Raw genomic sequence first — 47285 nt, 5'->3', positions numbered from 1 at the left:
AAATTTCGGCATTGACTTTCGGCACGCTGTTGAGTTCTCAAGAATCGGACGCACACCGCAGCCGAACCTTACGGTTCAGGGCTTCCGGGGCAACCTGCAGTACTTTACCGGAGTGGATCAACCAAGTCAAGTCTTGATTTTTCCGACTCTCTCCCCACTTGGGAGGCTGCCGACCCGAGTCCGTAGACGCGTTTCAGCTGCACTAGCTTGGGGGGAGTTGGAAGGTCCGGCCGCTTCAGCGTCCTGCACTCGCTTCCAACAAGAAGAACATTACGTGGCTGCCGGGTGGACGGTCAAATCGGTTTCCGGTGGGCTGAATCACAAGCTTGTAATTTGCCCCCGGCAACCTAGTTGTGGGAGTGCAGCACCCCTGCGAACGACCGCTTCCCACGCCGCAGGACCAGCACGCCACCAGGCAACAGATCCTCTGCACCAGGCACGTACTCAGGGTCCTTCACCTTCTCGTTGTTGAGGTACCCACCGCCCTCGGCCACCGTGCGTCGCGCGGCCGACTTGCTGGCGACCAGACCGGACTTCACCAGCAGATCGCCGTACGTCGGCATCGCTTCGCCGGCGGCCAGTTCTACGTGTGGTGCTTCGCGCAGTGCAGCGCGCAGGGTCTCGCCGTCCAATGCGGCGAGTTCCCCCTGGCCGAAGAGCGCCTTCGACGCCTCCTGCACAGCGCGGGTCTCCCCCTCACCGTGCACCAACGTCGTGATGTCCTCCGCGAGCACTCGCTGCGCCTCCCGAGCGTGCGGTCGCTCAGCAGTCGCCTGCTCGAGCTCCGCGATCTCCTCGGCCGTGCGGAACGTGTAGTACCGCACCAGCTGCATCACGTCGCGGTCGTCGGTGTTGAACCAGAACTGGTAGAACGCGTACGGCGAGGTCAGCTCGCGATCCAGCCACACTGTGCCGGACTCCGTCTTGCCGAACTTCGTCCCGTCGGCCTTGGTCACCAGTGGGGTGGCAAGTGCATGTGCCTTGCCGGCGTCGGAGCGTCGGATGAGCTCCACGCCGGCTGTCAGGTTCCCCCACTGGTCACTGCCACCGGTCTGCAGCGTGCAGCCATGGCGGCGGTAGAGCTCCAGGTAGTCCAGCGACTGCAGGAGCACGTAGCTGAATTCCGTGTAGCTGATCCCCTGCTCCAGCCGCGCCTTGACCACCTCGCGCCCGAGCATCCGGTTCACCGGGAAGTGCTTGCCGATGTCTCGCAGGAAGTCGAGGGTGTTGAGGTCCTTGGTCCAGTCGTAGTTGTTGACGATCCGGGCCGGGTTCGGCAGCGACTCGTCGAAGTCGATGAACTTCTCCACCTGCCCGCGCACCCGCTCGACCCACTGGGCCACGACGTCCTTCGGGTTCAGCACCCGCTCGGAACTCTCCTTGGGGTCACCGATCAGACCGGTGGCACCACCGACCAGACCGATCGGGTTGTGACCGGCCAGCTGGAGCCGACGGAGCGTCAGCAGCTGCAGCAGGTTGCCCATGTGCAGGCTGGGTGCGGTGGGGTCGAAGCCGACATAGGAGGTGATCGGTCCAGCCGCCATGGCGCTGCGCAGCGCGTCCGGATCGGTGGAGTGCGCGATCAAACCGCGGCTCTCCAGCTCGTCCAGCACCTGAGTACGGCGTTCGGTCCCGCTGTCCGTCACTTGTTCTCCTCGAGTACGTCGGTACACCCCAAGTGTCCTGTACGACGAGGAGTCGGACCTAACTGGGCTCGGGCCGGGCGAGGATGTCGCGCAGCTGCGGCCGGAGCGCATGACCGTCCGGGCCCTGCACCGTTGCCGCCGTCGGGCGGTGCGGATCGTGCGCACCGGGGTCTTGGTTCGGTACGGGCAGACCGTGGGACAGCACCTGCTCGGCCGGTGTCAGCTGACGGATGCCGATGGCTCGCACGTGATCCGGGTGCGACTGCGCGAAGTCGCCGTACAGCTGGGGGTCGTGCTGGCCGTCGTCACCGACCAGCACCCAGCGCACATCGGGGAACTCGCGAGCTAGCCGGCGCAGTGCGGTTCGCTTGTGCTCCTGGCCGCTGCGGAACCAGCCGGTGTTGGTCGGTCCCCAGTCGGTCATCAGGAGCGGGCCGAGCGGGTAGCCGTGCCGGGCCAGGAAGCGGGTCAGCGTCGGTGCTGTGTTCCAGGCGCCGGTGCTGAGGTAGAAGATCGGCGCACCGGGGTGGTCGGCCAGCAGTTCCTGGTACATCTCGGCCATGCCGGGGACGACACGACGCGCCTGCTCCTCGCGGACGAACGTGTTCCAGGCTGCGATCAGCGGCCGCGGCAGCATCGTCAGGATGACGGTGTCGTCGATGTCGCTGAGGAGTCCGAACTTCGCCTCCGGATCCGGGACGAAGATGCTCGCTCTGGCCTGCCGCTCACCGTGCACACCCAGATTGATCTCGTGCCATCCCGGTGGCAGCACCACCGGCACGGTGAAGTCGACCAGGCCGCCCCGGTCGGTGACGGTCTCGAACGTCTGCCCCTCGACCGTGACGGTCACTGGGACCTTCACTGCCGGCGCGGTGACGAAGACTCGCCAGCCACGCACCACCTGGTCCTCGTCGAACCGCGGCTGGTTGCGCGGGTCACGACCCAGTACGACGCGTGCCAGCACCCGCACGCACTCCGTGGTGCCGTAACCGACCTGCGGGATGATCCGCTCGCGCCACCCGCGGCGCCGGAGAATCGCTTGCACCCCCAGGTTGAACCAGTCCTCGAGACGGGATGCGTAGTGCGGACGGGCCATACCCGAAACCTACCCGCAGGCGGGGCCGCTACGCGCACCGGAGCTGACGCCTGGACAGACCTTTACCGAACTGTCGGTGCCGGCCTCTACGGTCTTCGCATGACTCAGACCGCTGCTGCTGTCGGGATGTGCTTCCCCCGGACCTTTCCCGCCGCCCTGGTGACCGATGTGGCTCGCCGACTCGAGGCTGGTGGTGCCGACGAGCTATGGATCATCGAGGACTGCTTCTACACCGCCGGCCCGTCGCTGGTGTCTGCTGCGCTGGCGTCGACCGAGCGGCTGACTGTCGGGCTCGGGATCGTGCCGGCGGTCGCGCGTACGGCGGCTGTCACGGCGATGGAGTTCGCGACACTGGAGGCGCTGGCGCCTGGGCGTTTTCTGCCGGGGATCGGGCACGGTGTGCAGGAGTGGATGGGGCAGATGGGGGTGCGGGCGAAGTCGCCGCTCACTGCGCTCGACGAGGTGACGACGACGGTCACTCGGCTGCTGGCTGGGGAGAAGGTCAGCTTCGAGGGCAAGACGGTGTACCTGAAGGACGTGCAGCTCGACGCTCCCCCGGTGACTCCGCCGCCGATTCTGCTGGGTGTGATGGGGCCGAAGTCGATGCAGCTGGCCGGGCGGGTCGGCGGTGGGCTGGTGCTGGCCGAGCCGGCCACGCCGGCGTACGTGCGTCAGTCGCTGGAGCTCGCTGGGAACCCGGAGAGGTTCGTGGTCGCGGTGTTCACGGCGATGTGCGTGCGGCCGGACCGGAAGGCGGCGTACGAGTGGACTGCGCCGTGGCTGGGCGAGCGGATCCGGACGAAGTACGCCGGGGTTGCTGCGCTGCCGTTCTTCGACGAGCTGGAGAAGTTGTACGCCGAGTCCGGTGAGGCCGGTCTGGTCGGGATGCCGGTCGATTGGTGGACGGCGATCGGTGCCGTCGGGACTGTCGAGGACGCGGCCGCGCACCTGGATCAGCTGGAGGCGGCTGGGGTGCACCACATCGGGCTGTTCCCGGACCCAGAGGTGGAGCACGGTCTGCCGCAGCTGGACTACGTCGTGGAGCTGGCGAACCGCTAGGTACGACGTTTGGGGACGTGCGGGCGGTACGGCGAGACTGTCGGGTCGTCGGGAATCCAGAACCGCCAAGGCCAGTCCGGCGCTTCGCGAAGACCCACGCGAGGACCCGTGGACGGCGTACCGTCGAAACCCGGTCCGTCGAGCAGGCGGACCGGAGAGTCCTTCGCCAGCAGGTCCACCCCGTTCTGCTCCCGATCGATGCCAAGAGCAACACACAGACGAGCGGGACCCCGCGCCAGGTCCCGGTTCGACTTGGAAGTGGGTGTTCCTCGGCGGGAGCGGGCTAGGTCCACTCCCTCGATGACTTCGCCTGCGCGGAGTAGGACGGCTGAGGGAGTGCCGGCGGGGCCCACTCCTACGTTCATGCAGAAGTGCATGCCGTAGGTGAAGTAGACGTAGAGGTGGCCGGGTGGGCCGAACATGACTGCGTTGCGAGGTGTCTCGCCTCGGTAGGCGTGGGAGCCCGGGTCGTTGGGGCCGTCGTAGGCCTCTACCTCGGTGATGCGGACTGCGACTGTGCCTTCCGCTGCGGTGGTGCGGAGGATTGTGCCTAGTAGTAGCGGGGCGACGTCTAGGACGGGCCCCGCTAGCTGGGAGCGGCGCACTACGTGAGGCGGGCTGTGTACTGGGCGGCGCGGGCGTGTAGTTCGGCCAGCTGGTGGGTGACCTGGTCTACCGACGTACCGCCGCGGGTGTTGCGGGAGGCGAGTGAGCCTTCGACGGTGAGGACCGTGCGGACGTCCGGCGTGAGTAGCGGTGAGATCGCCGCCAGGTCGGCGTCGGTGAGGTCCCACAGCTCGATGCCGCGCTTCTCGCACTCCTGGACACAGGCACCGGCCAGCTCATGCGCGACCCGGAACGGGACCTGCTGCCGGACCAGCCACTCGGCGATGTCGGTGGCCAGAGAGAAGCCCTGCGGGGCCAGCTCCTCGAGGCGCTCGGTGTTGAAGCGCAGGGTGCGGATCATCCCGGTGAACGCGGGCAGCAGCACCTCGAGGGTGTCGATGGAGTCGAAGACCGGCTCCTTGTCCTCCTGCAGGTCGCGGTTGTAGGCCAGCGGCTGCGCCTTCAGGGTCGCGAGCAGCCCGCTCAGGTTGCCGATCAGCCGGCCCGCCTTGCCGCGAGCGAGCTCGGCGATATCCGGGTTCTTCTTCTGCGGCATGATGCTCGACCCGGTCGAGAACGCGTCGTCCAGCTCGACGAAACCGAACTCCTTCGTCGCCCAGATGATCACCTCCTCGGCCTGCCGGGACAGGTCGATCCCGACCTGCGCGGTGACGAACGCGAACTCCGCGACGAAGTCCCGGGACGCCGTACCGTCGATCGAGTTCGCCGAGGAGTTCGTGAAGCCGAGCTCGGTGGCGACGTACTGCGGGTCCAGCCCGAGCGAGCTGCCGGCCAGTGCACCAGACCCGTACGGCGAATCGGCCGCAACGCGGGCGTCCCAGTCGGCCAGCCGGTCCAGGTCGCGGATGAGCGGCCAGGCGTGGGCGAGGAGGTGGTGAGAGAGCAGGACCGGCTGTGCGTGCTGCAGGTGCGTCCGGCCGGGCATCGCGACACCAAGGTGCTTCTCGGCCTGGTCTGCGAGCGTGTTGACCTGCTCCAGGACCAGGCGGGCGATGATGCGGCCGTGCTCGCGCAGGTAGCTCTTGAACAGCGTGGCGACCTGGTCGTTCCGCGAGCGGCCGGCGCGCAGCCGCCCACCCAGCTCAGCCCCGAGGCGCTCCAGCAGCCCACGCTCCAGCGCGGTGTGCACGTCCTCGTCGTCCTCAGCCGGCAGGAACGCGCCGCTGAGGACATCGGCCAGCAGACCGTCCAGCCCGGCGAGCATCGCGTCCAGGTCCGTGTCGGTCAGCAGCCCCGCTCGGTGCAGCACCTTGGCGTGGGCCTTCGACCCCGCGATGTCGTACGGCGCCAGTCGCCAGTCGAAATGCGTCGACTTGCTCAACGCCGCCAGCGCGTCGGCCGGCCCGCCCGCGAACCGTCCGCCCCACAGGGCTGCACTCTCACCTGAACTCACACCAACATCCTCTCAGTCACTTACCGAGAACCTTCCGCCAGGTAGCGGCGGTCGGTTCGTCATACGTCCGGCTGAAGTCGCAGGCGCCGGCAAACGGCCGGTCCAGAGGGTCGCCACCTTCTGTTCTCGGGTACCCGGAGATCAGGAGCCGATCGCCGATCTCGTAGCCGTGGGTCACGCTCGTCTGGACCAGATGTCCCGGCCCGATCCCCATCTGCACGGTGAACTGCTGCTTGCCGCTGCCCGGCCGGAACCACTCGTTCACCTCGAAGGTCACGTTCCAGCTCGCGGGCCAGGACTCGTCGGTCCGGGGGATCTCCACCGCGGAGAGCACAGTGCCGTCGAAGGCGACCGGCACCTTGGCGAACCGCTCCGGTGTGAGTGGGTAAGCGCAGGAGTGCGAGACGTTGGGGTCACCCAGCGGCTTGCTCGGCGGGTAGGTGGTGGCGGAAACGGTGGGGGTATTGGCCGGTGCGACTGGTATCGCGGTGGGGGTGCCGCCCTGCTGTAGCGCTACGACGCCGATGACCGCTGCGGTCGCCGTGGTTGCCAGGGCGGGTGCCAGGAAGCGGCGCACGGTACGGCGGCGGGTGCTGCGGGAGGCGGTCTGTTCGACGCGCTGGGCGGCGTGGGCGAGCACCTCGGGTGAGGGCGGCGGGACCTTGCCCGCGGACTGCAGGGTGGTCCAGTTGTCGTCGTTCATCGGTCAGCCTCCTGTCGGGTGGTTTCGTCCACTACTTGGGCCGAACCGGAGAGGCGTTCGTCCATGCGTTGTCTGGCGCGGTGCAACCGGGAGCGCGCGGTACCGGCGGGGATGCCGAGCACCTGCGCGGCTTCGGTCGGGCTGAGGTTCTCCCAGGCGACCAGGAGCAGCAGGTCGCGTTCAGCTGTTGGCAGCGACCGCAGGCCGGCGCGTAGCTGCGGTGCGAGCGCTGCGGCGTCCAGACGGGCGTCGATCGCGGCGGTCTCGTCGGCCGGGCGGTCGATACCGATGACGCGAGCCATGGTGCTGCGGAGCCGATGCTTGCGGTAGTGACCGTGCAGCACGTGCCGGGCGACGCCGAACAGCCACGCCCGCGGTGTGCCGAGATTCGGGTCGAATCCGGCGCGCCCGCCGTACGCAGCAACCCACACGTCACCGAGCAGGTCGTCCGCGACCCCGTCGGCCGTCCGGCGGCTCAGGTAGGCATGGATGTCCGGTCCATGCCGTTCCACCTGTGCCGCGAACCAGTCGTCCATCCCGTGTTCCCCCTTCGCCGGTCTACCGTCGCCTCGTACTTGGCGCGAACCGGCGGGAGCGTTCGCTACCTAGGCTCTCGGGCGGCCAGAGACAGCAGGCGAGCGGCCAGGGCCTCGCCGCCGGCCGGGTTGCGGCTGACGATCATGACGGTGTCGTCGCCGGCGATGGTGCCGAGAACGTCGTCCAGTCCCACGTGGTCGATCGCCGACGCGAGGTACTGGGCCGCTCCCGGCGGGGTTCGCAGGATGACCAGGTTGGCGCTGCCCTCGGCCGAGACGAGCAGCTCGTTCGCTACTCGCGCCAGGCGAGCCTCGAACGCGGCCGCCTCACCGGCGCGCGGAGTGCGGTCACCGCCCTCCCCCGGTACGGCGTACACCTGCTGGCCGGAGGAGTCGCGGACCTTGACCGCTCCGATCTCGACCAGGTCGCGGGACAGCGTCGCCTGGCCGACCACCAGCCCGGAGGCGGACAGCAAGTCAGCCAGCTCGGTCTGCGACCGGACTGGTTGCCGGCCGAGCAGGTCCACGATCCGCTGCTGTCGTGCCGTTTTGGTCGTCGGAACGGCGATGCTCATGCGTTGAAGCTCCTAGCCAGCAGCCACGACAGCAGCGCCTTCTGCGCGTGCAGTCTGTTCTCTGCTTCGTCCCACACGACCGATTGTGGACCGTCGAGGACCGCGGCCTCGATCTCCTTGCCCCGGTACGCCGGGAGGCAGTGCAGCACGATCGCGTCTGAGTTCGCCTTTGCGAGCAGCTGTTCGGTCACTGCATACGGCACGAACGGCGCCTCCCGGAGGGCAGCCTCGCCCTCCTGACCCATCGACACCCAGGTGTCGGTGGCGATCACGTCGGCGCCGTCGACTGCGGCGTACGGGTCGTCGGTCCACGCAGCCGAGCCACCTGTCTCGGCTGCGATCTCGACGGCCCGCTCCAGGATTGCGGGGTCCGGCTGGAAGTCTGCTGGTGATGCGATGACCACGTGCATGCCGGCGGTGACTCCGCCGAGCAGGTACGAGTGGGCCATGTTGTTGGCGCCGTCGCCGAAGTAGACGAGCTTCAGGCCGGCTGTGGAACCCTTGTGCTGCCGGATGGTGAGCAGGTCGGCGAGGATCTGGCACGGGTGGAACTCGTCGGTCAGCGCGTTGACCACGGGTACCTGCGAGGCTGCGGCCATCTCGTCGATCCGGGTTTGCCCCGCGGTCCGCCAGACGATCGCGGCGACTTGCCGGTCGAGCACCCGCGCGGTGTCGGCGATCGGCTCACCGCGGCCCATCTGCGAGGTCTGCGCGTCGATGATCAGCGACGCACCACCAAGCTCCGCGATCCCGACCGCGAACGAGATCCGCGTCCGCGTCGAAGCCTTGTCGAAGATCACCGCCACCGACTTCGGCCCCGCCAACGGCTGATGCCCGTACCGGTCGCTCGTCAACTGCTGAGCCAACGTCAGTACTTCGTCCTGCTCGACCGGACTGAGGTCGTCGTCTCTCAGAAAGTGCCGGACGGTCATGAGGCCTCCGAACCTGTGGTGAGGGGCGCGGGAAGTGCGGCGGGTGGGGTGAGGGGTGCGGGTGTCATGACACCTTCACCTGGTCGAGGAGGGTGGGGAGGGCTGCGACGAAGCTGTCTGCGTCGGCCTTGCTGAGGATGTAGGGGGGTGCGAGGCGGAGGGCGTTGGGAATGGGGTTGTTGATGACGAAGCCGGCTTCTAGGGCGAGGGCTGCTACCTGGTCGGAGACTGGTTGGGTCAGCTCGATGGCGAGGAGTAGGCCGCGGCCGCGGACGCCGGCGATGAGGGGGTGGTCCAGGGCGATCAGGGACGAGGCGAGGTGGTTGCCTACGGCATTGACTTGGGCTAGTAGGCCGTCGCGTTCGATGACGGTCAACACCGCGAGGCCGGCGATTGCGGCTACTGGGTTGCCGCCGAACGTCGTGCCGTGGTTGCCGGGCTGGAGCAGGTCGGCGGCGGCGCCTAGGCCTACGCAGGCGCCGATGGGGATGCCAGCGCCGAGGCCCTTGGCCAGGGTGACGAGGTCGGGCGTGATGCCTTCGGACTGGAAGGCGAACCAGGAGCCGGTCCGGCCGACGCCGGTCTGGATCTCGTCGAGCCAGAGCAGTGCGCCGTGTTCGGAGGTGATCCGGCGGGCCGCCTGCAGGTAGCCGTCTGGCGGTACGACGACGCCGTTCTCGCCCTGGATCGGCTCCAGTACGACGGCCGCCGTCTGGTCGTCGACCGCGGCTGCGAGCGCGTCAGCGTCGCCGTACGGGACGAAGGTGACGTCACCCGGCAGCGGCGCGAAGGCTTCCCGGTACGCCGGTTTCCAGGTCAGCGCGAGGGCGCCCATCGTGCGGCCGTGGAAGGCACCGATGGTGGAGACGATCTTGGTCCGGCCGGTCCGCCGGGTGATCTTGAACGCCGCCTCGTTCGCCTCGGTGCCGGAGTTCGTGAAGAACACCTTGCCGGGAGTGTCGAAGAGACTGAGCAGTTTCTCGGCCAGTGCGATCTGTGGGGCGGAGGCGAAGAAGTTCGAGACGTGGCCGAGGGTGGCGAGCTGCGAGGTGACCGCGGAGACCACGAACGGGTGCGCGTGGCCGAGGCAGTTCACCGCGAGTCCGCCGAGCAGGTCGAGGTACTTGTTGCCGTCGGCATCCCACAGGTAGGCGCCCTCGCCGCGGATCAGCACCCGCTTCGGCGCACCGAAGGTGTTCATCAACGCACCGGCGTAGCGCTCGGTCAGTGCGGCCTGTGTGCCATCGACAGTGAGCAACTCGGTCATGACGGGATCACCTGGGTTCCTGAGCCGGCGTCGGTGAAGATTTCGAGCAGTAGCGAGTGCGGTACGCGGCCGTCGATCACGGTGGCCCGGGAGACGCCGGACTGCACTGCGCGCAGGCAGGCCTCCATTTTGGGGACCATGCCGGACGCCAGCGACGGCAGCAGCTCAGCGAGCTCAGTCGCGTCGATCTGAGTGATGATGTCCTCGCTGTCCGGCCAGTTGCGGTAGAGGCCGGCCACATCCGTCAGTACGACGAGTTTCTCGGCCCCGAGCGCGGATGCCAGCGCGGCGGCCGCAGTGTCGGCGTTCACGTTGTGGGCCTGGCCGTCCTCGTCCGGTGCGATCGTGGACACGACCGGGATCCGGCCGGCGTCGATCAGATCGATCACGGCCTCCGGGCGGACGTTGACGACGTCGCCGACCAGGCCGATGTCGACCGACTCACCGTCGATCATCGCGCCCCGCCGCTCCGCGGTGAACAGGCCGGCGTCCTCACCGGACATACCGACCGCGAACGGACCGTGCGCGTTCAGCAGGCCGACGAGCTCGCGGCCGACCTTGCCGACCAGGACCATGCCGACGACGTCCATCGCCTCGGGCGTGGTGACCCGCAGCCCGCCGCGGAACTCGCTGTCGATGCCGAGCCGGCCGAGCATCTCGCTGATCTGCGGTCCGCCGCCGTGGACCACGACGACCCGGACCCCGGCGTACCGGAGGAACACGATGTCCTCCGCGAACGCCTGCTTGAGCTTGTCGTCGACCATCGCGTTCCCGCCGTACTTCACCACGATCGTCTTGCCGTGGAACTCCTTCAGCCACGGCAACGCCTCGGTCAGTACGGCGACCTTCTCCACCGCTGCAGCCATGTTCACGACGAGTACGCCGAGTTCTCTTCGACGTACGCGTGCGAGAGGTCCGTGGTGAGCACAGTCGCGGAGGCGGGGCCGGCGTGCAGGTCGATCACGACGTCGATCTCCAGACCGCTGATGTCGGCCTCGGAGCGGTCGACGCCCTTGCCGCCGGCGATGCAGATCGCGGCGCCGTTCAGGGTGATGTCTAGCAGCGCCGGGTCGAACGCGGTGGGGGCGTTGCCGACGGCCATCGCGATCCGGCCCCAGTTCGGGTCAGAGGCGAAGAAGGCGGTCTTGCAGAGGTTGTCCTCGGCCACGATCTTCGCGGCGGCCAGTGCCTCGGCCTCGGTGGCTGCGTTCTGCACGGTGATGCTGACGTGCTTGGTGACACCCTCGGCATCGGCCTGCAACTGCTTCACCAGGTCACCGGCCAGCACGGTCAGCGCGGCCTCGAACTCGTCCGGGCTGACCGTCACGCCGGAGGCGCCCGAGCTCAACAGCAGCACGGTGTCGTTGGTCGACGTACCGCCGTCGACGTCGAGCCGGTTGAACGTCTTGCCGACCGCGTTCCGGAGCGCGTGGTCGAGGTGCGGCTGATCCAGTACGGCGTCAGTCGTGATCACGCTGAGCATCGTGGCCATGTTCGGTGCGCACATCCCGGCGCCCTTGGCGAACCCACCGATGCTCCACCCACCCGGAGTGGTCAGCGCAGCCTGCTTCGGCACGTTGTCGGTCGTCATGACTGCAGTGGCGGCGTCCAGGCCGGCATCCGGGCCATGGGACAGCGCAGCGACTGCCTGGTCGATACCGGAGAGCACCTTGTCCATCGGCAGCCGCTCACCGATCAGACCGGTCGAGCAGACACCGATCTCGGCCGCACCGACCTTCAGAACCTCAGCCAGCTTCTCTGCGGTCTTGTGCGTGTCCTGGAAGCCCTCCGGTCCGGTGCACGCGTTTGCGCCACCGGAGTTGAGCACCACGGCCTTGAGCTTGCCGGCGCTGAGCACCTGCTGTGACCACAGCACCGGTGCGGCCTTCACCTTGTTGGTGGTGAAGACTCCGGCGGCCACGTCATGCGGGCCGTCGTTGACGACCACGGTGAGGTCCGGCGTACCGGCGGGCTTGATCCCGGCGATCACCCCGGCCGCGCGGAAGCCGGCCGGCGCGGTCACTCCGGCGCTCCGATCGACTTGGGTGGCGGGAGTGACTGCAACGGTCACGGGGCTACTCCTACGAGAGGCAGGGCCGTGGTCTCGTCGAGACCGGTGGCGAGGTTCATGCACTGCACGGCTGCGCCGGCGGTGCCCTTGGTGAGGTTGTCCATGGCGGCCACGACGACGACGCGACCGATGCGCTGGTCGATCGTGACCTGTAGCTGCACGGTGTTCGCACCGAGCGTGGCCTGCGTCTGCGGCCACTGCCCCTCGGGCAGCAGGTGAATGAATGGCTCGCTGGCGTACGCCTCTTCGTAGGCCTGCCGCAGTGTCGCCAGGTCGGTGCCTTCGACAGCAGGTGCGCTACAGGTCGCGAGAATGCCGCGTGACATCGGCACCAGGACCGGGGTGAACGAAACGCTCACCGGACCAGCGGCGTACGGCGTGAGGTTCTGCTCGATCTCGGGGGTGTGGCGGTGCACGCCACCGACGCCGTACGCCGAGGCGGAGCCCATCACCTCCGCACCGAGCAGATGCGCCTTCGGAGCCTTGCCGGCCCCGGATGTCCCGCTGACCGCGACCACGACGAGCTGTGCCGGATCGACCAGGCCACGCTGGACGGCGGGCATCAACGCGAGGGTGGAGACAGTCGGATAGCAACCCGGTACGGCGACCCGGTGCGAACCGCGGAGCTTGTCCCGCTGACCGGGGAGCTCCGGGAGCCCGTACGGCCACGAGCCTGCGTGCTCACCGCCGTAGAACTCCACCCACGCCTCGGCCTCGGTCAGCCGGAAGTCCGCGCCGCAGTCGATCACGGTGACGTCCTCGCCGAGCTGCTCGGCGAGTCCGGCGGACTGTCCGTGCGGAAGCGCCAGGAACACCACGTCGTGACCGGCGAGTTGCTCCGCCGTGGTCTCGACCAGGATGCGCCCGGCCAGCGGCACGAGATGCGGGTGATGCGCACCGAGCGCCGTACCGGCGTTCCCGCCGGCGGTGAGGGCGCCGATCTCGACCTCGGGGTGCGCACTCAGCAGCCGAAGCAGCTCGCCTCCCGCGTAACCACTGGCCCCGGCCACCGCCACCTTCACGCTCATGTGAATGAGTATGCCATGCAATGGAAAAATATCCAACTACTCAGGGGGTTCGGGTAGAACCACTCACGCGCGGCGGGTGCCCCACGCCGGACGCTGAGATGCATGAAGACCGCATATCTGGTGTACCTGGGCTGGACCCTGTTCGGCATTCTGGCGGTGATCGCGCTCGGAGTCCACGCCGATCGGCATCCGGCCCCGAACGAGATGTTCGGCAACCCGGTGTCGTTCGCGGTACTCGCCCTCTCCCCCGGCATCCTGCTCGGCTGGCTCGCCGGACTGGTGCTCGTGGCGCTCTTCCGCCACCTCCACCCGGTCCTCGACGGGAGCCTGGCGTACGGCGGAGCGCTCCTGGTGGCAATAGGAGTGTCCGTGATCCAGATGGAGGTGCTGGCCTGACCGCTTGTCACAACTGGGAGGGCTGTCGTGTCCCACTAGGTACGGCAGACTTCGAGAGGTGGGCGGGATGACGGACGACCAGCTGGCGCGAGAGTTCGATGAGCACCGGGTGGTGCTGCTGGGTGCGGCGTACCGGGTGGTCGGGAGCGCCGGCGATGCGGAAGACATCGTGCAGGAGACCTGGCTGCGCTGGGCCGGGGTGGATCACGACGAGGTGCGAGACGTGCGCGCGTACCTGATCCGGATCACCACGCGGCTCGCGCTGAACCGCCTCCGCCAGCAGAAGGCTCGCCGCGAGCAGTACGTCGGTCCGTGGCTCCCGGAACCGATCGTGCGCTGCGAGACGCCGGCCACCGACCCCGAAGCCGCGGTCGAGCTGGCGGATTCGGTCAGTATGGCGATGCTCGTCGTACTGGAGACGCTCTCCCCGCTGGAACGCGCGACGTTCGTGCTGCGCGAGGTCTTCGACCTGCCGTACGACGAGATCGCCGAAACGCTCGGTCGCTCCGAGGCCGCCGTACGGCAGCTCGCTCATCGGGCGCGCGGGCACGTGCACGCGCGGCAGCCCCGGCACCGCGTCGACAAGGCCCGGCACACCGAGCTGACCATGCAGTTCATGGCGGCGGCCGGTTCGGGCGACTTCGCCCGGGTGGTCGCGTTGCTGGCACCGGACTCGGTCCTGATCAGCGACGGCGGCGGCAAGAAGACCGCGGCGCTCAACCCGATCCACGGCGCCGAGAAGATCGCCCGCTGGCTGTTCGGCGTGATGAGCACCTACCCGGGCTTCGACCTGCAGCCGGTGGCTCTGAACGGCGAGGTCGCGTTCGTCGTGTACTACGGCGACGAGCCCGACACAGTCGCCTTCGTGCAGACCTCCGGCGACCTGATCACCGAGCTCTACCTGATCCGCAACCCCGACAAGCTCACCACGGTCCCCGCGCGGCACGCTCTAGACTAAGTGCAACTCAGTCGCACATGGAGGTGCCGTGAAGTACGTGGTCGTGGAACCGGACGAGGCCCGCGCCCCCGGGTTGCGAGCGGACCTGCTGGACACCTGGGTGGCGGCAACCGACGCCGGCGGCGCAGTCGGCTTCACCGCCCCCGCACCGGTGCGACAGGTCGCCCAGACGCTGGACGAGGCCCTCGACCGAGTCGCCGCCGGGACCGACCTCCTCGGCGTACTGCACGACGGTTCGCGGTACGCCGGCATGGGCCTGCTCTCCAACCGCGGCAGCACCCTCAACGCACACTGGCGCACAGTCCTGCGCGTCATGGTCCATCCGAAACACCAGGGCACCGGCGCCGGCCGCATCCTGATGGAAGGCCTCCGCGGCTCAGCCACCGACCTGGGCCTCCAGCAACTCCAACTAACCATCCGCGACGGCCTAGGCCTGGAGCACTTCTACCAACCCCTCGGCTACCGCATAGTCGGCCGCCACCCCCAAGCCATCCGCGTAGCCCCCAACGACTACCGCGACGAAATCATGCTAATCCGCGACCTGTAGGTCAGCGGCGGGAGCGGACGAGGGCCAGGAGGGTGGCGCCCAGGGCGGTGAGGAGGGAGCCGAGGGTTAGAAGGACTGGTGGGGGGCCGCCGGTTTCGGGGAGGTCGCCTCGATTGAGCAGGCGGGGGTCTGGGGCGGGGGTGGCGGCGATGGTGAAGCGGATGGGGGCGGCTACTGGGGGTGCGCCGTTGGTGGAGGGGCGTTCGTAGGTGAGCTTGGCGGTGCCAGTGAAGCCGGGTGCCGGGGTGAGGCGGATGGTGCCGTCTGGGGTGACGGTCCAGGTGCCGGCGGTGGTGGTTGTCTGGCGGGTGCAGGTGGCGGGGTCTACGCGGAGGCAGACAGGGCCTGTGGCGCCGGTGTCGTTCAGGAACGGGTTGACGGCGACCGCGCCACCGGGTGAACCGGTGGCGGCGTCGGCGGTGGCGCGGGCTGGGCGGGGTGGGTCGACGGTGACGTCGAGGAGGGCGCTGCCGGTGGTGCCGTTCTCGTCGGTGACGCGGTAGGCGAGTGATCTGGTCGAGCCGATGAAGTCCTTGACCGGGGTGAACGTGATGATCCCGTCCGCACCAACCGCGAACACACCCTCGTCCGACACAGTCACGGTCTTCTTGTCGCGACCGTCGCCCGGATCACGCAGTACGACGCTCGCCGGGGTCAGTGGCGCTGACGCATCACCAGGGCGGTCGTTGCTCAGTACGTCGACCGCGACCGCCGTACCGAAGGCTGTCCGGGCGCTGTCGTCGCGCACTACCGGCAGGACCGGCGTCACCGTCACACTCAGCGTGGAGCGGGCGCGGTTGCGGTTGCTGTCCTTCACCTCGTAGGCCACCGGCCGCGTGCCGCCGACTAACCGCGCCTCCGGAGTGAACGTGACCTTGCCATCGGCAACGACGTACTCGCCCTGTCCGGCGACTGTGACCTGCCTGACCAGCGCGGCATCGGGGCCGACCAGCAGCAGCGTCTCCGGATCGAACTTCGCGCCCGGCCCCGGTACGTCGTTCGCGATCGGATCGATCACCACAGGCAGGTGCTGCTTCGTGCGCGCCTGATCCGGATGAGCGACCGGACGCGCCTGGACCGTGACCGACACAGTCGCCGTACCGATCGTGCCGTTGCCGTCGACCACTTGGTAGCCGATCGGAACCGTCGTACCGACGAAGCCGACGGCCGGCGCGAACCGCACCCCACCGGACGGCTGCACGGTGAACAGCCCCTGCCCCTCAACCTTCAGTACCGACACGACCTCACCCGAGCCCGGATCGATCAACCGAACCGCACCCAGCGGCGCCGATGGATCACCGGGCTTGTCGTTCGCCAGCACCGGCACCGTCAGCACGGTGTCGTACGGCGTGACCGCCTTGTCGTCTGCCGCGACCGGAACCACTGGCGTGACCGTCACCGCGATCGTCGACGTCGCGAGGTTGCCGCTGGAGTCCTTCACCCGGTAGGCGATCGACAGTACGCCGCGGAATGCGGGCACCGGATCGACCACGACCCGACCGGTCGTCTCGTTGACTGTGACGATCCCCTGGCCGGTCAGCGCCGCGATCCGGACCCAGCTCCGCGTGTTCACGGAGTAGACCTCGACCGAGCCCTTCTCCAACTCGGCGCCGGTCCCGGGCTTGTCGTTGTCCAGCGGTTCCACGCCCAGCGTCACGTTCTGCTTGGTCGTCGCGACATCGGCGACCGCCTCCGGCCCCTTGCCGACCGTCAGGAACAGCAGGCCTTCGACCGTAGTCCCGTTGTCGTCAGCGATCCGGTACGTCGCCGGTGTCGTCACCCCCTGGAAGTCCTTCACCGGCGCGAACGTGATCGACCCGTCGGCGGTGACCGTATAGGTGCCCTCACCGGCCTGCGTGAACGTCTTCCCGTACCCGTCCTTCGTCTTCAGCACCAGACTCGCCGGAACCAGCGGCGCCGACGGATCACCCGCTTTGTCATTGGCCAGTACGTCGACCGTGATCGCCTGGTTGAACGGCGTGATCGCCGAGTCGTCCACCGCGACCGGCCAGATCGGCGTGACCGTCATCGTGAGTGTCGAGATGCCGAACGTGCCGTTGGAGTCCGCGACGCGATAGGTGATCGGCGTCGCCGGACCGTGGAACTTCGGCAGCGGATCGAAGACGACCATCCCGGTCGGCTGCACGGTGTAAGTCCCCTGCCCAGCCACCGTGATCGTCTTTCCATACCCCTTCGCGCGAGCCGCCGGCGCGAGCAGCTCAACGGTGGTGGGATCGAGTTTCGCGTCGGTACCCGGACTGTCGTTGGACAGCACGTTCACACTCACCGTGAGGTCCTGCAGCGTGGTGGCGCGGTCCGCGACCGCGACCGGTGGGAAGCCAACAGCGACGGTCAGCTTGGCGGTCGTCAGCGTCCCGTTGCTGTCACCCACCTGGTAGGTCAGCGGCGTCCCCGGCCCACGGAACGTCGCGCCCGGATCAAACCGGACCGCTCCCCCGGCGGCCGTGTAGACGCCCTCGTTCAGGATGCTGACCGTCGCCTTCAGCAACCCGTCGGCCGGGTCGGTCAGCAGCAGACTGGTCGGCAGCAGCGGTGCGGTCGGGTCGCCCGGCTTGTCGTTCGCCAGCACCTGCACAGTGACCGGCTTGTCGTACGGCGTCCGCGCGGTGTCGTCGACCGCCACCGGAGTGATCGGCGTGACGGTCACCGCGATCGTCGACCGAGCGACCTGATCGAACCAGTCCATCACCCGATAGGTCAGCGCAGTCGCCGTACCGGTGAAGCCCGGCAGCGGATCGACCGTCACCGTCCCGTCCGGATTCACCTGGTAGGCAGCCTGCCCCGGGACCTTCACCAGCTTCTTCATCGACCCGTCAGCGGGATCCAGCACCGCGACACTGAGCGGATCGAGCCCGGTCCCGCGCCCGGCGGTGTCATTCGCGAGCGGGTCCAGGGTGAACGGGACGTTCTGCTTCCCCGTTGCGGTGTCCGGTTTCGCGGTCGGCGCAGGCGGCTTCGCGACTGTCACGGTCAGCTGCGCAGTGGCCGCCGAACCGTTGACGTCTGCGACGCGGTAGGTGAGCGCTGCCGTCACTCCCACGTACGTCGGCAGTGGGTCGACCGTGATCTCGCCGTCCGGCGTCACCGTGTAGGTCGCCTCGCCGTCGACGACCAGTGTGGTCTTCGGCTCCTGTGTCTTCGGATCGAGGACTCGCACGCTGCTCGGCACGAGTGGGACCGCGGGGTCGCCGGCCTGGTCGTTGGACAGCACCGAAATCGTGACTGTGGTGTCGTAGGCGGTCGCTGCCGTGTCGTCCGACGCATCGGGCTGCACCTTCGTGACGCGCATCGTCAGGGGCGCGTTGCCGATCGCCCCGTTCGCATCGGCGACCTGGTAAGTGACAGGTGTCGCCGTACCGTTGAACGCAGGCACGGGCTCGAAGAGGAGCTTGCCGTCCGGGCGCGCGGTGTATTTGCCCTGCCCGGGCACGACCAGTGTCGTCACCGGCTCGGTGCGGGTCGGCGGGACCAGCCGCAGAGTGTCCGGCCGCAGTACGGCGCCGGTCGGGCCCGGCTTGTCGTTGTCGAGGACCGCGACCACGACGGACCGGCCTTGCAGCGTGGCGACCGTGTCCGGGTTCGCCACTGGCGGTCCGGGCGCGTCAACGGCGACTGTGAGCTTGGCGCGCGCCGCAGTGCCGTTCTTGTCGAGCACTTGATAGGTGAGCGGCGTACCGACGCCATGGAAGCCGTGAGTCGGCTGGAACGCGACCTTGCCACCGGCCACCACGTACGTGCCCTCACGCGCGATCGTCACGGTGTCAACCAGCGTGTGCTTGACCGGATCGACCAGCTTCAGGGTGGCAGGGTCGAGTGGTGCATCCGGTGAGCCCGGCAGGTCGTTGTCCAGCACCGGTACGACGGCGTCGGTGTCGAACGCGGTAGAGGCCGAGTCCCCGTTGGCGATCGGCTGCACTGGCGTCACGGTGACGGTGAGGGTGGACTCGGCGGTCTGACCGGTCGTGTCGGTGACGCGGTACCCGATGGAGGTCCCGACCCCGGTGAATTGCCGCACCGGGACGAAGTCGACGGCCCCGGTCGGCTTCGCGGTGTACTGCCCCTCACCGGGGATCACCACGGTCTTCTTGAACGTGGTGTCGGCCGGATCGCGCAGCACCACCGAGCCGGCGAGCAGCGTCACCCCTGGAGCCGCTTGGTCATTGGAAAGCGGCCGGAGCGCGAGACTGACGTTCTGCGGCGTCTTTGCGATGTCGGGAGTCGCCACCGGAGCAGCAGGCAGCGCGACAGTGACAGTGAGCTTGGCGGTCGCAGTGATGCCGTTGCTGTCGGCCACGCGGTAGCTGACCGGCTTGGCGATCCCGACGAAACCAGGCACCGGCTCTACCGCGACTGTGCCGTCCGGCTTGGCGACGTACTTCGCTTGTCCGACCACACTGAGCAGCACGCCGCACTTGTCGCCATCCAGCAGGCAAAGCGAGCCCGGCTCGAGCGGTGCGGCCGGATCACCCGGCAGGTCGTTGCCAAGCACCTTGACCGACACATCGGTGTTGAACGCAGTAGTGATGACATCGTCGTGCAGAACCGGCGGTGGCGGCGGAGTGATCTGCAGTTCGTAGTCCTCGACCTCACCAGCGTCGGCCGCACCGGTCGGTTTCGCCACAGCATCGCCGTACCCGACCCGCACCCGCGCGTACGTCGCTCCGGCCGTCGGCTTGGCGATCTTCGGCCAACTGAGCTTCACCCTGGTTTGCCCGGCAGTGAAATCAGCACAGGCGCGTTCGTTCGACTCGAACGAGCCGTTGCGGTCCAGATCGAGCCATGCGCACACCTGACCGGGCTTCGACGCACCAGCGAGCTTGGCCTCGACGCCGTACGACGTGGCGTTCGTCCGCAGCGGCGGGAACATCACTCCGTCGTCAGCAGCATCGGGTGTGGTCGGACCGGTGGTTGCATTTGCGACCGTGGAGTTGTCCTCGGTGGCGTCCTTGCCGAGCCGCACATCGCTCAGCACCGACCAGGCCGCGCCGTACGTCGCCGGTGCGTCACCGAAGTCCTCGCCAGCCGAGGCCAGCACCGAGAACGCGTCACCGGAGGAGCTGGTGTTGAACGCGGGCAGCTTGGCGTGCTTGGTGAAGTAGGCCGTCACATCGAAGCGGACCGTGCTCACAACACCGTTCACCCGGACCGAACCGCAGGCCGCGGTTGCACCGGCATCCGGACCGGTACCGGTCTTGCTGTTGATGCAGTTCGGACCGGTGTCGTGGTTCGCGGCGGTGACGGTGTCGCTGGTGACCGCCAGGTTGTTGCCCTGACCCGCTTTGCTCAGGCTGAGGCCCGGAGTGGTGAGTCGCAGCACGGAGTGCAGCTCGGACTGCGCGGTCGGCTTACCGTTGACGGTCTGTGTGACCGCACCGCCGAGCCCGGCCAGATGCAGCACCGGATTGCGCACCGGCCGGCTGAACGCGATCGTCACCGTGCCGCGCTCGCCGCAGCTCCCGATCGCCGCACAGTCGCCGGTGTTGACGATCAGGTCCTGCGCCGGGGTCGTCCGCGCGATCGGCGGGCTGTACGTCGTCGGTCCGGTACCGCGGATGCCTGCGGTGGTCTCGTCGAGCAGCTCGATTGCACCGGTGACGGTGATCGTCTGCTTCAGCCCTGAGCCCGGCATCGTCCCAGTCGCCGAATCGCCTTGCTCGAACGGCTCCACCGGCACCTGATAGGCGGCAGTCTCCAGACCTGTCATCGCCAGCACCACAGCCGTCAGCAAGACCAACGCCGCCGGTCGTGTCGCCCGCATGGTGCCGCCCTCCCGAGCATTCACGTCTTCCGCATGCATCGGCGCCGGGGCGGGCGGGCCTGCGTAGACCTTAACGGCCTGCGCGGACTCCATGTTACGGCTTCGCTACCCTCCGAGGTCGTAGATTTTGACCTTGCCGTTGCTGTGTCGCAACGGCGCCAGATCGGCGAGTTTCGGCGAGACGGCACCGGCGCGCGAGTCGGCGTACAGCCAACGCACGCCGTACTGGTCGTGGAGGCGTTTCAGCAGGTCGGGAGTGGGGTTGGCGAAGGCCTGGGTGACGAGTGCGACGCGGTCGGGCCAGGGGGACGGCTGCTCGGTATACCGCCGACCGCCGACGCCTTGCGCAGTCATGGCTTCGTTGGTGTACGCCCAGCCTTCAATGACGGTACGGCGGCCGGCCAGTCCGCTGACGATGTAACCGCGCGCATCGCAACCAGGTGTCCTCGCAGTCACCGGACGGCACCAGGTGTTGGTCGCGACCACATCGGTCGGCGCACTGTTCTGGGCCAGCCACGCCGCGCTTGCCTGCTCATCCGGGTAGACCCACTGCGGTCCGGAGCGAAAGACCGGACCTGCCTCGGTGTCACCCTCGATGGCGTTCTGGACGAAGCTCTTGACCGGTGAAATGAACAAGAGAACCAGCGCCACGACGGCCAGGCGTTTCCGGGCTGTGGCGACCACCCAGCCAGCCGCAGCGAGACTGAACGGCGTGGCGGTGTAGAGGAAGTAGGACTCGCTCACCCCCGGGTGGTCGATGAAGAGGTAGCCGAGCCAGCCGACCACCATGGCGCCGATCAGGAACCACGCGACCGGATCACGCCGTACGACGAGGAAGCCGGCCAGGGACGCGGCTTGGATCAGCAGAACGCTCAGGAGCATCAACCCGGTGCCGAGGACCGCGCCGTTGACCAGTGACGGGACGACCAGTCCACCAACGCCAGCTGGGGTGTGGTCGCCGGTGAGGCTCGAATAGCCGGGGCTGGTCTTCAGAATCGCCAGCAACTGGAGCTGCGATCCACTGGTGCTTCCAGCAACCGTGAGCAGAGTGAGCGCACCGACCGCTACCAACACGGCGCCAGCGACGACAGTCTTGAGACGGAGTTGGTAGAGAGCAGCCAGTCCGACCGCACCGACCAGTACTGGCAGCACTGTGGGTTTCGAACCGCCACCGACGATGGCCAACGCGAGGATGAGCCCCCACAGCGACCGAGGGCCGTTGCGGAAGAGCAGCTCGATCAGAAAGATCCCGACTGCGACACAGGCGATCATGCCGAAGGTTTGCGACGGACTGAGGAAACTGACCGGTGGATTCACGTTGATGCTGGTATCGACGAGCAGGTAGAGCTGTGGCGCGGTTAGAGCGGCCGCGGCGAGTACTCCGGTCCACCAGGTCCGGCTGACTGTCCGGGCGAGCGTGGCACACACCAGCAGCGCAACCACGAGCCATGGCAGCACCCACAACCGAAACAGCACCATGACTGGACTGAGCCGAGTGATATCGACGGCCGCGGCCATGTCGGCGTTGGCGAACCAGTGGTACTCCAGCCGCTCCCCTACGACCTGTGGCAGTTCCGGCGGCACAGCACGCGTCAGCTCACTCACCATCGACAGGTGGTACAGCAGGTCCTGGTAGTACGACGTCCCGTCCGGCGGCATCACGTGGTACGCCATGACCCCGCGGATGGTGGCCGCGAGCATCAGCGCCGAGGCGATCGCGAGTCCCCACGTCCACCGCAGCGGCAACGGCTCTGGCTGAGCAATGCGCCAACACCCGCGCAGCCGCGGTAGTCCGAAGACAGCAAGGGTCAGCACCGGCCAGACAATCAGCCAGCGTTGCCAGCCCACCGCGGTGAACAGCGCCCAGCCGACCAGCATCCAGGCGGCACCCACGATCGCACCGAGGCCGAGGTCCTCAGCCCAGTTGCCCAGACTGCGCCAGACCGCCCGCAGCAGCAGGGTTCCCGGCAAAGCGATCGCCAGTGCGAAGTAGACGGCGTACCGGAGGGCGTCCAGCGAATGAACAGCGACCAGAAGTGGGAGGAGCCAGGGCAAAGCCCGCCTCACCGGGTGGCTACCGGTTCCACACGCTTCTGGTCTTCGAGACTGTCGTAGCCGACGAGGAACTGCGGCCGGCGCTGGCTCGACTGGAACAGCCGCGCCACGTACTCACCGAGCAGTCCGAGGCACAGCAGCTGGATCGCGCCGATCACACTGACCGCGAGCACGGTCGACGTCCAGCCGGGGACACCGCGACCGGTCAGCTTGATCACCAGCGCACCGACGACGAACAGCGCCGACATCAGGCCACCGAGCAGACCGAGCCAGGTCGCCAGCCGCAGCGGCGCCGCCGAGAAGGCGGTCACGCTGTCGAAGGCCAGCCGCGTCATCTTGGTCAGGTTGTACTTCGTCGACCCGGCCGCGCGCTCGGCACGGATATAGGTCACCTCGGCACTCGGGAAGCCGAGCCACGGGATCACCAGGCGGAACACCCGGCCATCCTCGGGCAGCGCATTCACGGCATCGACCACCCGGCGCGACACCATCCGGAAGTCGCCCGCGTCGAACGGGATCTGCTTGCCGACCAGGCGGCACATCAACCGGTAGTAGAGCCGCGCGGTCGTGCGCTTCGGCCACGAATCACTCGAGCGGTCCGAGCGAACGCCGTACACGACGTCGAGGTCGCGCTCACGCATCACGTGCAGGAACTCGGCGATCGTCTCCGGCGGGTCCTGCAGGTCGGCGTCGATGGTGACCACGTACTGACCGCGGGCGCTGCGGAAACCGGCCGACTGCGCCGCCTGGTGACCGCTGTTGCGCAGCAGCCGGATCACCCGGAGCTGCGGCCAGTCCTTGGCCGCCTCGAGCAGCAGCGGCGCCGTACCGTCCCGGCTGCCGTCGTCGACGACCAGCAGTTCGTACGGCAGACCGAGGCCGTCGAGCAGCGGGTGCATCCGCTCGAAGAACATCGGCAGCACGGCTTCCTCGTCGTACATCGGCACCACGACGGAGAGCTCGGGGTCGATGTCCACGCCTGTCTAACGAGCGTGGACAGCATCTGTTAGTCGGGCGGTGAGATGGCCACTGCCCCGGTACGGCGGGGGTCGCCGACCGCGATCAGGCCTTCCGACGGGTCCCAGAAGGCGGCTGCGACTCCACCGAAGTACATCGAGTGCGGGGGCATCGGGCGGGACGGAAGGTTCGTCGTACCGGCCAATGGCAGGTCGTCCTCGTAGTCGACGATGACGTCGTCGCGGACCCGCACGTGCAGCCGCGGGTGCTCGACCGCCTCCGCCAGCGGCAGCCCGCCGTGGGTGTAGAGCGCGTAGACCTGCGCGAGCGCGGTCGGGATCCGGTCCGAGCCGGGCGAGCTGATCGCCAGTACGGCGCCGTCGCTGTCCCGGCGGGCCACGCTCGGAGCCATGTTCGAGGTGAGGCGGGTGCCGGGCGCGAGGCTGTGCGGACCGCCGTGCAGGAGCTCCTGCTCGCCGAGCGCGTTGTTGAGCCAGATGCCGGTCCCGGGAGTCAGTACGCCGGAGCCGTAGCCGGACGAGACCGTGATCGCGCAGGCGTCGCCCTCGTCGTCCACCACCGACACTGTCGCCGTACTGGGCGAGGTGAGCGCGCGCAGGTCACCAGCCGACGCGAGCTCGAGCAGCTTCTGCCCTTCGAGCTGCCTGACGTCTTCCGCGTCGAGCTCGGCAAGCCGCCGCCCGAGAACCGCATGCTGTACGTCGACCAGTCGCTCGAGCTCGGTGGGGTTCCAGCTGCCGTCGGCCGGGACGCCGTCCAGCAGCGCGAGCATCGCCGCGACTGCCACTCCGCCGACGGCCGGAGGCGGGTTGGTGGCGAGGCGCCATCCGTTCTGCCGGACCATGAGCGCCGGGCGGACGATCGCCTCGTACGCCGCGAGGTCCTCGGCGTTGAGGATGCCGTCGTTCTCGGCCATGTCGTGGATCAGCAGCTGGGCCAGCTCGCCGGTGTAGAGCGTCTCGGCGCCGTCGCGAGCGATCAGCTGCAGCGCCTCGGCCAGCTCCGGGATGATCACCGTGCTGCCGGCCTTGATGACCGTGCCGTCCTCGTCGTGTACGACGCCATGGCTCGGCTGATGCCAGCCGAAGATGATCTCGTGCGTGAACCCGAGGTAGTAGCCCGAAGTCCGGCTGAGCGGGAACCCATCCCGAGCCACCTCGATCGCCGGCTGCACAACCTCCCGCCAAGGCGCCTTCCCGGATCGCCGGTGCGCCAGGTCGAGCGCCTTCAACCCGCCCGGTGTCGCGACCGACCCGTGCCCCACCGTGGTCGTCGTACCGCCGCCGTAGTCGGTCGTGACATCCCAGACGCCACGCCCAAACGACTCCGGCGCCAGACCACGGCCGGGCATCTCCACCCAACCGTCGATCGTCACGGCCTCAGATCCCGCAACCTGCAGGGTCACGAACCCACCCGAGGCCGGCGACACGACGCCGATCTCATTCACCATCGTGACAAGCGTCGCCGCAATCGCAGCGTCCACCGCGTTACCGCCCTCAGCAGCAACCCGTACGCCGGCCTCGGCGGCCGCCGCGTTTGGCGCGGCGACCGCAACCCGCGGATGGGAGCCGCTCATCGCTGTGTCTGATGCATTGAGGTCAGCCGACTCGTTGGACGGCGCCGAAGCGGTCGACGGCCACCTGGACGGCGGCTTGGCGGGCCTCGGCCACCTCAGTGTCCTTCAGGGTGCGGTCGGTGGCGCGGAAGCGGAGGGCGAACGCTAGCGACTTCTTGCCTTCGCCGATCTGCTCACCGGTGTACAGGTCGAACAGCCGCACGGACTCCAGCAGCTCGCCCGCACCTTCGACCAGCGCCGCCTCGACCTCGGCCGCGGCCACGTCGGCCGCGACGATCAGCGCCACGTCCTCCTTGGCGACCGGGTACGACGAGAACGGCACGGCGGTCACGGACTCCGGACCGGCCGCGATCAGCGCCTCGAGATCGAGCTCGACCGCACTCGACCGGGTCGGCAGACCGAACGCCTGACACACCTTCGGGTGCAGCTCACCAGCGTGACCGACGACCTTGCCGTCGACCGAGAACTCCGCGCAGCGACCCGGGTGCCAGGGCGCCAGCTCGACGTTCTTCACGATCGGCTCGACGCCGACCGCCGAGGCGATCAGACGCGCGATCTGGACCGCATCGGCCCAACCGGCCGGGCGGCCCTTGCCCCACCAACCGGTCGGGGTCAACGCACCGGTCAGTACCACGCCGACATGCAGCGGCTGGTCGGGCAGAGCGTCGTACAGGGACTGGACGTCGGCGTCAGTCGGCCGACCCTCGACCGACAACAGCGGCGCGGCCTTCGTCTCGGCCTTGGGCTTGAAGACCAGGCCGGTCTGGAAGATCGCCAGGTCGGTCTGACCGCGGCCGGTGTTGCGCTCGGCGGTCCGCAGTAGCGTCGCGAGCAGAGTCGTCTGCATCGACGGCTCTTCGTCCGAGATCGGGTTGACCAGCTTCACCGTCGTACGGCGGGAGTCGTCGGCCGGCAGGCCCATCGCGTCGAAGTCGGCCGGACCGGTGAACGGGTACGACACGACCTCGGTCAGCCCGGCCCCGACCAGCGCGGTCGCGACTCGGCGACGACGCCGCTGCGACACCGTCAGCCCCTGCCCACCCGGCGCCGGCGGCAGCACCGACGGCACGTTGTCATACCCGAACAGCCGAATCGCTTCCTCGGCAAAGTCGTTCGGATCCCGCAGATCGGGCCGCCACGACGGCGGAGTCACGCTCAACAGGTCGTCGCCAGCCAGGCCATGCGCACCCGCCGGGGTGTTCCGCTCCCCCACAATCGCGAGCGCCGGAGCATGCACGCCAACCGCCAACGCAGCCGGTACGGCGTCTGCCGCGGCGGGCTCGATTTCGCAGCCGACCGCGTGCAGGTGGCGCAGGGTCTCCTCGATCGTGATCGGCGCACCGGCCACCCGAGCAGCGTGGTCGGCGCGGATGACGACCGGCGCCGGCTGCGGGTGCGTGTCGACCACGGTCTCGTCGGCGAGGATCGTCCCACCCGCGAGCTCGGCCAGGAGATCAGCCACGCGCTGAGCGGCGTACCGCGGCAGTTGCGGGTCGACCTCGCGCTCGAACCGCCGCGACGCCTCCGACGACAGCTTGTGCCGACGCGACGCGCGCGCGATCACGATCGGGTCGAAGTGCGCGGCCTCGATCACCACGTCGGTCGTCGCGTCGGAGATCTCGGTGGACGCGCCACCCATCACCCCGGCGATACCGATCGCGCCCGAGTCGTCGGTGATCAGCAGATCCTCGGTGTCCAGCTCACGCGTCTGATCGTCGAGCGTCACCAGCTTCTCGCCGGACGTGGCCCGCCGTACGACGATGTCGCCGCTCAGCCGGTCCTTGTCGTAGCCGTGAATCGGCTGGCCGAGCTCGAGCATCACGTAGTTGGTCACGTCGACACCGATCGAGATCGGCCGCATCCCGGCCGCGAGCAGCCGCTTCTGCAACCACCGCGGGGACAACGCCTGCGCGTCGATCCCGGTCACCGTGCGCGTGACAAACGTCGTACAGCCCTCGGCGTCGTCGACCCGCACCGGGTAACCACCCGCACCCGAGCCGGTCAGCTTCAGCGCGGCCGGGTCCTTCAGCGGAACGCCGTACGCCGTGGCTGCCTCGCGGGCGACACCACGGATCGAAAGGCAGTAGCCGCGGTCCGGCGTGACGGCGATGTCGAGGACGTCGTCGGTCAGCGACAGCAGCGCGATGGCGTCGTCGCCCGGGGTGCCTTCGCCCGGCTCCAGTACGACGATGCCGTCGGTACCGTCGTCGCCGAGACCGAGCTCAGTGCTCGAACAGATCATCCCGTTGGAGACGTGACCGTAGGTCTTCCGGGCGGAGATCGCGAAGCCGCCCGGGAGCACAGCACCCGGCAGCACGACCACGACCAGGTCGCCGACCTCGAAGTTGTGCGCACCGCAGACGACCCACTGCGGCTCGTCCTTGCCGATGTCGAGCGAGCACCAGCGGATGGTCTTGCCGTTCTTCTGCGGCTCGTTCTCGTACGTCAGGACCTTGCCGACCACCAGCGGACCGGTCAGGTCGGACTCCTCGACGGTCTCCACCTCGAGACCGGCCCGGACCAGCTGCTCCCCGAGCGCACGACCGGTCACCTCGGCCGGCAGCTCGACGTACTCACGAAGCCACGACAGTGGGACCCGCATCAGATCTCCATCCCGAACTGGCGGCTGAACCGCACATCACCCTCGACCATGTCCCGCATGTCCTCGACGCCGTTGCGGAACATCAGCGTCCGCTCCAGCCCCATTCCGAAGGCAAAACCGGAGTACCGGTCGGTGTCGATCCCGCAGGCGCGCAGGACGCGCGGGTTGACCACACCGCAGCCGCCCCACTCGATCCAGCCCTCGCTGCCACAGGTGCGGCACGGGCGGTCCGGGTTGCCGACGGACTCGCCGCGGCAGACGAAGCACTTCAGGTCGACCTCGGCCGACGGCTCGGTGAACGGGAAGAAGTTCGGCCGCAGGCGGGCCTCGAGGCCCTCACCGAACATCGACACGACGAAGTGGTCGAGCGTGCCCTTCAGGTGCGCGAGCGTGATGCCTTCGTCCACGACCAGGCCCTCGACCTGGTAGAAGACCGGCGTGTGCGTCGCGTCCAGCTCATCGGTGCGGAACACGCGGCCCGGGCAGATCACGTAGATCGGCGGCTTGCGGGTCAGCATCGAGCGCGCCTGCACCGGCGACGTGTGCGTGCGCAGCACCTTGCCGGAGCCGGCCGGCTCGACGAAGAAGGTGTCCTGCATCTGCCGCGCCGGGTGATCAGGCTGGAAGTTCAGCGCGTCGAAGTTCAGCCACTCGGCCTCGATCTCCGGCCCCTCGGCGACATCCCAGCCGAGCGCGGTGAACACATCCGCGACCTGCTCGGAGATCAGCGACAACGGGTGCCGCGCGCCGAGCTCCGGCGTGTGCCACGGCAGCGTCACGTCGACCCGCTCGGTCGCGAGCATCCGCTCCTCGTGCTCGGCCTCGAGCACCACGAGCCGCGCGGCGAACGCCTCGGTGACCGCCTTCCGCGCGGAACCGATCCGCTGCCCGGCCTCCTTGCGCCCCTGCGGCGGCAACGCCCCGATCTCCCGGTTCGCCAGCGCGATCGGCGACTTCTCGCCCAGGTGCGCCGCCTTCGCCTCCTGCAGGGCAGCCAGATCGGCCGCCTCGGTAAACGCCTTCAGCGCCTCGTCGCGGCTCCGCTCCAGCGCTTCGGCATGCAACGGCGTCACTTCGACCGGGTCGTACTGCGTGTTGGGACCGGACATGGCTCGCTCTCGGTTCGGAACTTCTGCGACTTGCAGTCTAAGAAGTTCCACCCCCAGACCGTGAATCGGCCGTCCACCCCCCGCTCCCCCACCCGACCGCATTTGCCTGGCTAGCCACTCGCGTTGGGGGTTCTGCACCCTGGTTATGAGTGCAGAACCCCCAATTTCAGTGCCTAGCCAGCCAAATCGCGCTCGGCGGAGGCGACGGGGTCCGGGGTGTCGTCGGGGGTCGCCGGGGTGTCCGGGGTCGCCGAGTGGCGTGGGAGGACTGCTAGGGCGACGAGGGCTCCGGCTAGGGCGCCGACCAGGCCTACAGTCATGGCGATGGTCATGGCGTTGGTGAAGGACTCGCGGGCCGCGGCGGCGAACTCCGAGCCGAGGGCGAGGGTGGCGGCGATGGAGTCGCGGGCTGCTTCGGGGACCGCGGCGGGCAGGTTGGCGGAGTAGGCGGCGGCCAGGACACTGCCCAGTACGGCGACCGACAGCGCGCCGCCGGTTTGCTGGACGGTGTCGTTCATCGCGGAACCGACACCGCGGTGTTCGGCGGGGACGGCTTGCATCAACAGCGTGTACGCCGCCGGTCCGGCGAGGCCGCCGCCGATCCCCATCACCATCAGACCAGCGATCAGCAGGCCGTAGCCCGTCGTACCGGAGACCTGGGACAGGATCGCGAACGCACCGGCGATGACTGCCAGGCCGAGCGCGATCAGCGTCCGGTCGGCGAGCTTCTTGCCCAACGTCGCGCCGAGCACGTTGAAGACGGTCGCGGCGACGGCGTACGGGATCAACGCGAGACCGGCCTTCAGCGGGCTGTAGCCGAGGACGAACTGCAGGTACTGGGTCAGCGCGAGCATCAGACCGCCGGCAGTGAAGGACAGCAGCACGATCGAGAAGCTGGTCCCGCTGAACCGGCGGTCCTTGAAGAGCTCGAGCGGAACCATCGGGTGCGCACTCCGCTTCTCCCAGAACGCGAACGCCGTCAGCGCGACAGCCCCGGCCACCAGCCCACCAAGGACTTCCACCGAACCGAACCCCTTGGTGGGGATCTCGATGATCGCCCACACGACGGACGCCATACCGATGACAGTCAGTACGGCGCCGATCGGGTCGACGTTCCTTGCCGGGCCGCGGGATTCCGGGATCAGCACGATGGCACCGATGATCGCGACCACGGCGATCGGCACGTTCAGCAGGAAGATCGAGCCCCACCAGAAGTGGTTCAGCAGCACGCCACCGACGGTCGGACCGGCGATCACGCCGACCATCGCGACCATCGACCAACCGGCCATCGCCTTGCGCTGCTCCTCCGGCGGGAACACCGTGAACAGCAGCGACAGCGTGCTCGGCATCAGCAGCGAACCGCCGACCCCCATCAGACCTCGGGCGGCGATCAGTTGCCAGGGTGTGTCGGCCAGCGTGGCCAGCAGCGACGCGGCGCCGAACAGGACCAGGCCGATCAGCAGCATCTTCCGGCGGCCGAAGCGGTCGGACAGGCTGCCCGCGGTCAGCAGCAGACCCGCGAAAGCCAGGATGTAGGCGTCGATCACCCATTGGATGTCGGCGGGAGTGGCCCCCAGATCGCGCATCAGCGACGGGATGGCCAGGTTGAGCACGGTGTTGTCGACGACGAGCACCATCAGGCTCAGACACAGAATCAGCAAAATCCACCAGCGTCGCGGGTGTCCGGTCACTGTGGACTCGTACGGCGTACTAGTCACTCGCACACTGTACGACACAACTCGCACAGTGTTCCAGTAGGATGTTCTGCGTGAAGGAATCGATCTGGACCAGGCAGCAGAAGGCGGCACCCGCACGCGAGACGCTCACCCGGGAGCAGATCGTCCGCGCCGCCCTGGAGTCACTCGACGCCGAGGGCCTGGCCGGCCTCAGCATGCGCAAGCTCGCCGCCAAACTCGGTTCCGGCGCGACCAGCCTCTACTGGCATGTCCCGACCAAGGACGACCTGATCGACCTGCTCATCGACGAGGCCTGGGGCGAGATCGACATCCCGGAACCCGAACTGGCCGGCTGGCGCAGCGGCCTGCTGCTGTTCGCGCACAGCATGCGCTCGACGATCATCCGGCACCCCTGGCTCCCCGAGGTGATGTACACCCGCCCGAGCATGGGCCCGAACGCGATGACGATGGGCACCCGCGGCCTGGCCCTGATCGCCGCCGCGGGTATCACCGGCCGCACCGCCGACTTCGCGCTCGGCACCGTGATGTCCTTCATCCTCGGCAGCGCGGGCGGCGAGGTCGCCACCCGCGAAATGGCCCGCCGGGGCGGCCAGTCCGTCGACCAGCTCGCCGCCGACGTCCTCGAGAGCACCCAGAACATCGCCGACCCCGTCATGCAGGAGTCCGCCCGCCGCCGCGCCACCGGCGACATCGACGGCATGTTCTACGACTCCTTCACCTACGGCCTCGAACTGATCCTCGACGGCCTGACCGCCAAGTCCCAGCGCCCGAGGTAGCTCGCCGGGCGCTGGGGTCGGATCACGCGGTGAGGCCGAACCAGGGGCCCTTGGCGAGTTCGGTGTTGAGGACTTCGCGATCCCCGGGGTCCGCGACGAGTTCGGTGAGCTGGCGGGCACGGCGCAGTTCGGCGCCGGCTTCGGCTGGCGCGCCGGTTGCGGCGAGAGCTCGGGCGAGGGCTTCGCGGGCGAACGGTTCGTCCCAGTCGGCCATCTGGTCGGGGTGGGTCTGAACGAGTTGCAGGCAACGTCGGGCGTGGCTCAGACCTAGCTCGGCCCGACCGATCCGCAACGCGACTCGGGCGATCAGGTGCTCACCGCGGGCATGGTTCGCCTCGTTACCGGCTTCGAGCCAATGCAGGCAGGCGGCATAGGCGCCGTACAGGAGTCGTTCCTGGTCCAGCACCGGGCTGGTCTCGTCGATCTGGTCAAGCAGATCCCAGGTCTCGTTGTTGAGCTCAACCCCGAAGTACCGATGCAGCTCGCGCCCCTCGACCAGCTCGGTGGCGACCTTCCCCATCAATTCACCCCAGCTGACGACGCCGTACTCACGCGCCACCGTCAGCTGCGCGTCCCGCAGCGTGAAGCTCTCCGCATCCACGTACGCCGGATGGTGCGCCTGAGCCCGCTCGATCGCATCCGGCCGTCCCTTGCTGACAGCCTTCCGCAACTCTTTGGCTCGCGTCCGCAACTGACTCAAACTCGCCTTCGCAGGCAGCGGCATGGTCGACATGACGATCCTTCCAGGACAACCCGCTCCGCTGAACCAGGCCGTCCCGAAGGGGTCACCGGCCATCACAAGTTCGTCGTACTCCCAGGTGCACTCAGTGCTTGCCGCGAAGAAGAGGCGCCCTGGCGCGCGCTGCCCCGAACTATACCGTCATCGGCGTTGGGCTCGGGCTGAGGCGTAGAGGCAGATGGCGGCGGCGGTGGCGAGGTTGAGGGACTCGGCGCGGCCGTAGATGGGGACCTTGACGGAGTGGTCGACGAAGGCGTCGAAGCCGTCGGGGAGGCCGTGGGCCTCGTTGCCGAAGAGCCAGACTGTGGGTTTGGCGAGGGTGCCGTCGTCGATGCAGGTGTCGAGGTCGGTGGTGCCGTAGCCGTCGGCGGCGAGGACCTGGAGGCCTTGGGCTCGCCAGGTGGTGGCGGCGGTGGCGAGGTCGGCGTCGACGGTGATCGGCAGGTGGAAGATGCTGCCGACGCTGGCCCGGACGGCCTTCGGGTTGTGCGGGTCGACGGACTCGGTCGACAGTACGACGGCATCCGCGCCGGCGGCGTCCGCCGTACGGATCAAAGTCCCGACGTTGCCGGGGTCGCGCACCTGGAAGCCGGCGGCGACCAGGCGGGCAGTCGGGAGAACCGCCTGCTCCAAGGAGACGTCGACGAGTGAGCAGACCGCGACAACACCTTGTGAGGTGACGGTCTCGCTCAGGGCCTCGACGCCGGCCCGGTCGACGTCGAACCACGGTACGTCGGCCGCGGCGGCCAGGTCGCGGAGATCGCGATGACGCGTGGCCACGGAAGGTTCGGCGTACACCTCGAGGACGAGCTCGCGATGCTCGAGCGCCTCGCGGACTGCCTGTGGGCCTTCGGCCAGGAAGCGGCCGGTCTTGCGGCGGAACGCACGAGTGGCGAGCCGCCGGGCCTGCTTGATCCGCACGGATTGCGCGGTCAGCAGACCAGGGCTCGCCACTCGGGTGCTACGTCCGGAAACGGTAGTGCTCAGGCCGCGCTGGTCGGCGCGTTGACGTCGGCCGGGAGGGCGGCCTTGGCCAGCTGCACGATCGCGGAGAACGCCGCCGGGTCGTTGACAGCCATGTCGGCGAGGATCTTGCGGTCGACCTCGATCTCGGCCAGGCGCAGACCCTGGATGAAACGGTTGTAGGTCAGGTCCTCGGCGCGGACCGCAGCGTTGATGCGCTGGATCCACAGCTTGCGGAAGTCGCCCTTGCGCGCCTTGCGGTCACGGTAGGCGTAGACGAGCGAGTGGGTGACCTGCTCCTTGGCCTTGCGGTACAGCCGCGAGCGCTGGCCGCGGTAACCGCTGGCCTGCTCGAGTACGACCCGGCGCTTCTTGTGGGCGTTGACTGCCCGCTTCACGCGTGCCATGAGGTGTTACTCCTTGGTTCTGCGCCGCGACCGTGCTGAGGCGGTACGGCGGGGTTGTTCGGGGGAAGGGCCGGGGCCCGGTGGAGGCGGGAGCCTCAGATGCCGAGAAGCTTCTTGGCCTTCTTGGCGAACGACGGCGCAACCTCGACCGTGCCGCTCAGCCGACGCTTACGCTTCGACGACTTCGCCTCGGCGAGGTGGCGGACACCGGTCTGCTCGCGGCGCAGCTTGCCCGAGCCCGTGACGCGGACGCGCTTCTTCATCCCCGAGTGGGTCTTCATCTTCGGCATGGCTAATGAACTCCTGAATTGTTCTTTCGTTGACTCGAACACAGTGCTGTGGTGCTCCGGCCGGTCGCCCCGGCCGGAGCGAACCGTCACTCCGGGTCGAGGTTGTCTGCCGGACCCTTCGGCTTCTTCGTGGCACCGGCGGCGATCTCGGCCTCGTGCGCCTTGACCTGGGCGGCGCGCTCGACGCGCTCCGCTTCCAGCTCGGCCTCACGCTCGGCCTGCTTCTTCGCCTTCTCGGCGTCCACGTCCACGCGCGCCTCGGACTTCTTCTTGTGCGGTCCGAGAACCATGATCATGTTCCGGCCGTCCTGGCGGGCGTTCGACTCCACGAAGCCGAGCTCGCTGACGTCCTCGGCCAGCCGCTGCAGCAGCCGGAAGCCGAGCTCCGGGCGCGACTGCTCGCGACCGCGGAACATGATGGTGATCTTCACCTTGTCACCGGCACGGAGGAAGCGGACGACGTGACCCTTCTTGGTCTCGTAGTCGTGCGGGTCGATCTTCGGCCGCAGCTTCATCTCTTTGATGACGGTGTTGGTCTGGTTCCGGCGGGACTCGCGCGCCTTCTGCGCGGTCTCGTACTTGTACTTGCCGAAATCCATCAGCTTGCAGACCGGCGGGCGTGCCGTGGCCGCAACCTCGACCAGGTCGAGATCGGCTTCCTGTGCCAACCGCAGTGCGTCCTCGATCCGGACGATGCCTACCTGCTCACCGTTCGGTCCGACCAGTCGCACCTCGGGAACGCGGATGCGCTCGTTGACGCGCAGTTCAATGGTGATGGGTCCTCCTGGGTTGTTCTGATACGGGTGCCACTCGTCATTTCGCAGGGACTCCCTCGGAAATGACGAAAGGCCCTCGTGCGACGTGCACACGAAGGCCCAATTCCCTGATCCCCGGCTCACCAACCGTTTTCACGGTGGTACGCCGTACGATCGCCGAGACCGGAATCTCGGCGTTGACCGGGACCCGCCGACTGTTCATCAGCTGGGTGGGAGGTGGCCCTCCGCTTGGATCCAACCACCGGAGCTCCTCGGGTATTCCACCCATGGGGCACCGCCAGACCGGATCGGTCGCTATGCAACAGTAACACCATGACCGACGAACTCTCCACTCCGCAGCCTGCAACCGCCTCCCGCGACATCGCCGAAGTACCGAGTGTGGAGATCATCTCGACCGCCGCCCTGCACCTCCTGAGCGCGGCCGCCGTGAACCTCGGCCTGGCCGAGGACCTCCCCGAGCACAAGGATCTCGACGAGGCCCGCTCCCTGATCGACGCGCTGGCCGGCCTGCTCGACGCTGCGGCGCCGTCCCTCGGTCACCACCACGCCGCCCCGCTCCGCGACGGCCTGCGCTCGCTGCAGCTCGCCTTCAAGGAAGCCTCGTCGATCCCGGACGAACCCGGCGCCGGCCCCGGCGAGAAGTACACCGGGGCCGTCTACCCGACCGCTGCCCGCTGACTTAGGGCCAGTCGATACTCAGGTACTGCGTCTCCTGGTACTCACGGAGTCCGTCCCGAGCACCTTCGCGGCCCAGCCCGCTCTGTTTGACACCGCCGAACGGTGCGGACGGATCGGAGACGAGACCGCGGTTGACGCCGACCATGCCGACGTCGAGCGCCTCGCTGATCCGGATCGCCCGGCCGAGCTCACCGGCGTACACGTAACCGGCCAGTCCGTACTCCGATGCGTTGACCCGGGCGATGAGTTCGTCGTCGGACTGCCAGGTGGCGATCGATGCGACCGGGCCGAAGATCTCCTCGGTGAACAAGGTCGAGTCGTCGGGGACATGGCGCAGTACCGTCGGCGGGTAGAAGTGACCGGGAGCAGCCGGTACGGCGGCCTGGTGGGTAATGCGGGCTCCGGCTGCGACGGCCTCATCGACAACTGCGGTGACTCGCTGTACGGCGGTCGCTGAGATGAGCGGGCCGATCTGAGCACCCTGGGCATACGGGCCGACGGCCAACTTCTCGACCTCGCGACCGAACAGTTCGGTGAAGCGGTCGGCGACATTGGCGTGCACGTAGAAACGGTTGGCCGCCGTACAGGCCTGGCCGCCGTTGCGGAACTTCGCGATCATCGCGCCTGCGACGGCCTGTTCGAGATCGGCGTCCTCGGTGACGACGAACGGCGCGTTGCCGCCGAGTTCCATCGCGGTCACGACGACTCGGTCGGCCGCCTGTCGCAGTAGCGCCTTGCCGACCGGGGTCGATCCGGTGAACGAGATCACCCGCACTCGCGCGTCGGACAACCACGTGGAGACCACGCCGGCCGCGTCCGTGGTGGTCACGACGGTGACGACCCCATCGGGTACGCCGGCTTCCGTGAGCAGCTCGGCGATCGCCAGCGCAGTCAGCGGGGTTTCGGCGGCCGGCTTGAGGACCGCCGTACAGCCTGCGGCGAGAGCCGGGGCGAGCTTGCGGGTCGCCATTGCGGCCGGGAAGTTCCACGGCGTCACGAGAGCTGCGACACCGATCGGTTTGGCGGTGACAATTGTCCGTACGCCGCCGGCCGGAGCCGAGCCGTAGTCACCGCCCGGGCGAACCGCCTCCTCGGCGTACCAGCGGAAGAACTCCGCGGCGTAACCGACCTCGGCCAATGCGTCGGCGCGGGACTTGCCGTTCTCTCGGCTGATGAGTTCGGCCAGCTTGTCGCGGTCGCGCAACATCAGTTCGAAGGTCTTGTGCAGGATCTCGGAACGGGCTCTTGGTGCCGTGCGAGCCCAAGCAGGGAAGGCTTTTGCGGCCGCCTCGACGGCTGCGGTCGCATCCTGTGTTGTGCCGTCGGGGACCTCGCCGACGACGGTCAGGTCGGCCGGGTTCAATACCTTGATCATGCGATCTCCCGCAGGGATGCGATGACGATCTCGAGGGCCTCGACCAGGAGGTCGTCGCTGATCGTCAGGGGCGGCAGGAAGCGCAGGACGTTGCCGTAGGTACCGCAGGTCAGCACGATGATTCCTTGCTGATGGCAAGCAGTCGCGACCGCTTTCGCCAGGTCCGGCGCCGGGTCCGACGTACCGGGCTGCACCAGCTCGACCGCGATCATCGCGCCGCGGCCGCGGACGTCGCCGATCCGGTCGTCCTCCTTCTGCGCGAGCAGCAGGCGGGACTTGATCAGCTCCTCGATCTGCCGCGCCCGTGCGACCAGTCCGTCGGCCTCGATCGTCTCGATCGCCGCCAGCGCGGCCGCGCACGCGAGCGGGTTGCCGCCGTACGTGCCACCGAGGCCGCCGACTTGCGGGGCATCCATGATCTCGGCCCGGCCGGTCACGGCCGAGAGCGGCAGACCGCCTGCGATTCCCTTGGCGGTGGCGACGAGGTCCGGTACGACGCCTTCGTGGTTGCAGGCGAACAGATCGCCGGTGCGGGCGAACCCGCTCTGCACCTCGTCGGCCACGAAGACCGCGCCATTCGCGCGGCACCACTCCGCCAGCGCCGGCAGGAAGCCGGGGGCCGGTTCGACGAAACCGCCCTCGCCCTGGATCGGTTCGATCACCACGGCCGCGACCTCGGTGCCGCCGACCTGCTTCTCGATCACGTCGAGCGCCCGGGCCGCCGCGGTCGCGCCGTCCAGCCCGCCGTCGCGGTACGGGTACGAGACCGGCGCGCGGTAGACCTCGGCCGCGAACGGGCCGAAACCGCGCTTGTACGGCTGGTTCTTGGCGGTCATCGCGAGGGTCAGGTTGGTGCGGCCGTGGTAGGCGTGGTCGAAGACGACGACGGCTTGGCGACCGGTGTAGGCGCGCGCGATCTTGACCGCATTTTCGACCGCTTCGGCGCCCGAGTTGAACAGGGCGGTGCGCTTCTCGTGGTCGCCCGGGGTGAGGCGGTTCAGCGTCTCGGCGACCGCGACATAGCCCTCGTACGGCGTGATCATGAAGCAGGTATGGGTGAACGCGTCCACCTGCTGCTTGACCGCGTCGACCACCCTCGGCGCCCTTGCACCGACGGTGGTGACCGCGATCCCGGACCCGAGGTCGATCAACTGGTTGCCATCGGCATCGACCACGACCCCGCCGTCGGCGGCGACCGCGAACACCGGCAGCGTCGTACCGACACCCGCCGCGACCGCGCCTTGTTTACGTGCCATCAGCCCGGCCGAGACCGGCCCCGGAATCGCTGTCTTCAGGATGCGCCGCTGTTCGATCGTCATCCATCCAGTCTTCGACGCTCGATCTATGCTGTCCAATACTTGTTTCGCACGATCTGCATGCTTGGGAGGCATCGGTGGAACTGCGCACTCTCCAGTACTTCGTGCAGACGGTCGACGCCGGTACCGTCACCGCCGCCGCTGACCGGCTGCACATCACCCAGCCCGGTCTGTCCCGTCAGCTCCGGCAACTCGAGCAGGAGCTCGGCGTAGAGCTCTTCCACCGCACCGGCGGCCGACTGACCCCGACCCGGGCCGGCCAAGCCCTCCTGCCGCTCGCCCAGGAGGTGCTAGCCCGCGCGGACGCTCTCCGGGTGGCCGCCACCTACCAAGCGCAGGGCCGCCTCGACCGCATCACCATCGGCGCTCCCCTGACGACCCTGCGGGATGTGGTAGCCCCCTTCATCGCCACCCTGGACGCCGACGACCCCACCCCCGAGGTCTTCCAGGCGGACGGTCAGACAGCAGCCGAGGTCCTGGGCCGCGGGGCCGACTTGGCAATGACCAGCACCCCCGCCAGAGCGCCGTACGAGACCAAGCCTCTAGCCGTGCTGCCCGTCTGGGCCTGCGTCCCCTCGAACCACCGCTGGGCACGCCGCTCACGAGTCGGCCTGAACGATCTGGTCAACGAGCGGCTCATCCTCCCGCCCACGACCTTCACCTCACGCATCTCCCTGGAGGCCGCTCTCCGCCGCGACGGCCTCTCCTACGCCGACCCCGTCGAAGCCGCCGACGGCACAGTCGCCCAGGCCCTGGCCGCCGCCGGCCGCGGAGTCGCCGTAGTCTCCGACGACCCCCAGTTCGACCTACACCCCCTGTCGATCCGCACCACCGACGGCCCCCTCTCCGTCCGCCTGGTCAGCGCCTGGGACTCCCGCCACCCAGCCCGAGCCGCCCTAGCCACCATCGCCACCCGCCTAAGCCAATTCGTAGCAACCCGCTACGGACCTGCATAACAACAGGACGTATACGCCGATCCGGCGCCGCAGCCGACGGCGCTGAGCGTGGCGAGGCCGGCAAGTAGCCCTATACGTCCTGTCGATCGGAGACTCGGCAGTACGCCTCGGCGGCGAAGGCTCGACGTCGGTAACGACACGTAGTGGCGCCCATCGGGGCGAGCCGGGCGTCGGTCCGCAGGCGTGAGCGGCACTCGGCGGGTCGACTACTACGTGTCCTTCGCGACGCGATCCTCCTAGGAACAGGACGTATACGCCGATCTGGACGTCGGTGCGGTGCTGGTGAGCGCGGCGGCGACGGCTAGTGGGGGTATACGTCCTGTCGGTTGGGGGTTAGCCCTTGACGGCGCCTTCTTCTACGCCTTTGAAGAAGAAGCGTTGGAGGGTGGCGAAGACGATGACGATGGGGATGAAGGCGATCATCGTGCCGGCGGCGATCAGGCGGGGGTTGTTGCTGAAGGTGCCGGAAAGGTATTGCAGGCCTACGGTCAGGGTGTATTTGTCGGGGTCGGTGAGGACGATCAGGGGCCAGAGGAAGTCGTCCCAGGCGCCGATGAAGGCGAAGATCGCCACGACGCTGATGGTTCCGCGGACCGAGGGCAGGCCGATGAAGAGGAAGCGCTGCCAGGCGTTCGCGCCGTCGACGATCGCGGCCTGGTCGACCTCGATCGGTAGGGAGCGGAACGCGTTGTACATCAGCAGGACGTTCAGTGCACCGATCATGCCGGGCAGGGCGACACCGAACAGGGTGTTCGCCAGGCCGAACTCCCGGACTGTCACGTACTGCGAAATGATCGTGACCTCGCCCGGCAGGACGAGCGTTGCCAGGAACAGGCCGAGCACCAGCTTGCGGCCCTTGAACTGCAACCGCGAGATCGCGAACCCAGCCAGTGACGCGCCGATGACGTTGCCGCCGACAACCAGTACGGCGACCACCAGCGAGTTCCGCGCGTAATCCCAGACCGGGATCGTGTCGGCGACCGCCTTGTAGTGGTCGAAGGTCGGTTGCGACGGGAGCAGCCGCGGGATCCGGGTGTAGATGTCTTCGCCCGAACCCTTGAGCGAGGTCGACAACTGCCAGAGGAACGGCCCGATCGTGATCAGCAGCACGAACACGAGCAGGACGTACCGGGCAATCTTCTCCCGCGGTGACACGGTGTTGAATCCGAAGGTCCCGCTCCGCCGCCGCTTCGGCGTACCAGGTTCCGGAGGCACAGCGACCGGCCGCGCGGGATCTGTAACGACGGTCATGCCTCCGCACCCTTTCGGTTGAGCCGGGCGAGCACCAGCATCGGGACCACCGTGACGAAGAACAGGACGATGGACAGGGCCGAGGCGTAGCCGAGGTTGCCTTCGAAGCCTTGGCTGTACTGCTGGATCAGCATCACGACCGAGTTGTCGCGACCGCCCGGACCGCCCTTGCCGCCGCTGAGAATGAACAGCTCGGAGAAGACCCGGAGGGCCGACACCGAGATCAGGATGGAGATCAGGATCATCGTGCCGCGGACGCCCGGGATCGTGATGTGCACGAACCGCCGTAGCGGGCCGGCTCCATCGACCGCCGCCGCCTCGTGCAACTCACGGCCGACATTCCCGAGGGCGGCCAGGTAGATGATCATGTAGTAGCCCAGCCCCTTCCAGATCGTCAGGCTGATTGCGCTGAGCAACAACAGCCACTGGTCGGACAGGAACGGCAGCGGCCCGGAGATGAACCCGAGCTTCTCGGCCAGACCATTGACCAAACCGCGGTCATCCAGGATCCACTGCCAGATCAGCGCCACGACCACGGCCGAGGCGACCACCGGGGTGTAGAACGCGGTCCGGAAGAAGGTGATCCCAGGCAGCTTCTTCTCGACCAGTACGGCGAGCAGCAGCGGCAGGACGGTCAGGAACGGCAGGCAGACCACCATGTAGATGACGCTGTTCAGCAGCGCCCATCGCAGCTGCTCGTCGTGCAGCAGGGTCTCGAAGTTCTTCAGGCCGACGAACGTGCCGCCACCCAGGGGCTTGGCGTTGGTGAACGACAGGATCACCGTGTTGATCGACGGCCACAGGTTGAAGACGAGCAACCACGTGAGTGCTGGAATCACCAGCACCCACGGGGTAAACCAGCGTTGGTAGCGCATACCGTCCCTAAGTTGAGCAGAGGCCTTACTGAGTGAGCAGCTGGTTGGCCTTGTTGACGGCCGCGTCCAGGGCTGCCTGCGAGGTGATCTTGCCGGAGATCGCGAGCGAGATCTGCTGGCCGATGAAGTCGTTGGTGGCACCGCTGATGATCGCCGGCGTGAGCGACTTCGCCTTGGCCAGCGACTCGAACGCGAGCACCTTCGCGTCGGATTCCGGCGTACCGTCGCTCTTCGAGAAGTACGGGTCCGAAGCAGACGCCTTGGTGGACGGGAAGATGTTCACGATCTTCGCGAACGCGGCCTGGTTCTCGGCGTTGGTGACGAAGCGGGCCAGCGCGATCGCGGCGGCCTGGTTCTTGGTCTTGGCCGAGACCGACAGACCCTGCACGTACAGCGGCGGGGTGTCGAGCGCCGGCGACGGGACGATCTTGCCCTTCAGCGACGGGTTGTCCTTGGTGAAGTCCTGGATCGCGTTGCCACCGCCGGTGGTCCAGGCGACCTTGGACTGGGTGAAGAGCTTGGAGTTGCCCAGGTACTCCTGGGTCAGGATGTCGCGCGGCAGGTAGCCGGCCTTGTAGGCGTCGCGGTACTTGTCCAGCAGCGCGGCGGCCTCGGGGGTGTTGAAGGTGAACTTCTTGCCGTCGTCGGACAGGATCTTCACGCCCGCATTGGTGAAGTCGCCGATGCCCGGGAGCCGGCTCATCAGGTATTCCTTGCCGCCGGTCTTGTCGTGCATCACCTTGGCGGCCGCGAGCAGTTCGTCGAAGGTTTTCGGCGGGTTCTTCACGTCCAGACCGGCCGCGGCGAACTTGTCCGAGTTCCAGTAGTCGATGTCGGTGTTCAGGTACCACGGGTAACCGAAGGTTCCGTTCAGGCCCTGGTACTGGTACGCCGCGACGCCACCCTCGACGTACTCGTCCTTGATCTTCGGGTCGGCCGCGGCGACGTCGAGCAGCAGGTTCTGCTTGGCCAGCGGGAGCGCGAAGTCGGGCGGCAGGTTGGTCACGTCGGGCAGCTGCCCGGCCGACGCCTGGCTCAGGACCTTCTTGTCGTAACCATCACCAGGCTGGTCCAACCAGGTCACCTTGGTGCCCGGGTACTTCGCCTCGAAGGCCTTGATCACACCTTCGACGTACGACGTGAACTTCGGCTTCAGGGCCCAGGTCTGCAAGGAGACCTCACCGGTCACCTGGGCGTCCGCGCCGACGGTCGGCTTGGCGCCGCCGTCACCGGAACTGTCGGACGAGCCGAGGCCGCAGCCGGCCAGAGTGAGGGCCGAGGTGGCGAGCAACGCCACCAGCGCCGAACGGCGTCTACGCATGGGGATTCTCCAGGGTTTGATAAACCGGTATAGCTCCCGAACTATTCACATCGTAGAATCCGCTGTCAAGGGTGAGGGAGGTACCGTGGCCAGACCGACGATTGCGGACATCGCACAGCGGGCGGGCGTGTCCAAGGGTGCGGTGTCGTTCGCGCTGAACGGGCGGCCCGGTGTCAGCGACGCGACCCGGGAGAGGATCCTGCGGATCGCCGAGCAGATGGCTTGGCGGCCGCACAGCGCCGCGCGGGCGCTCGGTGCGTCCCGGGTGGACTCGGTCGGGATGGTGATTGCTCGCCCGGCCCGCACGCTCGGTGTGGAGCCGTTCTTCGCGCATCTGCTGTCCGGCGTGCAGTCGGGGCTGTCCGCGGAGTCGATCTCGCTACAGCTGCTGATCGTCGAGGACACCGAGACCGAGGTCGAGGTCTACAAGCGCTGGACGTCCGAGCACCGCGTGGACGGCGTGATCCTGGTCGACCTGACCGTGCGCGATCCCCGGATCGACGCTCTCAAGGAGCTCGAGCTGCCCGCGGTGGTGATCGGCGGGCGCGGCGGCAAAGGACAGCTCGCCTCCGTGTGGGCCGACGACCGCGACGCCATGCTGACCATCGTGGAGTACCTGGCCGCGCTCGGCCACCGCCGGATCGCCCACGTCGCCGGTACGCCGATCTTCCAGCACACGCAGCGGCGGATCCGCGCCGTACGCGACGCGGCCCCGCGGCTCGGCCTGCTCGACGCGCCGTCCCTGACCACCGACTTCAGCGACGCCGAGGGCGCCGCGACCACCCGCCGGCTGCTCGCCCAGCCGGATCGCCCGACCGCGATCGTCTACGACAGCGACGTGATGGCCGTGGCCGGGCTCGGCGTGGCGATGGAGATGGGCGTCTCGGTCCCCGGCGACCTGTCGATCGTCGCCTTCGACGACTCGATCCTCACCCAGCTCATGCACCCGGCCCTGACCGCCATGTCCCGCGACACCTTCGACTTCGGCCGCCAAGCCGCCGAGGTCCTCCTCGAGGTGATCGCCAACCCCGAGGTCCCGGTCAACCGCCGTACCGCCGACCCCGTCCTCACCGTCCGCGAGTCCACCGCCCCACCCGCCTGACCCGCCGCCCGCCTGCCCCCTGAGCCAGGGGGTTGCCCAGCCAGAATCCGGACGGGCAACCCCCCAACCGAACGGGCAGCCCCTGAGATGAGGGGTTGCCCAGCGAGAATCTGGAGGGGCAACCCCTTGGGTGAGTGGGCAACCCGGGTTGCTCGGGGTGGCTAAACCGATTTAGCATGCGGATCATGTCTTTGGAACCGCGGTTCGGCGCGAACTACGTCCCTTCGAGCGGCTGGTTCTACAGCTGGCTCGACTACGACGGCGACGCCGTACGGCGGGACTTCGCGGATCTGGCCGGGTTGGGCCTGGACCACGTGCGGGTGTTCCCGGTCTGGCCGTGGATCCAGCCGAACCGGGCGATCATCCGCGAGCGCGCTCTGACGGATCTGCTCGACACGATCGATGCCGCGGCCGAGCACGGGCTGAGCGTCGCGGTCGACCTGATCCAGGGACACCTGTCCAGCTTCGACTTCCTGCCGTCATGGGTGCTCACCTGGCACAAGGCCAGCCTGTTCGAGGATCCGACGGTCCGCGACGGACTGACGGCGTACGTCGACACTGTGGCCCGCGCGGTCGCGGAGAAGCCGAATCTGTTCGCGATCACCCTCGGGAACGAGGTGAACAACCTCTGGCCCGACAGCCCGAGCACCGCCGGGGCGTCAACCTCGTGGGCCACCGAGCTGCTGGACACCGTGCGGAAGGCGGCGCCCGACGTACTGGCGCTGCATTCGGTGTTCGACGATGCCTGGTACAAAGCCGATCACCCGTTCCTGCCGACCGATGTGGTCGATCTCGGTGATCTGAGTACGGTCCACTCCTGGGTGTTCAACGGGGTCTCCCGAGTGGACGGGCCGATGGGTCCGGCGACGCTCAGCCATGCCGACTACCTGGTCGAGCTCGCGGCTGCGACGTCGCTGGATCCGTCGCGGCCGGTCTGGCTGCAGGAGGTCGGCGTCCCGGGGCCGGACATCCCGGTCGAGTTGCAGGCGGAGTTCACGCGGCGGACGGTCGAGCACGTGCTGCCGAATCCAGCCTTGTACGGCGTGACGTGGTGGTCGTCGCACGATATCGACCGGCGGCTGCTGGACTTCCCGGACCGCGAGTACGACCTGGGCTTATTCACCGTCGACCACGAACGCAAGCCGGCCGCCCAGGCGCTGGCCGGCGTAGTCGCCTCGGTGCGGACGAACGGCGTACCGGCTGAACCCGCCGTGACCACGCTGACCGCGCCGATCAACCTGCGCACCCAGCCGGAGCGGCGGCCGGAAGTTGCCCCCGGCAGCGAATTCCACCTCCAGTGGGTCGCCGCGCGGACCGAAGGGCCGGTCCGCATCACCCTGCCTTGATCAGCACCTCGATGCCGTCGAGGGTGCGGGTGAGGCCGAACTCCAGGTCGTCGTCGAGGCCGTCCTCGTACTCGGCGTTGCTGTAGAGACTGACGAGCATGGGGTAGTTGTGCTCGATCAGGCGTGGGACGAGGAAGGCGCCGACCTGCTCGGCCTGGACCGGTACGTCGTCGTTCGCGCCCATCTGGCGCGCCAGGTTCGCGTAGTTGCGGGCGAACCCGTCGAGCAGCATCAGGCAGCCAAGTGCGTCGTGCTGGCTCAACGGCGTCTCGGCGAAGGCCTGCAGCATCACCTCGGCCCAGCGCATCATGTTCGGCGTATTGGGCGCCCCACGGATCGGTACGTCGAGCAGCCACGGACGCTCGGCGTAGCGGTCGACCAGCGCGTGCACCCAGGCCGTCGCGGCCGGACGCCAGCCGGCTGGTAGCTCAGGCGGGGCGGCGAGCGCCTTGTCGTGGACAAGGACGATCAGCTCGTCTTTGGAGCGCACATAGCGGTACATCGCATTCGTGGTGACGCCGTGGTGCGCCGCGATCTTCTGCAATGAGATCGCCTCGAATCCCGCTGTGTCCCCGAACTCGATGCCGGTATCGACGATCTGCTCGACCGACAGACCGGGCTTCGGTCCCCGGCGGCCGACCGGCTGCACACCCCAGGCCAGGGCGAGGCCGGGTGGCAGGTCGTCGGTCATGTCTCCATCCTCCCGCACGCGTCGCCCGGAGCGGTCGATCCCCGCGGAAGAGGGGTGCTAACTCCACCCCTCTTCGGGTCTTGGACACCCGGCGAGTCGAACTGTTCAACCCCTACGCTATTTCTCATAGCCACTCCGCGAAAGGACTCCTCCGATGAACACCGTTCTTCTCGATCCGCTGTTGCTCCCCGACCAGGTCGTGCTCACCGACGCCGACCGCCGCTCCGCGACCGCCAAGCTCGACAGCGCCGTACGGCGAGGTGCGCTGACCCCACCTGCTGCCAGCGACCGCCTGTCGTTGCTGGCCAACGCCCGGAACCGCGGTGATCTGCGACAGGTCTTCGCCGGGGTTGCCGACGCCACTCCGCCGCGGGGTCTGACTGTCGCGCTGCGAGCGGTCACCGGGGTCTGGCTGGTCACCTGCGTCGTGCAATTCGTCATCTGGGTCACGCTGGCCGTCTTCGGGCACTTCGACTGGCCGTGGTGGCTCTGGTCCGACCTGGGGCTCGGCATGGTCGTGGGGATCCTGTGGTGGACACACGAGTCGTACCACCGCAAGACCGACGTACAGGTGGGCGTGTGAACGCCCCGGTCCAGCTCACGGACGTCCAGAAGGTCTACGGCACTGGTCCGGGCGCAGTCACCGCGCTGGGCGGTATCACCTACGGATTCGCCGAAGGCTCCTTCACTGCGGTGATGGGGCCATCCGGCTCCGGCAAGAGCACGCTCCTGCACTGTGCAGCCGGTCTCGACACCCCGTCGTCCGGACAGGTCACGCTGGCCGGGCAGTCGCTGCTGGGACTCGACGAGACCGCACTGACCGAACTGCGTCGTGAGCACGTCGCCTTCGTCTTCCAGTCCTTCAACCTGATGCCCGCGCTAACCGTCCGACAGAACGTCGTCCTGCCGCTCACGCTGGCCGGCAAGTCGCCGGACGAGCCGTGGGTTCACGAGGTGATCAGCCGCGTCGGTCTGGCCGAGCGCGTCGGTCACCGCCCCAGCGAACTGTCCGGCGGCCAGCAGCAGCGAGTCGCAATCGCCCGAGCCCTGGCCGGACGCGCAGCCATCACCTTCGCCGACGAACCAACCGGTGCACTCGACACCGTGACCGCACTGGAAGTCCTGGCCCTCCTACGAGACCAGTCCCGAGCCCTCGGCCAAACCATCGTCATGGTCACCCACGACCCAGTCGCAGCGTCGTATGCCGACCGCGTCCTCTTCCTGGTAGACGGCCGAATCGTGTCCGAGTCCACCCACCCCACCGCCGAAACCGTAGCCGCCGAACTAGCCCACCTAAGCCTCTCCCCCGCCACCCCCTAACCCCCCAGCCACTCACCACCCTCACTCACGGCCCGCTCCATAACCCCCAAGCCTCAGCCTCTTCCCCGTCGCCCCTAACCCCCCAGCCACTCCCCACCCCTCACCACTCCCTCAACCCACGCCCTCACTTTCTCCTTCCCACGCCCCAGCCTCTTGCCCGCCAGCCCTGAGCCACGACCCCTCGGAGACCAGATCATGTTTCGACTCGCGCTCACCACCTTGCGCCACCGGACCGCAGCCTTCCTGGCGATCTTCGTCGCACTGCTCCTAGGCAGCGCCCTCCTCGCCGCCGCCGGCGGTCTCCTCGAAACCGGCCTCCGCCTGAACGCCCCGCCCCAACGCCTCGCCGCGGCTCCCGTGGTCATCACCGGCGACCCCGCCTATCACCCACCCAACGGCTCGGGCTCAGCCGCCTTCCCCGAACGCCACCGTGTGGACGCGGACCTGGTGAACAAGCTCGCCAGTACGCCGGG

42 protein-coding genes (1 of these 42 cut by a window edge) are annotated in these 47285 nt (G+C 68.2%); 12 read left to right on the top strand and 30 right to left on the bottom strand.

The features are described 5' to 3' along the window. Window positions 1-347: 347 nt before the first annotated feature. Together tyrS and ACFTSF_RS38830 are read right to left on the bottom strand one after the other, a co-directional pair. Entirely contained in the window at window positions 348-1646 is a 1299-nt protein-coding gene (tyrS, locus tag ACFTSF_RS38835; RefSeq protein ID WP_380160282.1) for a tyrosine--tRNA ligase, read from the bottom strand. Between the two features lie 58 nt (window positions 1647-1704). After that, window positions 1705-2742, bottom strand: a complete 1038-nt coding sequence (locus ACFTSF_RS38830) for a phosphatase domain-containing protein (RefSeq protein ID WP_344165845.1) — start codon at window positions 2740-2742, stop codon at window positions 1705-1707. Window positions 2743-2841: 99 nt separating this feature from the next. Here ACFTSF_RS38830 and ACFTSF_RS38825 point away from each other — a divergent pair, with 99 nt between their 5' ends. After that, entirely contained in the window at window positions 2842-3801 is a 960-nt protein-coding gene (locus tag ACFTSF_RS38825; protein WP_380160280.1) for an LLM class flavin-dependent oxidoreductase, read from the top strand. Here ACFTSF_RS38825 and ACFTSF_RS38820 read toward each other — a convergent pair. The 10 genes from ACFTSF_RS38820 to argC form a co-directional block, all read right to left on the bottom strand. Then, window positions 3798-4406 (bottom strand): DNA-3-methyladenine glycosylase, encoded by a 609-nt coding sequence (locus tag ACFTSF_RS38820; protein ID WP_380160278.1) that lies wholly within the window; start codon window positions 4404-4406, stop codon window positions 3798-3800. The genes ACFTSF_RS38825 and ACFTSF_RS38820 overlap by 4 nt on opposite strands. Further along, a complete protein-coding gene (argH, locus tag ACFTSF_RS38815) occupies window positions 4406-5821 on the bottom strand; it encodes an argininosuccinate lyase (protein ID WP_380160276.1) in 1416 nt (471 codons plus the stop codon). The genes ACFTSF_RS38820 and argH overlap by 1 nt, the downstream gene beginning before the upstream one ends. A 16-nt stretch (window positions 5822-5837) precedes the next feature. Continuing rightward, a complete protein-coding gene (locus ACFTSF_RS38810; RefSeq protein ID WP_380160274.1) occupies window positions 5838-6524 on the bottom strand; it encodes a hypothetical protein in 687 nt (228 codons plus the stop codon). Next, window positions 6521-7060 (bottom strand): RNA polymerase sigma factor, encoded by a 540-nt coding sequence (locus tag ACFTSF_RS38805; protein WP_380160272.1) that lies wholly within the window; start codon window positions 7058-7060, stop codon window positions 6521-6523. The genes ACFTSF_RS38810 and ACFTSF_RS38805 overlap by 4 nt, the downstream gene beginning before the upstream one ends. Window positions 7061-7125: 65 nt before the next feature. After that, a complete protein-coding gene (locus ACFTSF_RS38800; protein WP_380160270.1) occupies window positions 7126-7635 on the bottom strand; it encodes an arginine repressor in 510 nt (169 codons plus the stop codon). Further along, window positions 7632-8567 (bottom strand): ornithine carbamoyltransferase, encoded by a 936-nt coding sequence (argF, locus tag ACFTSF_RS38795; protein ID WP_380160269.1) that lies wholly within the window; start codon window positions 8565-8567, stop codon window positions 7632-7634. Before argF ends, ACFTSF_RS38800 begins: the two co-directional genes overlap by 4 nt. A 64-nt stretch (window positions 8568-8631) precedes the next feature. Beyond that, window positions 8632-9834, bottom strand: a complete 1203-nt coding sequence (locus ACFTSF_RS38790; RefSeq protein WP_380160267.1) for an acetylornithine transaminase — start codon at window positions 9832-9834, stop codon at window positions 8632-8634. Further along, complete coding sequence (argB, locus tag ACFTSF_RS38785) at window positions 9831-10700, bottom strand: acetylglutamate kinase (protein ID WP_380160265.1); 870 nt, start codon at window positions 10698-10700, stop codon at window positions 9831-9833. Before argB ends, ACFTSF_RS38790 begins: the two co-directional genes overlap by 4 nt. Before the next feature lie 2 nt (window positions 10701-10702). After that, window positions 10703-11905, bottom strand: a complete 1203-nt coding sequence (argJ, locus tag ACFTSF_RS38780) for a bifunctional glutamate N-acetyltransferase/amino-acid acetyltransferase ArgJ (RefSeq protein WP_344165873.1) — start codon at window positions 11903-11905, stop codon at window positions 10703-10705. Continuing rightward, window positions 11902-12933, bottom strand: coding sequence for an N-acetyl-gamma-glutamyl-phosphate reductase (gene argC / locus ACFTSF_RS38775; protein ID WP_380160263.1), 1032 nt, complete (start codon window positions 12931-12933; stop codon window positions 11902-11904). The genes argJ and argC overlap by 4 nt, the downstream gene beginning before the upstream one ends. Before the next feature lie 102 nt (window positions 12934-13035). Here argC and ACFTSF_RS38770 point away from each other — a divergent pair, with 102 nt between their 5' ends. From ACFTSF_RS38770 to ACFTSF_RS38760, 3 genes are all read left to right on the top strand, one after another. Further along, entirely contained in the window at window positions 13036-13329 is a 294-nt protein-coding gene (locus tag ACFTSF_RS38770; RefSeq protein WP_344165877.1) for a hypothetical protein, read from the top strand. Window positions 13330-13396: 67 nt separating this feature from the next. Then, window positions 13397-14287 carry an RNA polymerase sigma-70 factor gene (locus tag ACFTSF_RS38765; protein ID WP_344165880.1) on the top strand — a complete coding sequence of 297 codons (891 nt, stop codon included), beginning with the start codon at window positions 13397-13399 and terminating at the stop codon, window positions 14285-14287. Window positions 14288-14315: 28 nt separating this feature from the next. Further along, window positions 14316-14834: a GNAT family N-acetyltransferase gene (locus tag ACFTSF_RS38760; protein WP_380160262.1), complete on the top strand. Its 519-nt coding sequence runs from the start codon at window positions 14316-14318 to the stop codon at window positions 14832-14834. 1 nt (window position 14835) lies between these two features. Here ACFTSF_RS38760 and ACFTSF_RS38755 read toward each other — a convergent pair whose 3' ends face one another. The 7 genes from ACFTSF_RS38755 to ACFTSF_RS38725 all read right to left on the bottom strand — a co-directional run bounded on the left by ACFTSF_RS38755 (window position 14836) and on the right by ACFTSF_RS38725 (window position 30651). Further along, window positions 14836-20613 (bottom strand): Ig-like domain-containing protein, encoded by a 5778-nt coding sequence (locus tag ACFTSF_RS38755; RefSeq protein ID WP_380160260.1) that lies wholly within the window; start codon window positions 20611-20613, stop codon window positions 14836-14838. Between the two features lie 105 nt (window positions 20614-20718). After that, complete coding sequence (locus ACFTSF_RS38750) at window positions 20719-22668, bottom strand: hypothetical protein (RefSeq protein WP_380160258.1); 1950 nt, start codon at window positions 22666-22668, stop codon at window positions 20719-20721. 8 nt (window positions 22669-22676) lie between these two features. Then, window positions 22677-23645, bottom strand: a complete 969-nt coding sequence (locus tag ACFTSF_RS38745; protein WP_344165888.1) for a glycosyltransferase family 2 protein — start codon at window positions 23643-23645, stop codon at window positions 22677-22679. 29 nt (window positions 23646-23674) lie between these two features. Beyond that, on the bottom strand, window positions 23675-25222 hold the full coding sequence (locus ACFTSF_RS38740) for a gamma-glutamyltransferase (RefSeq protein WP_380160256.1): 1548 nt from the start codon (window positions 25220-25222) through the stop codon (window positions 23675-23677). 22 nt (window positions 25223-25244) lie between these two features. Beyond that, window positions 25245-27824 (bottom strand): phenylalanine--tRNA ligase subunit beta, encoded by a 2580-nt coding sequence (pheT, locus tag ACFTSF_RS38735; protein WP_380160254.1) that lies wholly within the window; start codon window positions 27822-27824, stop codon window positions 25245-25247. After that, window positions 27824-28933, bottom strand: a complete 1110-nt coding sequence (gene pheS, locus ACFTSF_RS38730) for a phenylalanine--tRNA ligase subunit alpha (protein WP_380160252.1) — start codon at window positions 28931-28933, stop codon at window positions 27824-27826. Before pheS ends, pheT begins: the two co-directional genes overlap by 1 nt. A gap of 173 nt (window positions 28934-29106) precedes the next feature. After that, window positions 29107-30651 carry an MFS transporter gene (locus tag ACFTSF_RS38725; RefSeq protein WP_380160250.1) on the bottom strand — a complete coding sequence of 515 codons (1545 nt, stop codon included), beginning with the start codon at window positions 30649-30651 and terminating at the stop codon, window positions 29107-29109. A 50-nt stretch (window positions 30652-30701) separates the two neighbouring features. Between ACFTSF_RS38725 and ACFTSF_RS38720 the strand changes: the two genes are divergently transcribed. Beyond that, complete coding sequence (locus tag ACFTSF_RS38720) at window positions 30702-31406, top strand: TetR/AcrR family transcriptional regulator (protein WP_380160248.1); 705 nt, start codon at window positions 30702-30704, stop codon at window positions 31404-31406. A gap of 22 nt (window positions 31407-31428) precedes the next feature. On the opposite strand, the gene ACFTSF_RS38715 is transcribed toward ACFTSF_RS38720, so the two are convergent. From ACFTSF_RS38715 to infC, 5 genes are all read right to left on the bottom strand, one after another. Continuing rightward, window positions 31429-32139, bottom strand: coding sequence for a hypothetical protein (locus ACFTSF_RS38715; protein ID WP_380160246.1), 711 nt, complete (start codon window positions 32137-32139; stop codon window positions 31429-31431). A gap of 147 nt (window positions 32140-32286) precedes the next feature. Beyond that, a complete protein-coding gene (locus ACFTSF_RS38710; RefSeq protein ID WP_380160244.1) occupies window positions 32287-33099 on the bottom strand; it encodes a TrmH family RNA methyltransferase in 813 nt (270 codons plus the stop codon). 29 nt (window positions 33100-33128) lie between these two features. Next, window positions 33129-33515, bottom strand: a complete 387-nt coding sequence (gene rplT / locus ACFTSF_RS38705; protein ID WP_132414996.1) for a 50S ribosomal protein L20 — start codon at window positions 33513-33515, stop codon at window positions 33129-33131. Between the two features lie 95 nt (window positions 33516-33610). After that, window positions 33611-33805: a 50S ribosomal protein L35 gene (gene rpmI / locus ACFTSF_RS38700; protein WP_132169842.1), complete on the bottom strand. Its 195-nt coding sequence runs from the start codon at window positions 33803-33805 to the stop codon at window positions 33611-33613. Between the two features lie 86 nt (window positions 33806-33891). After that, complete coding sequence (gene infC, locus ACFTSF_RS38695; RefSeq protein ID WP_380160288.1) at window positions 33892-34629, bottom strand: translation initiation factor IF-3; 738 nt, start codon at window positions 34627-34629, stop codon at window positions 33892-33894. A gap of 264 nt (window positions 34630-34893) precedes the next feature. Here infC and ACFTSF_RS38690 point away from each other — a divergent pair, with 264 nt between their 5' ends. Further along, entirely contained in the window at window positions 34894-35259 is a 366-nt protein-coding gene (locus ACFTSF_RS38690) for a DUF1844 domain-containing protein (RefSeq protein ID WP_344165906.1), read from the top strand. 1 nt (window position 35260) lies between these two features. Here ACFTSF_RS38690 and ACFTSF_RS38685 read toward each other — a convergent pair whose 3' ends face one another. Together ACFTSF_RS38685 and gabT are read right to left on the bottom strand one after the other, a co-directional pair. Continuing rightward, window positions 35261-36634, bottom strand: coding sequence for an NAD-dependent succinate-semialdehyde dehydrogenase (locus ACFTSF_RS38685; protein WP_380160241.1), 1374 nt, complete (start codon window positions 36632-36634; stop codon window positions 35261-35263). Next, window positions 36631-37953: a 4-aminobutyrate--2-oxoglutarate transaminase gene (gabT, locus tag ACFTSF_RS38680; RefSeq protein ID WP_380160239.1), complete on the bottom strand. Its 1323-nt coding sequence runs from the start codon at window positions 37951-37953 to the stop codon at window positions 36631-36633. The genes ACFTSF_RS38685 and gabT overlap by 4 nt, the downstream gene beginning before the upstream one ends. A gap of 74 nt (window positions 37954-38027) precedes the next feature. On the opposite strand from gabT, the gene ACFTSF_RS38675 reads away from it, so the two are divergent. Then, window positions 38028-38906, top strand: a complete 879-nt coding sequence (locus ACFTSF_RS38675; RefSeq protein WP_380160237.1) for a LysR family transcriptional regulator — start codon at window positions 38028-38030, stop codon at window positions 38904-38906. A gap of 333 nt (window positions 38907-39239) precedes the next feature. Here ACFTSF_RS38675 and ACFTSF_RS38670 read toward each other — a convergent pair whose 3' ends face one another. From ACFTSF_RS38670 to ACFTSF_RS38660, 3 genes are read right to left on the bottom strand one after another with little or no spacing between them, the layout of a single operon-like run. Beyond that, a complete protein-coding gene (locus tag ACFTSF_RS38670) occupies window positions 39240-40157 on the bottom strand; it encodes a carbohydrate ABC transporter permease (RefSeq protein ID WP_380160235.1) in 918 nt (305 codons plus the stop codon). Further along, on the bottom strand, window positions 40154-41032 hold the full coding sequence (locus ACFTSF_RS38665) for a sugar ABC transporter permease (protein WP_344165916.1): 879 nt from the start codon (window positions 41030-41032) through the stop codon (window positions 40154-40156). The genes ACFTSF_RS38670 and ACFTSF_RS38665 overlap by 4 nt, the downstream gene beginning before the upstream one ends. Before the next feature lie 25 nt (window positions 41033-41057). Next, on the bottom strand, window positions 41058-42353 hold the full coding sequence (locus tag ACFTSF_RS38660; RefSeq protein ID WP_344165918.1) for a sugar ABC transporter substrate-binding protein: 1296 nt from the start codon (window positions 42351-42353) through the stop codon (window positions 41058-41060). Window positions 42354-42438: 85 nt separating this feature from the next. Between ACFTSF_RS38660 and ACFTSF_RS38655 the strand changes: the two genes are divergently transcribed. Together ACFTSF_RS38655 and ACFTSF_RS38650 are read left to right on the top strand one after the other, a co-directional pair. Further along, complete coding sequence (locus tag ACFTSF_RS38655) at window positions 42439-43455, top strand: LacI family DNA-binding transcriptional regulator (RefSeq protein WP_344165920.1); 1017 nt, start codon at window positions 42439-42441, stop codon at window positions 43453-43455. A gap of 185 nt (window positions 43456-43640) precedes the next feature. Beyond that, window positions 43641-44801 (top strand): glycosyl hydrolase, encoded by a 1161-nt coding sequence (locus ACFTSF_RS38650; RefSeq protein ID WP_380160232.1) that lies wholly within the window; start codon window positions 43641-43643, stop codon window positions 44799-44801. On the opposite strand, the gene ACFTSF_RS38645 is transcribed toward ACFTSF_RS38650, so the two are convergent. Continuing rightward, a complete protein-coding gene (locus ACFTSF_RS38645) occupies window positions 44788-45492 on the bottom strand; it encodes a TetR/AcrR family transcriptional regulator (RefSeq protein WP_380160230.1) in 705 nt (234 codons plus the stop codon). The genes ACFTSF_RS38650 and ACFTSF_RS38645 overlap by 14 nt on opposite strands. 154 nt (window positions 45493-45646) lie before the next feature. Here ACFTSF_RS38645 and ACFTSF_RS38640 point away from each other — a divergent pair, with 154 nt between their 5' ends. The 3 genes from ACFTSF_RS38640 to ACFTSF_RS38630 all read left to right on the top strand — a co-directional run. Continuing rightward, window positions 45647-46075, top strand: a complete 429-nt coding sequence (locus ACFTSF_RS38640) for a DUF1707 domain-containing protein (protein WP_380160228.1) — start codon at window positions 45647-45649, stop codon at window positions 46073-46075. Further along, window positions 46072-46812 carry an ABC transporter ATP-binding protein gene (locus ACFTSF_RS38635; RefSeq protein ID WP_380160226.1) on the top strand — a complete coding sequence of 247 codons (741 nt, stop codon included), beginning with the start codon at window positions 46072-46074 and terminating at the stop codon, window positions 46810-46812. The genes ACFTSF_RS38640 and ACFTSF_RS38635 overlap by 4 nt, the downstream gene beginning before the upstream one ends. 195 nt (window positions 46813-47007) lie before the next feature. Then, window positions 47008-47285, top strand: the beginning of a protein-coding gene (locus ACFTSF_RS38630; RefSeq protein ID WP_380160224.1) for an FtsX-like permease family protein. 2254 nt of this gene lie beyond the right edge of the window; the window shows 278 of its 2532 coding nt (coding positions 1-278); its start codon is at window positions 47008-47010; its stop codon lies beyond the right edge, outside the window.

This window comes from Kribbella sp. NPDC056951, assembly GCF_042674205.1.
GTDB lineage: Bacteria > Actinomycetota > Actinomycetes > Propionibacteriales > Kribbellaceae > Kribbella > Kribbella yunnanensis.
Note: the sequence above shows the minus strand (reverse complement) of the source record. Positions and strands in the feature narration are given on the sequence as shown.

Bases quoted from the DNA above. Each gene is read 5' to 3' on its own strand.
- ACFTSF_RS38830 (WP_344165845.1), bottom strand. From the start codon at position 2,742: ATGGCCCGTCCGCACTACGCATCCCGTCTCGAGGACTGGTTCAACCTG.
- ACFTSF_RS38825 (WP_380160280.1), top strand. From the start codon at position 2,842: ATGACTCAGACCGCTGCTGCTGTCGGGATGTGCTTCCCCCGGACCTTT.
- ACFTSF_RS38810 (WP_380160274.1), bottom strand. From the start codon at position 6,524: ATGAACGACGACAACTGGACCACCCTGCAGTCCGCGGGCAAGGTCCCG.
- ACFTSF_RS38805 (WP_380160272.1), bottom strand. From the start codon at position 7,060: ATGGACGACTGGTTCGCGGCACAGGTGGAACGGCATGGACCGGACATC.
- ACFTSF_RS38800 (WP_380160270.1), bottom strand. From the start codon at position 7,635: ATGAGCATCGCCGTTCCGACGACCAAAACGGCACGACAGCAGCGGATC.
- argF (WP_380160269.1), bottom strand. From the start codon at position 8,567: ATGACCGTCCGGCACTTTCTGAGAGACGACGACCTCAGTCCGGTCGAG.
- ACFTSF_RS38790 (WP_380160267.1), bottom strand. From the start codon at position 9,834: ATGACCGAGTTGCTCACTGTCGATGGCACACAGGCCGCACTGACCGAG.
- argB (WP_380160265.1), bottom strand. From the start codon at position 10,700: ATGGCTGCAGCGGTGGAGAAGGTCGCCGTACTGACCGAGGCGTTGCCG.
- argC (WP_380160263.1), bottom strand. From the start codon at position 12,933: ATGAGCGTGAAGGTGGCGGTGGCCGGGGCCAGTGGTTACGCGGGAGGC.
- ACFTSF_RS38770 (WP_344165877.1), top strand. From the start codon at position 13,036: ATGAAGACCGCATATCTGGTGTACCTGGGCTGGACCCTGTTCGGCATT.
- ACFTSF_RS38765 (WP_344165880.1), top strand. From the start codon at position 13,397: ATGACGGACGACCAGCTGGCGCGAGAGTTCGATGAGCACCGGGTGGTG.
- ACFTSF_RS38755 (WP_380160260.1), bottom strand. From the start codon at position 20,613: ATGCGGGCGACACGACCGGCGGCGTTGGTCTTGCTGACGGCTGTGGTG.
- ACFTSF_RS38740 (WP_380160256.1), bottom strand. From the start codon at position 25,222: ATGAGCGGCTCCCATCCGCGGGTTGCGGTCGCCGCGCCAAACGCGGCG.
- pheT (WP_380160254.1), bottom strand. From the start codon at position 27,824: ATGCGGGTCCCACTGTCGTGGCTTCGTGAGTACGTCGAGCTGCCGGCC.
- pheS (WP_380160252.1), bottom strand. From the start codon at position 28,933: ATGTCCGGTCCCAACACGCAGTACGACCCGGTCGAAGTGACGCCGTTG.
- ACFTSF_RS38715 (WP_380160246.1), bottom strand. From the start codon at position 32,139: ATGTCGACCATGCCGCTGCCTGCGAAGGCGAGTTTGAGTCAGTTGCGG.
- rplT (WP_132414996.1), bottom strand. From the start codon at position 33,515: ATGGCACGCGTGAAGCGGGCAGTCAACGCCCACAAGAAGCGCCGGGTC.
- rpmI (WP_132169842.1), bottom strand. From the start codon at position 33,805: ATGCCGAAGATGAAGACCCACTCGGGGATGAAGAAGCGCGTCCGCGTC.
- ACFTSF_RS38690 (WP_344165906.1), top strand. From the start codon at position 34,894: ATGACCGACGAACTCTCCACTCCGCAGCCTGCAACCGCCTCCCGCGAC.
- ACFTSF_RS38685 (WP_380160241.1), bottom strand. From the start codon at position 36,634: ATGATCAAGGTATTGAACCCGGCCGACCTGACCGTCGTCGGCGAGGTC.
- gabT (WP_380160239.1), bottom strand. From the start codon at position 37,953: ATGACGATCGAACAGCGGCGCATCCTGAAGACAGCGATTCCGGGGCCG.
- ACFTSF_RS38670 (WP_380160235.1), bottom strand. From the start codon at position 40,157: ATGACCGTCGTTACAGATCCCGCGCGGCCGGTCGCTGTGCCTCCGGAA.
- ACFTSF_RS38665 (WP_344165916.1), bottom strand. From the start codon at position 41,032: ATGCGCTACCAACGCTGGTTTACCCCGTGGGTGCTGGTGATTCCAGCA.
- ACFTSF_RS38660 (WP_344165918.1), bottom strand. From the start codon at position 42,353: ATGCGTAGACGCCGTTCGGCGCTGGTGGCGTTGCTCGCCACCTCGGCC.
- ACFTSF_RS38650 (WP_380160232.1), top strand. From the start codon at position 43,641: ATGTCTTTGGAACCGCGGTTCGGCGCGAACTACGTCCCTTCGAGCGGC.
- ACFTSF_RS38645 (WP_380160230.1), bottom strand. From the start codon at position 45,492: ATGACCGACGACCTGCCACCCGGCCTCGCCCTGGCCTGGGGTGTGCAG.
- ACFTSF_RS38640 (WP_380160228.1), top strand. From the start codon at position 45,647: ATGAACACCGTTCTTCTCGATCCGCTGTTGCTCCCCGACCAGGTCGTG.